This window comes from Roseixanthobacter liquoris (assembly GCF_043195135.2).
Taxonomy (GTDB): Bacteria; Pseudomonadota; Alphaproteobacteria; order Rhizobiales; family Xanthobacteraceae; genus NCEH01.
Map to the genome: position 1 here is coordinate 1,958,424 of NZ_CM195537.1, position 54,751 is coordinate 2,013,174.

The following is a 54,751-nucleotide window of genomic DNA, read 5'->3' on the forward strand; positions in this document are numbered from 1 at the left end:
CGTCGCCTGCGGCCGGCGTAAGGGAGATATGGGTGTTCATGGCGCGGGCTCCTTATGCCGCCAGCACGGAGGAGACGAGCAACTGGGTATAGGGCTCGCGCGGATCGTCGAGCACCTGGTCCGTCAGCCCTTCCTCGATCACCCGGCCGTGGCGCATCACCAGGATGCGGTGGGAGAGGAGCCGCGCCACGGCAAGATCATGGGTGACGATGATCACCGCGAGGCCGAGATCGGCCACCAGCGAGCGCACCAGGTCCAGCAGGCGCGCCTGCACCGAGACGTCGAGGCCCCCGGTGGGCTCGTCCATGAACACGAGGCGCGGGCGGGTGACGAGATTGCGGGCGATCTGCAGGCGCTGGCGCATGCCGCCGGAGAAGGTGCGCGGATCGTCGTCCATGCGGTCCCGGGCGATCTCGACCCGGTCGAGCCAGTCGCCGGCTTCCGCGCGGATGTCGCCATAATGGCGCCAGCCGACCGCCATGAGCCGTTCGCCCACATTGCCGCCGGCCGAGACCGCCATGCGCAGGCCCTGTTCGGCATGCTGGCGCACGAAGCCCCAGTCGGTGCGCAGCAAGAGCCGCCGCTCGGCCTCGGAGAGATCGGCGAGATCGTGCATCGCGCCGTCGCGCATGCGGTAGGAGACGGTGCCGGCGCTCGGCGCAAGCTCGGTGGAGAGCAGGCCGAGCAGCGTCGACTTGCCGGAGCCGGATTCCCCCACGATGGCCACCACCTCGCCGGGATGGACATCGAGATCCACGTCGCGGCAGCCGAGGCGGGCGCCGTAATATTTCGTCAGGCCGCGCGCGCTGAGCAGCGGCTGATCCTCGTCCGCAAGGGCGTTCATGCCGCCTCTCCCGCAAGCTCGATATGGAAGCTGACGCCGTGCCGCCGAAAGCCGAGCTGTTCGTAGAAGGCGTGGGCCCGCTCGCGCTTCTGGTTGGAGGAGAGGACCAGCTTGTAGCAGCCCTTCTCCGCCGCATGGGCCATGGCGACGCGCATCATTTCCCGGCCGATGCCGGCGCCCTGCATGTCGGGCGCGACCACCACGTCCTCGACGATCGCCGAAGGGGCGCCGAGATGGCCGAGATTGATCATGATGAGCAGCGCGAACGTGCCCACCACCGTGCCGCCGGCCTCCGCCACATAGAGCTTGTAGTCGGGATAATCGGCGAACCGGCGGAACAGGGCCTTGGCATCCTCCAGCGGCAGCATGGCGCCGTCGTCCATGCCGGGCTGGGCATAGAGCGCCAGCACCGCCGGCAGGTCCGCTTCGATCGCCTGGCGAACCGTGAGAGTGGGGGCGTCGCGCACGCTCATGCGGCGTCCTCCGCGGATTCATCCCGCGTCGGCACGTCCTCCACCGGAACGCCGAGCTCACCCACGTGGCCGGCCTCGCGCCGCTCGGCGCAATAATCGGTGTCCGAGCACACGAACATGCGCCCGCCCTTGTCGTCGAGCACCACCTCGTCGAGATAGACGCCCCGCGCGCCGCAGAGCGCGCAGGGCTTCGCGAAATGCTGGACCGTGAAGGGATGGTCCTTGAAATCCAGCGACACCACGCGGGTGTGCGGGGGAAGCGCATAGATGCGCTGCTCGCGCCCGGCGCCGAACAGCTGGAGCGCCGGGCTGTCGTTCAGCTTGGGATTGTCGAATTTCGGGATCGGCGAAGGGTCCATCACATAGCGGCCCGACACCGACACCGGATAGGCATAGGTGGTGGCGATATGGCCGTGGCGGGCGATGTCCTCATAGAGCTTCACATGCATCAGGCCGTAATCGGCGAGGCCGTGCAGCTTGCGGGTCTCGCTCTCGCGCGGCTCCAAAAACCGCAGCGGCTCGGGAATCGGCACCTGATAGACCAGCACCTGCCCGGCGTGGAGCGGGGCTTCCGGCACGCGGTGGCGGGTCTGGATGATGGTGGCATCCCGCGTGCGGGTGGTGGTGGCCACCCCGGCCGTGGTCTCGAAGAAGCCCCGGATGGCGACCGCATTCGTGGTGTCGTCCGAGCCCTGGTCGATGACCTTCAGCACGTCGTCCGGCCCGAGGATGGAGGCGGTGACCTGCACGCCGCCGGTGCCCCAGCCATAGGGCATGGGCATCTCGCGGCTGGCGAACGGCACCTGATAGCCGGGAATGGCGATGGCTTTGAGGATCGCCCGGCGGATCATCCTTTTGGTCTGTTCGTCCAGATAGGCGAAATTATAGGTGATGGCCGGCATCTGGCTCATTCCGCCGCCTCCGCTTGTTCGCCCGCGTCCCCGGCGGGCTGGGCGTGGGTCGCGCGCATGCGGCGCACCAGGTCCAGCTCGGCCTGGAAATCCACATAATGCGGCAGCTTCAGGTGCTCGACGAAGCCGGTCGCCTGGACGTTGTCCGAATGGGAGAGCACGAATTCCGCATCCTGGGCGGGGGCGGATTTCTCCTCGCCCAGCTCGGCATGACGCAGGGCGCGTTCCACCAGGGCCATGGACATGGCCTTGCGCTCGCTCTGGCCGAACACGAGGCCGTAGCCGCGCGTGAATTGCGGCGGCACCTGCGCCGAGCCGTGGAATTGGGTCACCATCTGGCATTCGGTGAGGCTGATTTCGCCGAGCGGAACGGCAAAGCCCAATTCCTCCACGAACATGCTCACCTCCACCTCGCCGATGCGCACCTCGCCGACGAACGGATGGGTGCGGGCATAGCCGCGCTGGGTGGAATAGCCGAGCGCCAGCAGGAAGCCCTCGTCGCCCCGCGCGAGATTCTGGAGGCGCACCGAACGGTCGGCGGGAAAAGAGAGCGGGGCGCGGGTGATGTCGCCGGGCTCCGTGCCGTCGTCCGGCGGGGAGGCCTCGATCAGCCCTTCCTCGCCCAGCAGATCCGTCACGCGCGCCATCCGAACGGGTGGCTCGGCCGGCGTCACCGAAGGCGCAACCGGCATCGCGGCCTGTTCATTCGCTGGAGTGGCGGCGAAGGTCGCGAGGCTCGGATCCAGCAGGCGGTGGGTATAGTCGAAGGTCGGCCCCAGCACCTGCCCGCCGGGCAGATCCTTGAAGGTGGCGGAGACCCGGCGGCGCACGCGCATGGCGCCGGTTTCCACCGGCTGGGCATAGCCGAAGCGCGGCAGGGTGGTGCGGAACGCGCGCACCAGGAAGATCGCCTCGATCACGTCGCCCCGCGCCTGCTTGAGGGCCAGCGCGGCGAGGCTCCGATCATAAAGCGCGCCCTCGGCCATCACGCGGTCGACGGCGAGGGTGAGTTGCTCGGCGATCTGGTCGATGCCGATCTCCGGCACCTCGGGATTGCCGCGCCGGGTCTCGGCGAGCAGGGCATGGGCGTTGCGGATGGCGGCCTCGCCGCCCTTTACGGCCACATACATGGCTCAGGCCTCCCCGATGACGCGCGCCGAGCGCGGCAGGCCGAGCACGGCCCACGGCGCGACGAGGATGAGGTCCACACCCAGCGGAAACAGCTGGCGGTTGGCGGCGAGACGGGCGGAAAAATCGCCGGGCAGGGGCGCGGCGGCGAAGCCCACGCGAGTCTCGATGCCCGGCCCCTCCAGCATCAGCTCCCCTTCGCCCAGGGTGTCCACCTGCACCACCAGCGTGGTGGAGCGGTCTGGATAATCCGGTTCGCCCAGGGCGAAGCGCGCGAAATCCGGCAAGGCAGCGCCGTCGGCGAGAAGGGCGAAGCGCGCCGCGTCCGGCGCCTCGACCAGCGGCGCGGAGGTGTGGAAGCGCAGGAAGGCGGCCACCGCCGGCGCCGCCGCCAGGGCGGGGTCCAGCCATACCGGCGTCTCGTAATCCAGCAGCGCCAGGGCGATGGCGGCCATCTCGGGCGAGAGCGGCGCGGGCGGAGCGAGGCGAGCGGTCAGCGGCACCGGCTGGCCGGGCCGGGCGAGCGCCCACATCACCGCCTTGAAAACCTCCTGGGCCTCGCGCGGGGCGTCGGCGAAGCCGGGCGCCAATGCTGTGGCGGGCATTAATCTTCTCCCCGGACCATGGTGAAGAAATTCACCTTGGTCGCTTCGGTCTTGGCGGCGCCCTGCGTCACTTCATCGTCAAGGCGACGGCGTACATGGGCAAGGGCCAGTTCCACGGCGCTGCGCAGGGCTTCGTCCTGCCACAGGGCATCGAGGATGGCGGCGGCTCGTGCGCGTTCAGGCTCGCGCCCGAGCATGTAGGAGACACCGGTGGCCCCCGCTTCGAGTTGCACCGCCGCACGCGTCACGGTGGCTTCGCCCAGGTTGAAGGGCGAGCCATCTCCGCCGACGCGGCCGCGCAACATGGCGAGGCCGACATCGGGCGCCCGCAGCTCCCGCAACGGGGGTAGGGGCGCGAATCGCTCGACGGCCGCTTCGAGCTCGTCCTGGGTGGCGCGCGAAAGAAGGCGCATCATCTCGATGCGGCGGGCGGTCGCGGCGTCCGGGCTGTCGTTCATTGCGCACGATCCTCGGGTCAGGTGCAGCGCGATCTGCCGTTTGGAGGTAGCGTGTTGTGCCTCTGGAAATAGTTTGTATAGTGATATATACAAATAAGCAAGGCACGCGGGCAAAGCGGGCGCAAAAATGATGGGAACGGTGACGACCATGGACGAAATGGGTCACGCTGCGATGACAGATGTGGTGGATGTGGATGTGAAGCGCGGGTCGGGCATCGCGCTCTGGAAACAGATCGCCGAGCGCCTAGAGGGCGAGATCAATTCCGGCCTCCATGCGCCGGGGGCGCGGCTGCCGGTCGAGGCGGACCTCGCGCTGCGCTTCGGCGTCAACCGCCACACGGTCCGGCGCGCGCTGGCCGTGCTGTCCGAGCAGGGGATGATCGAGGCCACCGCCGGGCGCGGCACGTTCGTGAAGGATACGCCGTTGCGCTATCCCATCGGCACGCGCACGCGCTTCTGCGAGATCGTGTCCGCCAACGGGCGCGAGCCGTTCGGCCGCTGCCTCGGCTCGGCGGTCGAGCCGGCGAGCCGCGAGGTGGCGGCGGCGCTCGAGATTCCCGAAGGCACGCCGGTGCTCGCCATCGAGACCATCCATGAAGCGGACGGCGTGCCGATTTCCTGCGGGCGGGCCTATTTTCCCCAGTCCCGCTGCCGCGACCTCGACCTCGTCTATGCCGCCACCGGCTCGCTGACGCGGGCGCTCTCCACCATCGGCATTCTGGATTTCCGGCGCCGGGAAACCCGCGTGTCCGCCCGCCCGGCGAACGAGACCGAGCAGGAACGCTTGTCGCTCAGCCCCGGACGGGCTGTGATGGTGGTGGAACGGGTGGATGTGGAGGCCAACGGCACGCCCCTGCAATGGGGACGCTCCAGCTTCGCCGCCGACCGGGTCCAGCTCGTCATCAAGCCCTGAGAGCGTTTATGACCAAGATCGAGACCCGCGCGGCGCTGCGCGCCCTCTACAAGCCCGCGCACGGTCGCTCCGTGGCCAAGGAAATTCACCGGCTTGATGCTCATTGCCGCCAGTTCATCGGCTTGAGCCCGTTCGTGCTGCTGGCGACCGGGGGCGCCGACGGGTCCATGGACGTGTCGCCGCGCGGCGACCATCCCGGCTTCGTGGCGGTGGAGGACGACACCACGCTGCTGTTGCCCGATCGGCCCGGCAACAACCGGCTCGACAGCCTGGAAAACATCCTGGAGCGCCCCGGCGTCGGGCTGCTGTTCCTCATTCCCGGCGTGGACGAGACCTTGCGGGTGAATGGGCGGGCGGAGATTCATGCCGACGCGGCGCTGTGCGCGCGCTTCGCCGTGGCCGGAAAACTGCCGGCGAGCGTGCTGAGGATCGCGGTCGATTCGGCCTATCTGCATTGCGCCAAATCGCTCATGCGCTCGGCCCTGTGGAGCCAGGAGGCGCAGATCGAGCGTTCGGCCCTGCCGACCATGGGCGAGATGCTGAAGGACCATGCCGGCCTGGAGGCGCTGCCGGAGACGCAGGAAGACATGCTGCGGCGCTACGCGAGCCTGCTCTACTGAGCGGCGGAGCGGGTTCAGATGGTCGTCAAGTCGGCAGAGCGAGCGGCTCGGGCCCGCTCCGCTTCGAGGCCATCCGGTGAAGTGAGCGGGCCGAAGGACCGCCGGCTCTTCGCCTCATCGGGCGTGCACGCCGTGGCCGGCGTTCACCTCAAGGTTTTCAGATAGGCGATGACAGCCGCGACCTCCTCCGGCTTCTTCAGGCCGACAAAGGCCATCTTGGTGCCGGGGACCGTGTCTTTGGGACTGGCCAGGTATTTAGTAAGGGTGGCGTCATCCCACGTGAGTCCGGAATTCTTCATGGCGGGGCTGTACTGATAGCCCGCGACACTTCCGGCCTTCATGCCGACGATCCCGAAGAGCGACGGTCCGATGGCGTTCCTGCCCGCTTCGATCTTATGACAGGCCTTGCATTGATTGAAGGCCGTAGGCGGATCGCCGGCCTGGGCGGTCGCGGTGAGCAGCAGGAGCGCCACGGCAGCGCCTCCAGACATTCTGAGCATGATAACCCCCTCTGGATTGGCTGTTTTTCATCCACCCGCGCCCTGCATGAGGGGCGGATGTGGCCCAAACGCCCGAAGGGTAGCCCCCCTTTTGATCGCCCGGCCGGCCGCTTGCGTAGCTTCCACACTGGAACCTGTCCAGAGAACGCAACATTGAGCGGGCGAAAAGATTTTGGCCGCGTGCGCCAGCCGGTGGTGACGCGATTTCTTAAGGGGAAACCGCATTCCACTTTTGGTCGGCTGAAAGCGCCCGAGCCGCTGCGGGAGCCGCCTCAGACCACGTCCTTGCGGCCGATGATGGCGAAGCGCAGGCGCGAGGAGATGAAGTCGATCACCGCCACCATCACCAGCATCATGAGGATGAGGAAGCTCACCTTCTGCCATTCCAGCACCCGGATCTGCTCCACCAGGTGAAGCCCGAGCCCGCCCGCGCCGACGATGCCGACGATGGTGGACTGGCGCGAATTGCTCTCGAAAATATACAGCACCTGGCTGGTGAGCACCGGCATCACCTGCGGCAGCAGGCCGAAGCGCACCGCATCCAGCGCCGAGCCGCCGGTGGAAAGAATGCCTTCCACCGCCTTGCGGTCGGTGGCCTCGATGGCCTCCGAAAACAGCTTGGCGAAAATGCCCACGCTGGCGGTGGCGATGGCCAAGATGCCGGCGAACGGGCCGAGGCCCACGACCGTCACGAAGATCAGCGCCCAGATCAGCCGGTCGATGCCGCGCAGAACGTCCAGGAACCGCCGCACCAGCATGTGGAGGAAGAAGTTCGGCACCACGTTGCGGGCGGCGAGGAAGCCGAGCGGCAAGGCGATCACCGCGCCGCAGAAGGTGCCGAGGAAGGCGATGGACAGGGTTTCGCCGAGCGCGTGGATATAGAGCGGAAATTGCGTGCCGGGATCGGGTGGCACCATCAGCGTGAGGAACAGCCACAGCTGGCGGATGCCGCTGCCGATGCGGGCGAAGCTGAATTCCAGCTGCCACATGGCATAGATCGCCAGCAGCGCCAGCACCGCGATGGAGCCGGCGGTCCAGGCGCGTCGCGCCAGCGAGGGATGGAAGATCTGCGGATGCAGCGCCGCGAGACGGGCGCGGTCGGCGGCATCGGGGGCGAGGCGCGCGCGGCTCATGAGCGGCGCTCCGTTCCCAGCAGCGAATGGCGCACCCGCTCGGTGACGAGGTCGATGATCACCACCGTGCCGATGATCAGCAGCAGGATGGCGGAGACATCGGAATAATAGAATTTGCGGATCGCCTCCACGAGGTCCTGCCCGATGCCGCCGGCGCCGACGAAGCCCATGATGGCGGCCTCGCGCACATTCTCTTCAAACCGCAGCAGGCCGTAGGAGGCGAAATTGGAGAACACCTGCGGCAGCACCGCGAAGCGCACGGTCTGCACCCAGTCGGCGCCGGAGGCGGTCGCCCCGTCCACCGGCTTCATGTCGATATTCTCCACCACCTCGGCGAACAATTTGCCGAGCGCGCCCATGGTGTGGATCGACAGCGCCAGCACGCCGGGCATGGGCCCGAGGCCGAACGCCACCACGAACAGCAGGGCGAACACGATCTCCGGCACGGTGCGGCAGAATTCCAGGAAGCGGCGGGTGCCGAGGCGGATCCAGGGCGAGCGCACGAGGTTCGCGCTGGCGAGAAAGCACAGGCAGAACGCACCGATGCCGCCGAACAACGTGCCGAGATAGGCGATCAGGATCGTATCCCACAGCAGTTTCAGCCAATGGTCCAGGTTCCAGAACCATTCGCCGAGGTCGGTGGCGAGATTGGCGAAGGTGAGCGTGGGGGTGATGTCGCGGAAATAATTGCCCAGCCGGCCCGCATTGGCCGCGAACACGCTGAGCTTGACCTCGCCCATCCAGGACGAGAGCGCGATGCACACCACGATGACGGCAAGGCCGATATAGACGTGACGGCGGCGCGAGGCCATGGCCGCCGCATAATGGCGGGCCAGCGGCGCCAGCTGCTCGGCCGGCAGGGTCGCGAAGGCGTGGGGCAGGGGAAAGGGCATCGTGTGTTCGTTCCGGACCTGCGGGAGCGGACGGCCCGCCGGAGCGGGCCGTCCTGTCGGCGTCAGGACGCCTTCTTCTTGCGCAGTTCGTCGACGAACTTGTTCAGCTCGATGATCGGCTGGTAGGAGGTGTTGTCCACCGGCTGCCACACCAGCTGCTTGCCTTCATAGATCTTGTCGAAGGCGGCCTTGTCGTTCTTCTCGATGTTGAAGAAGGCGTCGCGGATCTTCGCCTTCAGATCGGCCGGCAGGCTGTCGAGATAGGCCAGCGGCGAGTTCACGATCTGCTCGGACTTGAAGATGATGCGGAAGTCCGCGTACTTCGCCATCCCCTTGCGATCCATGCGCATGAGGTTGGATTCGTTCTCGTCGTTCCACCAGTTGAAGGCGGCGTCGCAGGTGCCCTGCTGCACGGCGATCACGGCGTTCTCGTGCGAGCCGGCATAGACCACCTTGCCGAAGAACTGATCGGGGGTGATGCCCATCTTGTTCATGGCGAAGCGCGGCACGTTGTTGCCGGAGGTCGAGTTGGGATCGACCAGGCAGAGGTTCTTGCCCTTCAGGTCCTCGATCGACTTGTAGGGGCTGTCGGCCTTCACATAGAGCACCGAATGATAGCCCTTGGTGCCGTCGGCGTTCACTTCGATGGCGAAGGCCTCAATCTTCGCGCCGGTCATCAGGGCGCGGGCGAAGGAGGAGGGGCCGTAGGAGGCGATCTGGATGTTGCCGGCGCGCTGGCCCTCGATCACCGCCGCATAGTCATTGGCGATGCGCAGGGTCACCTTGGTGCCGAGTTCCTTGCTGAGATAGTTCATCAGCGGGGTGTAGCGCTCGGTCACGCCCGAGGCGTTTTCCGCCGGGATGATGGCGAACACCAGCTCGGGATACTGGGCCTTCCAGTCCTGGGCATTGGCGCTGCCGGCGAGGCCGGCGGTCATCGCCACCGCGGTGGCGGCGGCGATCAGGGTACGACGGGTCAGCATGTCTCGCTCCTTGAGGATGCGGGGTATGGAGGCGGGGTACGAAAACGCTTGAAATCACGCGTACTTCTGGAAAACCGCGCGCGGCTCCGGGCTGCGCGGGGAGGCGTTCGCATGCGCTGTCGAAATCACGCGCGCGCCAGGGGCGTGCCCGTGCTGGCGCCCGGCCGCCAACTGGCGCGGCCGCAGCGGGCGGGGGTCACACGGCGGCGGCTCCCGGCGCCAGGGCGGGTTCGAATTCCGGCTCGGCGGCGGCGCCTTCGAGATCCATCACCTCGCCGGCCTCGAGGCCGTAGAGTTCGCGCGCGACCCCCTCGGTCAGGGCGGCCGGCGCGCCGTCGAACACCACACGGCCGGCGGCCATGCCCACGAGGCGGTCGCAATAGGTGCGGGCGAGGTCGAGCGAGTGCAGGTTGCACAGCACGGTGATGCCGAAATGCTTGTTGATGCGCAGCAGCGCATCCATCACCACCTTGGTGTTGCGCGGGTCCAGCGAGGCGATGGGCTCGTCCGCCAGGATCAGGCCCGGCTCCTGCACCAGGGCGCGGGCGATGGCCACGCGCTGCTGCTGGCCGCCGGAGAGGCTGTCGGCGCGCTGGGCCGCCAGTTGGGCGATGTCGAACTGGTCGAGCGCGGTCAGCGCGATGGCCTTATCCTCCTCGCTCCAGATCTTGGAGAGCGCGCGCCAGCGCGGCATGGTGGAGAGGCGGCCCATGAGCACGTTGGTGAGCACATCGAGCCGGCCCACCAGGTTGAATTGCTGAAAGATCATCGCGGCCTGGGCGCGCCACAGGCGCAGCTCCCGGCCCTTCAGCGCCGTGACGTCCACGCCGTCATAGCGGATCGCCCCGCTGCTGGACGGCTGGAGGCGATTGATCATGCGCAGCAAGGTGGACTTGCCGGCGCCCGAACGGCCGATGACGCCGATGAAGGCGCCCTGGCCGATCTCGAGGTTGACATCCGATACGGCGACCTTTTCGCCAAATCGGCAGGTCAGCCCTTCGATCACCATCATCTGGTTTGCTCCGGTGCTTACCGGACATTTCCTTAAGCGGGCGCCGCAACAATCTTATGACACTGGGGTGATCGGGCACCGTCGCGGCCTTGCAAATCCTCTAAGGTCGCGCTTCATGCAATTGTCATTCACGTCACAATCCGACCTAAAAGCCTGATTGTTGGGACAAAACTACATTTGATGCCAAGGGCCTAAGGCGAGAGGCCAATCGCCCTTGCGCGCCCGCTGTGCTCCGGGCGGGCGGGGCTGCGGGAGGGGGCGGAACGGGTCGGAGAGGCCGGGAAGGCGGATCCCACACCCGGCGGCGATGCCGCGCTACCGCCGGGCGACTATAGCGCGGGGCGACGATAGCGCGGAGGGAAGATAGTGCGGGCGAAGATAGCCCGGGCGACGATACTGCGAGCGGCGATGCGGCCGGGGCGATTCGACTGCGCCTCGGCGCGAACCTCCCGCATCGGAACGGGCGCCCGGCGCAGGCCGGCTGGGTTGTGAGGCACGCGGCGCCGGAGAATTTCTCTCCAGCGCCGCGCCGATCGACCTGCCCTTCGCGATTTTTGGTCTTTTACGAAGGCGGCTTGAGCGTGTGGCCAAACTCAGATCATGCCCAGGAGCACCGCGCCGATGACGGCGAAAGCGGTACTCACCTTCAGCATGTCGAGTATCGAGCCCAGGTCCACTTCTCAAGTCCCTTTTTGGTCGATCTCCGCGCGAAGCTTAGCAAAGACCAAAAAATGGAAAAGCAAATAACGCTGCCGCAACGCGGTGCATTATCCTGCGCCGCAGCGTCTGTTTTCGAGAAGTGAACGATACCATCCACATGGCGGTATCGCACTGCACATCGGGCTTTTTTGATATATTGTATTTCAGCTTTGCAGCGCGCGTTCGGCGAAGGCGGCGACGGTCAAGGCGGTCCGATCCCGGCCAAAACGCCCCACGATCTGCACCCCCATGGGCATGCCGTTCGCCCCCGAAAGGCCGGTCACATTCACCGTGGGCGTGCCCATCAGCGTCCACAGCCGGTTGAAGATGGCGGACCCGGTGCTGCCATAGCCTTCCGGCGCCGTGCCGGGGGCGGAGAAGGTGAGGATGGCTTCATAATCGGCGAAGAAGTCGCCCAGCCGCTGGCGCGCGCGCTTGGCGGTGCGGCGCGCGGAATCATAGGCATCCGGCTGCACCGCGGCGGCCTGATCCAGATGCCGGGCCAGCAGCGGGGAGAGCAGGTGGCGCGCGCGGTCATATTCGTCGGCGAAGGCGATGGCGCCCTCGAAATCCTGGATCGTGGAATGGATCGCGTCGGCCGCCTCCAGTTCCGCCGGCAACGCGACTTCGCTGACGCTCGCGCCCGCCGCCGCGAGGATGCGCGCGGCCTGGTCCAGCGCCGCATGGGCGTCGGCGGAGGCCTGGTCGGCGCGCACGGTGCGGATCACCGCGATCCGCGGCGCCTGCGCCACCTCGCTGCCGATGTCGAGATCGCGCCCGGTGAGGCCGGCGGCGGCGAACGCCACGTCCTGCACCCGCGCGCCGAACAGGCCGATGGTGTCGAGATGCCAGGAGAAGGTCTTCATGCCCATGGTGGGCAAGGTGCGGAACGTGGGCTTGTAGCCGGTGACGCCGCAATAGGAGGCCGGACGCACCACCGAGCCGCCGGTCTGGGTGCCGATGGCGAACGGCACCATGCCCGCCGCCACCGCCGCCGCCGAGCCGGCGGAGGAGCCGCCGGGCGTATGGCTGAGCCGGCGCGGATTGCGTGTGACGCTCGGCTCCAGGAAGGCGAATTCCGTCGTCACCGTCTTGCCGAGCAGCACGCCGCCGCCGCGCCGCGCCTGGCTCACCACCGGCGCGTCGCTGGTGGGGCGGTGGCCGGCATAGATGGGCGAATTATACGCGGTGGGCAGGTCGCGGGTGTCGAGAATATCCTTCACCGCATAGGGCAGTCCGGCGAGCGGGAGATCGGCCTTGCCCGGCGCCTGCGCGGCGGTGCGCGCCGCCGCGAGGTCGAGCACCGCGAACGCCTGGACCTGCGCTTCCTGCGCCGCGATCGCCTGCTCGCACAGATCCACCAGATCGAGGGGCGTCAATCGGCCGGATCGCACGTCGTGGGCAAGGTCGCGGGCAAGGAGCATGGGAAGGTCTTTCTTTTGGGTCTTGAACGATGCGCGCTCAGGGGCGCGAGAGAATGTGGCGGCCGGTCCGCGCGGCCTCGTCATAGACGCGCGTGTCGCCCGGACGTTCCGAATAGCAGGTGGAGGCGACCACCGGCTTGCCGGCGGCGATCAGATCGGACACCGTCACGAACCCATAGCCTTTCGCCCGCAGCGCCGGGATCAATTGCCTGAGAGCTTCCGCCGTGTGCTTGCCGCGCCCGTTGGCATGCATCAGCACGATCGAGCCGGGGCGGATCGCGCGCAGCATGTTCTGCGCCATCAAGCTCGCGCCGAGAAAGGCGGGGTCGGCGGAATCCACGTCCCACTGGATCGCCAGATGGCCGGTCTCGTTGACGTGGCCCATGGATTCCACACTGCACGAGCCATAGGGGAAGCGGAACAGGGCCGGGCGCGCGGGCACCTTCTCCAGCATGCAGCCGGCCTGCGCGGCGGTGGCGCGGGTGAGGGCGAAGGCGGTGTCGGCATCGTCCACCTGCCGCGACATGGCGTCCCCGGTCTTCACCGCGAGATTGGCGTGGGACCAGGTGTGGTTGCCCATCTCGAAGATCGGATCGGCGAGGATCTGGGCGGCGCGGTCGGGATGGCTGACCATCCATTTGCCGCCGCCGAAGAAGGTGGCGGGCACCTTCTCGGCACGCAGGTAGTCCACCAGCGCGCCGTCATAGCCGGAGACCTCGCCGGAGGCCTCGCACAGATCGAAAGTGAGGGCCACCAGCTTCACCCCCGCCGGCAGGTCCACCCGGCGGATCGAGCCGGAAAGGGCCGCCGGCACGGGCTGCGCCGGGGGCAGGCGAACATCGGGCAAGGATACGGGGGCGCTGGCGCGCCGCACGATCTCCTCGCCGGCACGGGCGCGCAGGGCGTCGGGCGCATAGCAGGCGGGTGCGGCGTGGGCGGGCGCGATCAGCGCCGGCGCAATTGCGGCCGGCACCGCGCAGGCGAGTGCCAGGAGGCCGGTGGCGGCGGCGCGCCGCGCGCGGGCGGAGCGGAACGGACGGGGGAGAAACAGGGGCATGGTGCGGTGGGAGTGGCATGGTCCGCCCAGCCTCGCAAGTCTTACCCGCGCAAAGCTGCTCTTACCGGCGCAAAGCTGCGCGCCCGGCCTTGCCGCCGGCGCAGCCCGCCGCCGGGCGTCCCTTGCGTCCCTTGCGGAAGCCGCCGGGTACGCTGAAGATCGGCGCCCTCTTGGGACCGATCGATATTCAGGGCTTGACCCCGTTCGGGAGGGATCGTCCTGCACGGGCTGGTCCCGTGCATCCACGCGGCACCGCTGGCACCGGCTCTTCAAGGCCTGTACGTTCGGCCCGGCGCGGATGGCCGGGACACGCTCGGCCATGACGACCGGCGAAGGAAAGACAATCGGGCGCACCCTACGTCAGGCGCCTCGACGATCGACCGCCGCTGAATATCGATCCGTCCTAGCGCGACAGGACATCACGATGACCCTCGACCCGTCCCCTTCGCCACGCCGCACCGCGCCCGCCGGCGAGCCGCGCCTGGCCCTCGTCACGGGCGGCAGCGGCGGCATCGGGCTGGAGTTCGCCCGCCTCCTGGCGCGCGACGGGTTCTCCCTCATCCTGGTGGCGCGCGATGCCGCCCGCCTGGAGGAGGCCGCGCGCGATCTGCGGGCCGCCGGAGCGGGGGAGGTGCAGGTCCGCGTCGCCGATCTCTCCGATTCCGCCGCGGTGGACGGGCTTTGTGCCGAAATCGCGCGAATAGAGCTGGACGTGCTGGTGAACAACGCGGGATTCGGCCTCTACGGGCCGTTCGTCGACGCCGATGGCGTCGCGATCGAGGGCATGATCGCCACCAATATCGCCGCCCTCACCCGGCTGACCCGCGCGGTCCTGCCGGGCATGCTGGCGCGCGGACAGGGGCGGATCGTGCAGGTGGCGTCCACCGCCGCCTTCGCCCCGGGTCCGTTCGCCGCCGTCTATGCCGCGAGCAAGGCTTATGTGCTCTCGTTTTCCGAGGCGCTGAGCGAGGAATTGAGCGAGACCCGGATCGCCGTCACCGCTCTGTGTCCCGGGCCCACGCACACCGGCTTCGCCGCCCGGGCCGGCATGGGGGCGACGCGGGTGTTCCGCGGGCCGGTCGCCGATGCCCGCACGGTGGCGGAGGCGGGCTATCGCGCCATGCTGGCGGGCAAGAGGGTGGACGTGGTCGGGCTTGCCAACCGCTTGATGACGTTCGCGGTTCGGCTCGCGCCCCGGCGATTGCTGGCGCGCGTCAGCCGCCGCGCCTACGGCCAGCCGCCCGAGAGCTGAGGCCCGCGCCCGTGCCGGCGTGCCCGGCGCGCCGCATCAGCACGGCTTCTGGCGCGGATCAGTAAAATCCATTTGTGCTGCCGCCCGATGCGCGCTAACGCCGCCGCATCCATCCGAGCGGGCGCGGCCATGAACCTCCTCTCCATCCAGTCCCACGTCGCCTTCGGCCATGTGGGGAATGCGTCCGCCGTATTTCCCCTGCAGCGCCTGGGCGTCGAGGTGTGGCCCATCCACACGGTGCAATTCTCCAACCACACCGGATACGGCGCCTGGCGAGGACAGGTGTTCGAGGCCGAGCTGGTGCTCGAACTGGTGGAAGGCATCGCCGAGCGCGGCCAGCTGGCCCGATGCGACGGCGTGCTGTCCGGCTACATGGGATCGGCCGATCTCGGCGCGGCGATCCTCGCCACGGTGGCGCGGGTGCGCGACGCCAATCCCCGCGCGACTTATTGCTGCGATCCGGTGATTGGCGACGTGGGACGCGGCATCTTCGTGCGGCCGGGCATTCCCGAATTCATGCGCGACGTCGCGGTGCCGGCGGCGGACGTGATCACGCCCAACCAGTTCGAGCTGGAATGGCTGACCGGGCAGACGCTTGCGACCCGCGCCGAGGCGCTCGCCGCCTGCGCGCAGTTGCAGAAGACCGGCCCCGGCGTGGTACTCGTCACCAGCCTGCACACCGGCGAAACCCCGCCCCAGTCCATCGACCTGCTGGCCTGCGGCCCGGACGGGCGCTTCCTGGTGCGCACGCCGCGGCTCGACGTATCGCTGAACGGGGCGGGGGACGCGATCGCGGCCCTGTTCTATTTCCACTGGAAGCGCAGCGGCAGCGTCGCGGTGGCGCTCGGGGCGGCGGCGTCCTCGATCTACGGCCTGTTGCGGCGGACCGATCAGGCCGGAGCGCGGGAATTGTTGTTGGTCGAGGCGCAGGAAGAGTTCGTGCGACCAAGCCGCGTCTTCACGCCAGAGGCCGTTTGAGGCAAAACTGTGGCTGATGTCCCGCGAGCCCGCCCGCTCGCAGCCTGCCGCACCGGATGAGATACCATGCCGCGCCGTTATGTGACGCTCGATGTCTTCACTTCGCGCCCGTTCGGCGGCAATCCCCTGGCGGTGGTGCTGGACGCCGCCGGGCTCGACGATGCGGCCATGCAGCAGATCACCCGCGAGTTCAACGTCTCCGAAACGGTGTTCGTCCTGCCGCCCAAGGACCCCTCCCACCGGGCGCGGGTGCGCATCTTCACCACCGCCCACGAGATGCCGTTCGCCGGCCATCCCACGGTGGGCGCGGCGGTGCTGCTGGCGCTGGAAGACAAGCTCGCCAAGGGGCAGATGCGGCTTGAGGAGCAGATCGGAACGCTCATCTGCGACGTGGCCAGCGACGCCGCCGGCGCCCGCAAGGGCAGCGCCACCTTCATCGTGCCGCGCCGCAGCACGCTGGAGGACGTGGACATTTCCCGCAAGGCCTGCGCGGACGCGCTCAATCTCAGCGTCGGCGACATCGGCTTCGACGCCCATCGCCCCGTGGTGGCCTCGGCGGGCGTGCCGTTCCTGTTCGTGCCGCTGGCCGACCTGACGGCGCTCGCCCGCGCCCGGCCGGACGAGGCGGCCTTCATCCGCAACCTCGGCTCCTATGGCGAGGCGCTCTATCTCTATACGCCGGACGAGGAGGGCGACGCGGACTTCCGCGCCCGCATGTTCTCGCCGGGCCTGGGGACGGAGGAGGATCCGGCGACCGGCGCCGCCGCCGCCGCCTTTCCGGCCGTGCTGCTGGATGCGGAGGCGCGGGTGGAGGGGAACCACAAGGTGCGCATCGACCAGGGCTTCGAGATGGGGCGGCCGAGCCGCATCAATCTCGGCTTTACGGTCAAGGGCGGCCATGTGGTGGAAGCGACCATCGGCGGCAACGCGGTGGTGGTGGCCGAGGGCGTGCTTCACCTCTGACGGGCTGCCGAAGGGGGATATGGCGAAAAAGTGTTCGGCCGACCCCTTGGTTACGGCCGTTGTAGATTTATCTGCGCTGCATCGCACCATTGCCGGCCGCAGGCCGCAAACCGAAGGCATTCCCATGAGCGACGCGAAAGCCACTTTGTTCGACAGCTACCGCCTCGGCGATCTGACTCTTCCCAACCGGATCGTGATGGCGCCCCTGACCCGCAACCGGGCGCTGCCCGGTTTCGTGCCCGGCCCGCTGACGGTGGAATATTACGCCCAGCGCGCCTCCGCCGGCCTGATCATCACCGAGGCGACGCAGATTTCCCAGCAGGGCCAGGGTTATCAGGACACCCCGGGCATCTACACCGCCGAGCAGGTCGCCGGCTGGAAGACGGTGACGGACGCGGTCCACGCCAAGGGCGGGCGGATCGTGATCCAGCTCTGGCACGTGGGCCGGGTGTCCCATGTCTCGCTCCAGCCCAACGGCGGCGCGCCGGTGGCGCCCTCCGCCATCACGGCCAAGACCAAGACCTTCGTGAACAACACCTTTGCCGAGACCTCCGAGCCGCGCGCCCTGGAGCTCGATGAGATCCCCGGCATCATCGCCGATTATCGCCGCGCCGCCGCCAACGCCATCGCCGCCGGCTTCGACGGGGTGGAGATCCACGCCGCCAACGGCTATCTGCTGGACCAGTTCCTGCGCGACGGCGCCAACAAGCGCACCGACATCTACGGCGGCTCGATCGAGAACCGGGCCCGCCTGCTGCTGGAGGTGACGGCGGCGATCATCGCGGAGATCGGCGCCAAGCGCACCGGCCTGCGGATTTCCCCGGTCACCCCGGCGAACGACCTCACCGACAGCAATCCCCAGGCCCTGTTCAACTATGCGGTGGAAGAGCTGGAGAAGCTGAAGCCGGTCTATATCCATGTGGTGGAAGGCGCCACCGGCGGCCCGCGCGACGTCGATCCGAGCTTCGATTTCGAGCAGCTGCGCGCCCGCTATTCCGGCGCCTGGATGACCAACAACGGCTATGACCTCGCGCTCGCCGAAAAGGTGCTGGCGGACGGCAAGGCGGACCTGATCGCCTTCGGCCGGCCGTTCATCTCCAACCCGGACTTGGTGGAACGCCTGCGTACCGGCGCGCCGCTGAACGAGCTGAAGCGCGAGACGCTCTATGGCGGCGGCGCCGAGGGTTATACCGACTATCCGGCCCTGGAAACGGTGGCGTGAGCGCCGGCTCGGAGGCGGGTGGGACGGCCTCCCCGGTCGCGGATCGCATGTTCGGCACCGTGTTGCCGTTCACCGGCTTCGATCTTCGGATCGAGGCCGGGATCTGGACCGAGGCGGAGGCCCACCGCTCCGAGATCGAGGCCGAGTTCGCCGTTCAACTGGCGGCCAATCCGCATTTGTGGAACGGCCGCATCCTGGTGCTGCGGGCGTTCGCCCTCACGGGCGGGCTCCTGCGCGGCCATTTCATCGAGACCGATTTTGCCACGCTTCTGTGGTGGCGGGCGCGCGACTGGCCGGACCTTCGGGCCTGGAACGCCTTCGCCTTGTGCGGCCTCCAGGGCAATGACGGCGCGTTCGTGCTGGGCGAGATGGGCGAGCGCACGGCGAATGCCGGGCGGGTGTTCTTTCCCGGCGGCACGCCCGACCTCAACGATGTCACGCCGGACGGACGGGTCGACCTGGCGCACTCCGCCCTGCGGGAATTGCAGGAGGAAACCGGCCTCGACCCCGCCCTGATCCATGCCGACGGCGGCTGGAGCCTGGTGTTCGACGGGGCGCGGCTGGCGCTGGTGCACCGCCTGGTGTTCGATATGCCAGGCAAGGAGATCGCCGCGCGCATCCGCGATTTCATTGCGCGGGAGGCCGATCCGGAACTTGTCGATGCGGTGGTGATCCGCGACCGGGCGGAAATCACGGACAAGGTCACGTCCTTCGCCGCCTCCTATCTGCGCCATCATCTGCCCTGAGGGATTGGGCCGGGGAAGGCCCGGGCGGGCCGAGAGTCTCCAAAATGTTTCACGTGAAACAATGGCTTAGCGCAGACGAACAGCGGTTTGCTGAGGCTTCTCCGTGCCTTTTCGGCGGTTTCCGGCGGAAGAAACCGTCTTTTCGGCCAAACGTTCGGCGCGCATGAATCCGGCACGCGCCGCGGCCCCGGCCGCGTTGGTTAATCCCTACGGATAGCCGTAGCGGGCGCGGATGGCGGCGAGCTGGGCGCGCGATTCGCCGTCCTTGCCGGCGGCGCAGGTGGCCTTGGGCGTCGCGAGGTCGGCCGAGATCCGCTTGAAGACGCTCTGGTTGAGATTGCCGCTCGCCGCGTCGGCATCGACCACCTTCATGAAGTTCGCCAGGGCCGAGGTGCAGCTGGCCGCGCCGGCGGTCGAATCGGCGGCGCCGGCGGGCGCGGCCGGCGCGAGGGGCGGCGGCGGGGAGGACGTGGTGGTGCAGGCGGCGAGAAGCAGCCCCGCGAGGGCGCAGGCGGAGAGGCGAGCCTTCATGGCATACTCCCGGTCAGGTCCGCGAAGGGTGGCGCCTCCCGCGCCCGGGAGCAAGGGGGTCATGCGCCCTGACGGTGCGGACCGCGTGGTCGCCGGCGGGCGAAACAGCGCCGCTTGCGCGCCACCGTCTTGTGCCGCCGGCGCATTTCGTCTATCAGGACCGTCCGAGAGCCAATTGAGTGAGCGAGCCGCGAACCGTGTCGTCACATCGGACGAACTGCGCAGGTACCTCCTCCCGCACCCCCTGGGTGGCGGGAAACGCTCTCATTCTGCGCGCGCTCCTTCTCCTTAGCCGCCCCTGAGGGCCGGCCGGGCGCTGCGCGCCTGGGCACTCAGGGGATCGGATCTGAACGAGACATCAGCGCAATTGCGGCCCGCCCTCCCTTAAGACGCCAGATGCGCGCGGGAGACCGGCCGAGACCCGAGAAGGACCGAGCCATGACCTCCCATACCGACGCCTCTCATCATGAGACGCCCGCCGCCGCCGCCTCCGACAAGGATCGCGTGGTGATCTTCGACACCACCTTGCGCGACGGCGAGCAATGCCCCGGCGCCTCCATGACCCTGGAAGAAAAGCTCCAGGTGGCGGAATTGCTGGACGAAATGGGCGTCGACATCATCGAGGCGGGCTTCCCCATCGCCTCCATCGGCGATTTCGAATCCGTGGCCGAGATCGCCCGCCGCTCCAAGCGCGCCGTGATCGCCGGTCTCGCCCGCGCCATTCCCGGCGATATCGCCCGCGCCGGCGAAGCGGTGCGCCATGCCCGGCGCGGCCGCATCCATACCTTCGTCTCCACCTCGCCGATCCATCTGGAACACCAGATGCGCAAGACGCAGGAAGAGGTGCTGGAGATCATCACCGCCACCGTCACCCAGGCCCGCAACCTGGTGGAAGACGTGGAATGGTCGGCCATGGACGCCACCCGCACGCCGCTGGATTATCTCGCCCGCTGCGTGGAAGCGGCCATCAAGGCCGGCGCCACCACCATCAATCTGCCCGACACGGTGGGCTACGCGACGCCCGACGAATATCGCACCATGTTCCGCACCATGCGCGAGACCGTGCCGAACGCCGACAAGGCGATCTTCTCCGTGCATTGCCACAATGATCTGGGCCTCGCGGTGGCCAATTCCCTGGCCGGCCTGGAAGGCGGCGCACGGCAGATCGAATGCACCGTCAACGGCATCGGCGAGCGCGCCGGCAATGCCGCTTTGGAAGAAGTGGTGATGGCGCTGACCGTGCGGCGCGACGTGCTGCCCTATACCACCGGCGTGCAGACGCAGATGCTCACCCGCGCCTCCAAGCTGGTTTCGGGCGTCACCTCGTTCCCGGTGCAGTTCAACAAGGCCGTCGTCGGGCGCAACGCCTTCTCCCACGAGAGCGGCATCCACCAGGACGGCATGCTGAAGCACAACCAGACCTATGAGATCATGACCCCCGAGAGCGTGGGCGTCACCAAGACCTCGCTGGTCATGGGCAAGCATTCCGGCCGCGCCGCCTTCCGCGACAAGCTGAAGACCCTGGGCTACGAATTGGGTGAGAACGCCCTGAACGATGCCTTCACCCGCTTCAAGGATCTCGCCGACCGCAAGAAGGTGGTCTATGACGAGGACATCGAGGCGCTGGTGGATCGCGGCATCGCCGCCGCCTATGATCGCACCAAGCTGATCTCGCTCTCCGTCATCGCCGGCACCCACGGCCCCCAGCGCGCCACCATGAAGCTGGAGGTGGACGGCCATGTCTTCACCGAGGAGGCCGAGGGCAACGGCCCGGTGGATGCCACCTTCAACGCCATCAAGGCTTTGGTGCCGCATCATGCCAAGCTGGAGCTGTATCAGGTCCATGCCGTGACCGAGGGCACGGACGCGCAGGCGGAAGTCTCCGTACGGCTGGAGGAGGACGGCAAGGTCGTCACCGCCCGCGCCGCCGATCCCGATACGCTCGTCGCCTCGGCGCAGGCCTATATCACCGCGCTGAACAAGCTGGCCGTGAAGCGCAACAGCGTGAACGCGCAGGCCGCCGTGGGCTGAGCGCTCCGCAGCGCCGAAACGGTCATTTTCTTGACGCGAAGCGGGGTCCGCTTCGCGCGGAAATGCTCTGGAGCGGGTGCCAAAGGAAAAGGGCCGGGCAATTTGCCCGGCCCTTTTTTCATTTGGCGTCCTTGTCGCCACCCGGACCACCCGGACCACCCGGGCCTCCCGGACCGGCCGGTCCCGCGCCCGGCGGGGGACCGGGCGGACGGGCGGCGGCGGGGGGCGGGGGCGCGGCGGGCCGTTCCGGCGCACGCTCCGCCTGGGGCGGCCTTTGGGCCGCAGGCGGGGCGGCTGCGGGCCGCTCCGCTTGAGGCGGGCGTTCGGCCTGAGGGGGCCGCTCCGCCTGGGGCGGACGGTCGGGCGCCGCGGGCCGCTCGCGCTGCGGGTCCGGGCGGGCGGCGCCGGGCGGCGGAACCGAGCGGTCCGGCGCGGCCTCGCGCTCCCGCTGCGGCGGACGCTCGGCGGGTTCGCTGCGCTGCGGAGCGGGGGGCGGCGCCTTCTCTGCGGGCGCGCGCTCCGCCGGACGAGGGGCATCGGGACGAGGGGCATCGGGCCGGTCGGCACGGGGTGCGGCGGGCGGCGGGACCGGACGGTCGGGCGGCCCCTTGCGATCCTCCGGCGCACCGCTTCGCTCGCCGGGCGGACGTGGCGCATCGGGACGTGGTGCGTCGGGACGCGGCGCAGACGGGGGCGGGGCATCGCGAGCGGCGGGCGGGCGATCCGGCCGCGGCGCAGCCGGGGCGCCCGCGCCGGGCGGTGGGGGAGGCGGCGGCGGCGCGCCTGGGCGTTCCGCGGCGCCCGGCGGAGGCGGCGGAGGGGGCGGGGTCGCAGGGCCGCCGGGCTGTGGCGCCGGCCGTTCCCCGGGGCCGCCCGGACCGGTGGCCCCCGGAGGGGGCGGCACCACCTGGGGCGCCGAAGACGCGCCGGCCGGGGGACGGGGATTCGGCACCTCGGGCTTCGGCGCCTCGGGGCCGGGCGATTGGGCGGGCGTCGCGGCGGGCGTGCCGGCCGGCGCGGTGGCGGGAATGGCGTCCGGCCGCTCGCGCTGCAGGCGCTGGATCACCTGGTCGGCCCGCTGCTGGCGCTGCTGGAACACGTTCTGCTGGGTCTGCTCGCGCTGCTGGATGGCGCGGGTGCGCTGCTGCTCGAACGCCTTCGCGTTGCGATCGGCCTCCGACCAGCGCTGCTCCAGGGGGCCGCGTTCCGCCTGCTGGAAGCGCTGAAGATCGCGCCGATAGGCCTGCTGGTCGCCGCCCCAGCGCGCCGCGCGCAGGTCCTGGCGCTGCTGCGCGCCCAGCACCGCCAGGAGGGCGGCCGAGGGCGCCGAGAGGCCGGGCCCGTCGCCCCGCACATATTGGGTGATCACCACCCGCCGGTCGGGCGCGATCTCGCGGCTGTAGCGCGGCGGCGCCACCGCCGGCCCGCGCGCCACGAACGGGCGGTAGACGCCGATATAGGTGCCGTTCGGCGCGATGAATTCCTCGTTGTAGCGGTCCACATAGACCATCTGGCGGGTCACCACCGGCGTCGCGGCGACACGGGCGATCTCGCGCTCCTCGACGAAACGGGTGGTCACGGCGCCGTCGCGATACACCGGGTCATAGGCGTGCGGATCGCTCTCCAGCCAGGCACCGATCTGCGAGATGGGCTCGACCCGCACCGCGAGGTCGGGCGCGCTGACATAGCGGTCCTCCACCACCACCCAGCTTTCCGCGACCGGCACGTCATAATGCTGGGGCGCGCCATAGGCGAAGCCGCGCGCGTCGGGGGCGATGGGCGCCCAGCCGGTGCGCTCGCCGCCGCGCCGCCATTTCACCCAGGCCGGCGCCCAGGTGTCGCCCGGCACCCAGAACCAGCCGTATTCGGGCTCATAGCCCCAGCGGCCGTAATGATAGGTGGCCCAGGCGAAGGGCTCGCCCGATTCCCAATACCAGCCCGCGTCGGTCCAGATCCAGCGGCCCTCCTGGTACGGCCGCCAGGAGGCATCGAGGCCGGAGGGCACCCACACATAATCATATTCGGGGTGGGCGACCCATGTGCCGTGCTCGGCGAGCGGGGCATAGAACACATCGATGTTCACGCGCGCCTGCGCATCGCCGGCGGGCTGCTGGGCCGGCGCCCCGCTCTGGGCCCATGCGGCGGTGGCCGGACCCTGGATGAGAAAGCTCACCGCCAGGCCGGCGATCAAAAGCGGGCGAGAAATATCGGTCATTCACAGGCGCTCCGTTGCACCCTGCACAACGGCCCCCACGCCCGCGGGTTCCCATGGTCGAAAATAGAACAACAAGGCAAATCATGGACTTATTGGAGGCAGACTGGTGTTGCCGCGCCGCGCTTGGGAAAATCGCGCCAGTGGTGCAATGCAAACCCGCGCTCCTTTGGGGAAGCTTTGAAAAAATATGAGTAAAGTCTCGCTTGACTGGACCCCCGCGGACCTTCTTCAACGTAACCAGGGGGAAGTTCACGCAGACCAAAAACGCCCCAGTCGCTGTCATGGAGGACCCTATGCGCATGAAGCACGCACTCGCCGCCGTCGCCGCCGTCCTTGGCCTGGCCGCCGGCCCGGCCGGCGCGCAGCCGGCCTATCCGAGCCGCCCGATCACCATGGTTGTGCCGTTCTCCGCCGGCGGGCCCACCGATACGGTCGCGCGCCTCGTCGCCGAATCCATGTCGAAGACGCTGGGCCAGCAGATCATCGTCGAGAATGTGGGCGGCGCGGGCGGCACGCGCGGCGCAGGCCAGGTGGCCAAGGCCAGTCCCGATGGCTACACGGTGCTGCTGCACCATATCGGCCAGGCGACCTCGGCCTCGCTGTATCGCAAGCTGCCCTACAATGTGATCACCGATTTCGAGGATGTCGGCCTCGTCACGGCCGTGCCCATGACGCTGATCGCCAAGCCCGGCTTCGAGCCCAAGACGATCACCGACGTGATCGATTATGTGAAGAAGAACAAGGACCGCGTGACCTACGGCAATGCCGGCGTGGGCGCCGCCTCGCATCTGTGCGGCATGCTGTTCATGTCCGCCATCGGCACCCAGATGACCACGGTTCCCTACCAGGGCACGGGCCCGGCCATGAACGATCTCGTCGGCGGCCAGATCGACCTCTTGTGCGACCAGACCACCAACACCACCGGCCAGATCAAGGGCGGCAAGGTGAAGGCCTATGCCGTCACCACCAAGGACCGGGTGAAGTCGCTGCCCGACCTGCCCACCATGCAGGAAAGCGGGCTGAAGGACTTCGAGGTGGCCGTGTGGCACGGCGTCTATGTGCCCAAGGGCACGCCCAAGGAGATCGTCGACAAGCTCAACGCCGCGCTGAACGTGGCGCTGGACGATCCCAAGGTGATTGCCCGCTTCGCCGATCTCGGCACCGAGCCCGAGCCCAAGGATCGTCGCAGCCCGGCCTTCCACAAGCAGTTCCTCGCCGCCGAAGTCGCCAAATGGAAGCCGGTGATCGAAGCCGCCGGCGTCTACGCGGACTGACCGCGCAAAAGGCGGCGCGTCTTCGGACCCGACCGCAGACGCGAAATCTCCGGCGGGCGCGCGTCCGCCGGAGGTTGCGTGGGGCGCCGCAGAATCGCCGCGCCGCCGTGCTGCCGGGGCCGCCAAGAGTTGCCGCCAATAATCGCTGCCGAGAATCGCCGCCAAGAATTCAGGGGATGGGGTTGATGGGGTTCATTCGCAATCCGAAGGATGTGTTGTCCGGCCTGCTGTTCATCGCGCTGGCGGTGATCTTCGGCCTGCAGACGCAGCAATTGGCCATGGGGACAGCGGTGCGCATGGGGCCGGGCTATTTTCCGCTCCTGCTCTCGGTGCTGCTGGGCGTGTTCGGCGTGATCGTGCTGATCAACGGCTTGCGCTTCGCGGGCGAGCGCACCACTTCCATCGCCTGGCGCGGGCTTCTCCTGCTGACGCTCTGCACCGTGTTCTTCGGCGCCGCCATCCACCCGCTCGGCTTCCTGCCGACGCTCGCGATCACCGTCTTCCTCTCGGCCATGGCGAGCCAGAAATTCCGAGTCGCGACGGCGCTGACCATCACGGCGGTGATGGTGGTGTTCTGCTGGGCGGTGTTCATCGCGGGCCTCGGCCTTCCCCTGTCGCTGCTCGGCCCCTGGCTCGGCGGCTATTGAGGAGGGCGCCGTGGAACTCATCGACAATCTCAGTCTCGGCTTTTCCGTCGCCCTCTCGTTCCAGAACATCTTTTATTGCTTCGTCGGCGTGCTGCTGGGCACGCTGATCGGCGTGCTGCCGGGCCTCGGGCCGATCGCCACCATCGCCATGCTGCTGCCGATCACGTTCGGCCTGCCGCCGGTGTCGGCGCTGATCATGCTGGCGGGCATCTATTACGGCGCCCAGTACGGCGGCTCGACGACCGCGATCCTGATCAACCTGCCGGGGGAATCCTCCTCGGTGGTCACCGCCATCGACGGTCACCAGATGGCGCGCCAGGGCCGGGCCGGGGCGGCGCTCGCCACCGCCGCGCTGGGCTCCTTCTTTGCCGGCACGGTCGCCACCTTCCTGCTGGCGGTGTTCGCGCCGCCGCTGGCCGACCTGGCCCTGAAGTTCGGCCCGCCGGAATATTTCTCGCTGATGGTGCTCGGCCTCGTCGCCTCGGTGACGCTGGCGTCCGGCTCGGTGGTGAAGGCGCTGGCGATGATCGTGCTCGGCCTGCTGCTCGGCCTTGCCGGCCAGGACATCTATACCGGCGTGCCGCGCTTCGATTTCAACGTGCCCGATCTCGCCGACGGGTTCGATTTCGTGGCGCTGGCCATGGGCATGTTCGGGCTCGGGGAAATCATCCGCAACCTGGAGGACGAATCCCAGCGCAGCCTCGTCGCCGCCAAGGTGAAGAGTCTGATGCTGACGAAGGACGAGTTCAAGGCGATCATCGCGCCGGTGATCCGCGGCACGATCCTCGGCTCGTTCCTGGGCATCCTGCCGGGCGGCGGCGCCATGCTCTCGTCCTTCGCCGCCTATTCCATCGAGAAGAAGGTGTCCAAGACGCCGGGCCGCTTCGGCAAGGGCGCCATCGAGGGCGTGGCGGGACCTGAGAGCGCCAACAATGCCGGCGCGCAGACCTCCTTCATCCCCATGCTCACCCTCGGCATTCCCTCCAACCCGGTGATGGCGCTGATGATCGGTGCGCTGATCATCCAGGGCATCACCCCCGGGCCGAACGTGGTGACGGAAAAGCCGGATCTGTTCTGGGGCGTCATCGCCTCCATGTGGATCGGCAATTTCATGCTGGTGCTGCTCAACCTGCCGCTGATCGGCATGTGGGTGCGCCTGCTCACCGTGCCGTACCACATCCTGTTTCCGGCCATCGTCGCCTTCTGCTGCATCGGCGTCTACAGCGTGAACAACAACACGTTCGACGTGTACACCATGGCCCTGTTCGGGGTGCTGGGCTATGTGCTGGTGAAGCTGGATTGCGAGCCGGCGCCGCTGCTGCTGGGCTTCGTCATCGGCCCCATGCTGGAAGAATATCTGCGCCGCGCCATGCTGATTTCGCGCGGCGACGCCACCGTGTTCGTCACCCGGCCGATCTCCGCCGTGCTGCTGTTCCTGGCCGCCGCGGCGCTCGTGGTGGTGCTGCTGCCCTCGGTGCAGAAGACGCGCGAGGAGGCGTTCAAGGAATGAGAAAACGCCGCCCGAAAAAGGGCGGTGTTTTCCACAGGTCGCGCTGGACAGGGCAAAATAGCTCTGCTACACGACCACCTCCCGACGAGGACACGTCTTCGCGGCGGGGCGCATAGCTCAGTTGGTAGAGCAGCTGACTCTTAATCAGCGGGTCCTAGGTTCGAGCCCTAGTGCGCCCACCATCTCATCCCCAGACATCGGCGGATAGTGGTGTTTCAAGGCCAGCCGGCATCTGTCCGGCGGGCAGTCTGCTTTGCTGATCCGGGCCTTTGCTTCGCGCCGCTGCGCACTGCGGCGGACTCAGGGCGCCGCTTGCCAGACCATCTTCTGATACACGCCGTCGCCCGGCTCGGCCGCGCGGAATCCCAGCCGCGCATAGAGCCGGCAGGCCGGGTTCCCGGTTGCCACATGCAGGCTCACGGTGCGGCCCTCGTCCGCCGCCTGGGCGCAGACCGCGCGCAGCAGCGCCGCGCCGAGGCCGGCATTGCGGCTTTCCGGATGCAGGGCGATGTCGACCACCCGCAGGTCGCGCGGCGTCGCAAGCAGATGAAGCAGGCCGATGGGGCGCGCCTCCCGTTCGATGATGAGCTGCGCGGCGCCGGCATAATGGGTCGCGTAATGATGCTGCTGAAGACGGAACTGGTCCGCCAGGAAGGCGCGCACTTGCGCCTCCGGCCAGCCCAGCGCCGCCAGCGTGCCGCGCCGGACATCGATGAACAGGTCTTCGAGGAAAGCCCGGTCCTCGGCACCCACGGGGCGCTGCCGCACGCCGGGCGGCAGCGCGAGGTGAACAGATGTCACGATGTGCGTTCCGGCTCAGTCCGGAGACGGATACTCGCCTTCACTGCAAATGCAGAAGATGAAGGAGAGCACCGGCTGGACATTGTTATGCGGAACGCTTCCGCCGGCCGACGAGATGGTGCGCGGATCCAGCATGGTGTCGGGATTGGCGGGAGTCTGGAGGGCGGGCCAGTTGGTGCTGGTGGTGGGGCCGGTCGGCAAGGTCACCGCGGCGGGATAGCTGGTGCTGCTCGGCGCGGCGGTCTTGTTGGTGATGCTCCCCGACACGTTCACCCGGTGCGTCAGGTGCGTGTGGGCGGGCATCTGCGCCTCGGCGAGGGTGATCGTGGGCGTGCCCGCGCGGGTGCCGCGCTGAAACAGATGCGTGCCGCCGGAGGAGGCGCCGGTGGCAACGGCAGCGGCGCCCCGCAAGTCGGGAATGCCGAAATCATTCCGCCCGTCGCCGCCATAGGCATTGCTGAGGACACTGAACAACGCCTGGAACGCACGCACCTGCAACAATTGCCCCTCGCAGGCAATCCAGTTCGCCGGTGCGTAGTTCGTCGCGAAAATGCGGACCTCGCCAATATATCCGTCCATGTCGTCGCTCCCGTTCCTGAATTTATCGACGGTTGTCTGGTCGTTTCTAGTTTGAGGGAAAGATCCCGCGCAGAGCGATGATGTAATTGATGCCGAGCACCGGCATCAGATTGGAATGCGGCGCGCCGCCGCCGGTGTCCGAGATCGCGACGGCGGCGAAATCGTCATCGGTGGTGGTGCCGCCGGCGGGCGGGTTGGTATAGGCGACGAATGGAGACGGAATGGTCGCGAAGGTCAGGTTCGGGCCCGGCGTGCGGCTGGTTCCCGGCCCGGTGCTGGCTTGCAGCGGGTGGGTGTGGGTCGGCAACTGGGCGGTGGTGAGGGCGACGCTCTCGGTGCCCACCGCCTGCCCGAGCTGATAGGTGGAGAGCGCCGGCGCGTGCCCCGTGCCGAGCGGGACGCGGCCGTTCAGATTGGGCAGATTGAAGTTCGTCCTGCCGTCGCCGCCATAGACCACGCCCAGGAGCGCGTAGAGGACTTCGTTTCCCGGGATGGGAAGCGTTGCTCCATTGCACAAGGCCCAGCCGCTGGGCGGTGTGTTTCCGGCGAACATCCGGATCTCGCCGATATAATACTCAGCCATGCTTCTATCCTTTCCTTGAAGAGCACGTCACGGCGGATCAGGGGCGCGGGGGATACAGGCCCACGGTTGCGATGCAGAGATGGAGCGCGAGCGAGGGCTGGATGTTGGGATGGGCCGCGCTGCCGCCCGCGGTGCGGATCGTGTCGGCCTTCACGGCGGTCAGCGGCGTGGCGGGGCCGTAATAATTGGCCTGGGGCTTGGTGGCGTCGACCTGGGTCACCTGGGCGAACACGGCATTGTTCGGCGCGCTCACCGTGCCCTGCTGCGTCGAGGTGCGGTACATGTGGATATGCGCCGGCATCTCGGCCTGTGTCAGGGTGACGGTTTCCGTTCCCGCGGGGGTGTTGAGGGGAATGGTGATGCGGTCCGCCAGGGTCTGGGGATTGAAATGCACCGGCACGCGGCCGCGCAGATCGGGCAGGGCGAAATTGATGCGGCCGTCGCCGCCGAACCGATTCCCCAGCAGGGTGAACAGCGCCTGGTTCTGTTGCACCAGCAACAGGGCGCCATCGCATTTTGCCCATCCGGTGGGGATTCGGTCGTACGGAAACACGCGAATTTCACCCAGATAATAATCGCTCATCGGCGCCTCCGGCGAAATGTTCTTGTTGCGATGAGCGCAACTTTAGAGGGTATTTTGCAGTGAGAGCAACCGTTTTTAGTTGTGCTTCGATGCTTTGCAACCCAAACAGCCGGCGCGGTTGCATCGCGCGGTCGCGGGGCGGCGCCGATGCGCCGGACAAGGCCACCGGTCCGCGGCCTTCCGCGCGGCCGGGCGCCGCTCGGGGCGCCCCTCGGGGCGCCTCCTTGGGGGGGCTTCCTGGGGGACTCCTTGGGGAGGGCGCCCGGCCGTTATTTCGGCAGGGCGTCGACCAGGTCTTCCTGGAATTCCTTCAGCTCCACCGTGTTCAGGTCGGACACGATCCAGAAGGTGAGGCCCGCCTGGGTCCAGCTCATCAGGCTGTAGCCCTCGCGCGTCGCGGCGCTCTGCGGGGCGGAGGTCGCGGGCCAGATGAAGACGTTGATGACATGCGCATTGCGGCGATAGATCAAAGCGGCGACCACCCGCCCGCCGACATAATCGACCCGCCCGCCCACCAGCGCGAAGCTGCGCGCCGCCAGATCCACCACCGGCGGCGAGAAATCCAGCTTGCCGCTGAACCAGGGCTTCACCGTATGCTGGTTCGAGGTGGCGATGTCGGTGAGATGGTCGGCGAGCAGCGAGCGCACATGGCTCGCCACCACCTCGTCCGCGAGGCCGGGCGCCGGCGCCGGGCGGGGCGGCAGGACCAGCAGGAACAGGCCGGCGGCGAGCACCGCCGCGGAGGGCAGGAAGCTCCACCGGCCGGCGCGGTCCAGCCGCGTGCGCCATCGCCGGGCGGCGCCGGTCGCGTCGGCCGAGCCGTGCGGCAGGGCTGCGGTCTCGCGCGCGATCATCGCGGCCACCCCTGCCCGAAGCGCATCCGGCACCGGCCAGCGCACGTCCTGCTGGGCAAGGGTATGGCGCGTGGCGCGCAGGCGCGCGAGCGCGGCGGCGCAGCCCGCGCATTGGGCAAGATGAGTCTCGCAGGCGAATGCGTGGGCGGCATCCAGCTCGCCGTCGACGAAGCCGCTCAGCATCACCTCCCATTCCGCACAGGCGGCGGGTTCGGAATCGGGGGCGGGATCGGGGGAATGTGCGTCGGTCATGATGTGCCGTCCAAAGTCGCCGCGCGCCGCTGCCACAGGGTCCCGAACAGGCTGCGCGCCCGCGCGAGACGCGACATCACCGTGCCGATCGGCGTGTCGGTGACGGTGGCGATCTCGCGATAGGAGAGGTCCTCCAGCTCCCGCAGCACCAGAACTTCCTTCAGCACCTCGGGCAGATGGTCGAGCACGGCGCGCACGGCTTCCGCCTCGGTGCGCGTGAGCAGCGCGGTTTCCGGGGTGGTGCCGTCGTGGAGCAGGTCCAGAAGCGCGGGGGCCTCCGCGCCGGTGTCGGAGGCGGGCAGCTCGGCGGCATGGGCGAGATGGTCCTTGCGCCGGGCGCGCTGCCAGTCGCGATAGCAATTGCGCACGATCGCCAGCAGCCACGCCTGCGGGTTGCCGCCGCGATAGTCGGCAAAGCCCCGGAATGCCCGCAGAAAGGCATCCTGCACGATGTCCTGGGCCGCATCCCCGTCGCGGCTGAGGAAGCGCGCGAGATTATAGGCGGCGTCGAGATGGGGCAGGATGAGGTGCTGAAAACGGGCGGCGGCCGCGGCATCCGGCCGGGCCGGCGCGGCGGCGGCGCCGGGCATGGCCATGGAGAGCGCGCCCGCCGGCAGGGGGCGCGCGTCGTGCGGGCGCGCGCCCGCCCCGAGCGCATGCGCCCATCGCGCCAGGCCGTGTCGCGGCGAAACCCATCGCCCCCGCCGCACCACGAGGGCAAGCGCGCCGGCCGCGCGCGCGAACGGCTGCGCGAACGGGAGGGGGAGGGACCGGGGGATGGCGTTCATGGCTGTCATCATTTCCAAGTCGAAAACCGCCCGGATCGAAATCCGTACTCGTCGCACTCCGCGGACGCGCGCGGACGCGGACCGAAGCGTCCCGCCCGGCCCGCGCCCGCATCGAACGACCGGCGAGGGTTTCAGCCCGCCGGCTTGACGATGACCTTTCCGGTCATATGGGGGTGCAGCGAACAGAAATAGGCAAAATCCCCCGCCGTGTTGAACGTGAAGGAGAACTTCTCCTCCGTATCGAGAGTCTTCGAGCGAAAGGCCTTCTTTGTTTCAACCACCGTGTGGGGAATATCGTCATTGTTGATCCAGGTGACCGTGGTGCCGGGCGTCACGGTGATCTGGGCGGGGCTGAAGGTGAAATTGTCGATCTTGACGATCACCCCGCCCTCCGGCGCGGCCTCGGCCGGCTTGTCCTCGGCGCGGGCGGGCAGGGCGAGCAGCACGAGCATTGCCGCGAACGCGAGACGCGCCGGGGCACGGGTGAGGAAGCGGCGCCGCGCGCCGCTGCGGCAGGACTGGGTCTTGAGGGGCATGAACACGAACGGCTCCAAGATTGCGAGGAAGGGGGCGCCGGGGCGGGGCGCCCCGGGCGGCGGCATGCGGGCAGCTCAGCCGGCCAGCGGGCGGTCGATGATCGCCAGCGGTTCGCTGCCGCGGACGAAGTCGATGGTGGCGATGCCGAGAAATTTCCCGAGCTCGCCGGCGGGCACCTTCATCGGCCCGGGGGAGGGCGCCGCGCCGGGAACCGGCTGGGGAAAGGCGGTGGAGCGGGCGGTATGGAAGGTCACATTGCCCTCCACCTTCTGCATCACCTGGTGGATGTGCCCGTTGAGCACCGTCACCGAGCCGAACCGCTTCAGCAGCTGGAGCGCCTGCGCGCCATCGGCGGTGCCCCAGCCCCATTCGGGATAGACCGTCCACAGGGGGATGTGGGCGAACACCACGATGGGCGTGCTGAAAGCGAGCCCCGCGACATCATTGGCCAGCCATGCCAGCTGCTCGGCGCCGAGGTTGCCGAGCCCGCCGGCCTGGAGGTTCACGACATTGACGAGGGCGATGTAATGGACGCCCTGCTGGTCGAAGCTGTACCAGCCGGCGCCGCGCGATCCCTTGCCGTAGCGGTCGAGATAGGCGCGGCCCTGCTGGTCGTCGAGCAGGTCATGCTCGCCGGGCACATAGAACACGGGGAGGTTGGCTTCCCGGATGATCTGGTCGGCGTCATCGAATTCCTTGTCCTTCGAGAGATGGCTGATGTCGCCGGTGTGGATCATGAAGGCCGGCTTCACCGGCAGCAGCTTGATGCGCGCCACCGCCTCCTGGAGTGTCGCGAGCGCGTTCGGATTGGCCGGCTTGTCGAAGCCCACGTGGCTGTCGCTGATTTGCAGGAAGGAGAACGGGGCCGCCGGCGCCTCGGCGGCCATGGCCTTGCCCATCGCCATGGCCTGGGGCAGGCCGCCGGCGAGGCTCCACAGGATGCCGGTGCCGGCCCAGGTCATGCATTCGAGGAAGCCGCGACGGTCGATGCCGTCGGCGTCCTTGGCCGGTTCGCTTTCGTCGGATGTGTTCATGGCGGGCTCCAGGTGAGGGTGGGACGGGAGAAAAATCCCGCCACCCTGGTCCAGACCGCCGTCGCCCTCGGTTTATTCGGGCCCGCGGCGCGAAAAATGCGGAGCGGCGCGCAAGAGGGGGATGCCGTTCGCTTCAGACCGCCGGGGGCGGGATGCGCATCCCCTTGAGATCGCATCGCATTTTTCCGGCGCGAGGGACCACGGCGCCGCCCGTCGCGGCGCGCCGTCGGGGGGATTCAGCCGCCTCACGCCTGCGTGAGGCCGCACCGTGGCGGGCGGATCGCGGCGCTGAAACGAATGCGCCCGCGATCTGCGTCGCGGGCGTGCTATTCTCACTCATGCTCGGGCGGGGGAACGCGCCCCCGCCGGGATTTGATGCGGCGATCAGTTGTTGCCGATGCCGCGGTCGCCCTGCTGCAGGAACAGCGCGTCGGCCTGCGACAGCGCGCGGGTCTCGGGCTGCGCGAAGACATGGGCCACGTCGCGGGCCGCTCCATGGGGCGCGGCGGTGACGCTATAGCCGAGGGCGGTGTCGGCGCCGCGCATCTCGGTGACGATGGGCGCGGACTGCGCGGCGACCGAATAATTCTCCTTGTTCAGGGCGGTTTCATATTCGTCCGCGCGGGCAGCGCCTGCGAACAGGACGGCGGCACCGAGGGCGAGCAGGGGGAAGGAAATCTTGGTCATGGAAGTGTCTCCAAGTTTAGGTGGGTTACACTTCCTATTCCGCGCGCCGCACCGCCCCGGTTACAGGTACAGATGAAATCGAATTCAATCTGATGTGAGATGTTTACCTGTAACTTTTTTCGGAAAAGTTACGGATCGCGTGCGCTCGCGGGCCTATTCACGCCGCGAGGGCGCAAAGCCGGCGAGGGTATCGCGGGTTCGTGATGGTCGTGTGCGTAACGAAAGGCGGTGCTGCCGCGAAGTCCCCGTGAATGAGGACATCATGCACAGTGCCGATGCGAACCTTGACGAGTTGATGATTGCCAGCCAGGCGGGCGACGCGCAGGCCCATCGCGACCTGTTGCGCCGGGCCTCGACCCATCTGCGGGCCTATTTCCGGCGCCAGCTCGCGCGCTATGGCCACGGGCTGGATGCCGCCGAGGACCTGCTCCAGGACACGCTGCTGGTCATCCATACCCGCCGGCAGGCCTACCTGCCCGGCTCCCCGGTGCTCGCCTGGATCTATGGGATTGCGCGGTACAAATTGATCGATTTCCTGCGGGCCCGGCACCGCTCGTTCTCGCACCTGCCCATCGAGGACGCCGAGGACGTGGCGGCCCAGGATGGATATGAGGGAATCGATACCGCGCGCGAACTGCACAAGGCGCTCGCGACATTGCCGAACAACTTCCGCCTGCCCATCGAATACGTGAAGCTCGAAGGGCTCAGCATCGCCGAGGCGGCGGCCCGCACCGGAATGTCCGATGCCGCCATCAAGGTCAGTATTCATCGCGGCATGAAGAAGCTCGCCGCCATCCTTTCGGAGGCCCGCCCATGAACACCGACGATCTGATCGATTTTCTCGCCACCCGGGTCGAGCCGGTCGATCCGCATCGGCAGGACCGGCAGGCGCTGGCGGCGCTTTTGATGTCGCTCGCCGCCGCCACCGCCGCCGTGATCGTCGCCCTGGGGCTGCGCGCCGACCTGATGCAGGCCATGGTCTCCGCGGGCTTCGCCATGAAGATCACCTTCCTGGCGACGCTGGTGGGAATCGCGCTCTGGGCGCTGCGGAAAGGCGCGCGCGCCGGCGCCGCGGACCCGGCGCCGCTGCGCCTCGTCTGCGTGCCGCTGATGCTGCTGTGGATCCTCGGCGCGCTGGAGCTGGCGACGCTCCCGGTCACCGCCTGGCGCGCCACGGTGATGTTCCACGAATGGCCGGTCTGCCTGCTCTCCATCCCCCTGCTGTCCGCCCTGCCGCTGGTCGCGCTGACGCTGGTGGTGCGCGAGGGGGCGCCGACGCACCTGCGCTATTGCGGGGCGCTGACGGGCCTGGTCGCCGGTGGCCTCGGGGCTTTGGCCTATGCCGCCTATTGCCTCAACGACACGCCGGTCTATGTGGGGGTCTGGTATGTGGCGGGCATCGCCGCCGTCACCGCCTTCGGCTGGCTCATGGGGCCGCGCATGCTGCGCTGGTGAGGGCGGGGGACGTCGCGCGCGGGCCTCCGGCCGCTATTGTGCCCCGGGCGCGCGAGGGATAAAAGAACCCCTCGGCGTTCCGCGGGCTGCCCCTTCATGAATCAGTATAGGGCCGATATCGACGGCATAAGGGCGATCGCGGTTTCCCTTGTCCTTGTGTTCCATGCAGGATTTTCGTTTCTTCCGGGCGGATTTATTGGCGTTGACGTGTTTTTCGTCATCTCCGGTTATCTGATCACGGACAATCTGCTCCAGGCGATGCGCGCCGGATCGTTTTCGCTGCTGGATTTCTACGATCGGCGGGTGCGGCGCATCCTGCCGGCGCTGCTGGTGGTGATCGCCGCGACGCTGGGCGCGGGGTTCCTGATCCTGGCGCCGGGCGCCTATGCGGTGCTCGGGCGCAGCGCGGCGTTCGCGGCGCTCGGCATTTCCAATTTCTTCTTCTTCCGCAACACCGGCTATTTCGACGGCGCGGCCGAGGCCATGCCGCTGCTGCACACCTGGTCGCTGGCGGTGGAAGAGCAATTCTATCTCGCCTGGCCGCTGGTGCTCTATGGCGCCTATCGCGGGGCGCGGCGCTGGCCGCGCCTGCTGCCGCTCGTGGTGGCGCTGGTGGTGGGCCTCAGCTTCGCCCTGGCCGTGCAGAAGGTCGCGGAAGGGGCGAAAAGCGCCTTCTACCTGCCGCTCGGCCGCGCCTGGGAACTGGCGCTGGGCGGCGCCCTGGTGCTGGCGCGCGCGCACCTGGCGCGGCTGCCGGGCCTCGTGGCGCAGGGGCTGAAGCTGGCCGGGCTCGCCCTCATCGTCGCGCCGGCCCTGGTGCTGACCCCCGCCAGCCCCTTTCCCGGCCTCAATGCCCTGGCACCCGTGCTCGGCGCGGCGCTGCTGCTGATGCCGACGGCCGCCCCGACGCTCGGCGCGCGGCTGCTCGCCCTGCCGCCGCTGCCCTTCATCGGCCGCATCTCCTATTCGCTCTATCTCTGGCACTGGCCGGTCCTGGTGTTCGCGCGCCAGTACAAGAACGGCGATCCGCTGAGCACCGGGCAGGCGCTCGGCGCCCTCGCGGCCTCGGTGCTGCTGGCGTGGCTCTCCTGGCGGTTCGTCGAACAGCCGTTCCGCGTGCGCCGCTTTCCCGCGCGCAAGGTGGTGCTGGCGGGCAGCGCGGCCTGCCTGCTGATGGCCGCGCTCAGCTTCGGCATCTATCGCGCCGACGGTCTTTCCGGCCGCGTTTCGCCGCAACTGGCGGAATTGGGCTCGTTCGCGCGCGTGTGGGAATGGGACTGCGCGCAGCACGTCTCGCTGGACGGCGGGCCGAGCCTGTGCGTCGCCGGCGCGGACTGGGCGACCGCGAAGACCCGCGGCGTGATCTGGGGCGACAGCCATGCCGAGCATCTCATGCATCTGCTGGATGTCGCCGGCCGCAAGACCGACACGGCGGTGGCGCTGCTGCGCATCTGTCCGGCGATCTTCTCCGAGGACGGGCTGCGCCGCAAACCGGTGGGCCTGCCGGCCGAATGCGAGCGCACCTATCGCGCCACCCTCGCCATGCTGAAGGCCGACCCGCAGATCAATCTGGTGATCCTCGCCTCCGCCTGGGGCGACATGCCGGACGCCGTCTACCGCAAGGAGGGAGACCCCACCAGCCATGCGACGGGGGTGGGCCTGATGCGCGAGACTTTCCTCGATCTCGTGCCGCGCCTTGCGGCGCCGGGCCGCAGGATCGTGCTGTTCGCCGACATTCCCCATTGGGCGAGCGACCCGCTGCCCTGCGTCGCCGCCCGCGACGGCTCGCTGCTACGCGCGCCCTGCCGGCGCGAGGTGGGCCGCCTGACGCCGGCCGAGTACGGCACCGACCAGCGCGATGTGGATGCCATGTTCCGCAGCCTGCGTGGGGTGCGGGGCGACGTGGTGGTGGCGGTGCCGGCGGACCAGCTCTGCGACCCGATGGGGTGCATGGCCCGCTTCGAGGGGCAGTTTCTGTATTTCGACCGCGACCATCTGCGCCGCAACATCCCCCTGGGAACGCGGGAGCGGTTCGCCGATCTGCTTGGCCTGCCCGATCTGATCGATGTCGGCGGCGGCGCAAGGAAGGCGCCCGTGCGGGCGAGCGAATGAGGATCGGGGCGCGAAAATCGTCCCGCCGGTCACGGATGCGCGCCGCGCGCCCCGCGATGTCATGCCCCGTTCATCGATGCACGCAAAGGCTGTCTCCCCGCCCGGGTCATCGCGCCCGTCGGGCGGCATTCGAACCAATCCGCAGCGGGGGCGTTCTCTGGGCGGAGCACGCAGGAGAAGCAGATGAGCATCTTTGGAAAGATCGTTTCCGCCATTTTCGGCCATTCGGCCGAGGCCAAGCCCGTCGCGCCGGCTGACGTGCCGGCGCCCGGCGGAACCTCGGGCGGCGCTGCGCCTCCCGTTCCCGGCGCGGTTCCCGCGACGCCCGCCGCCCCCGCGGTGGATGTGGAAGCCGTTCTCACCGGCCTTGCCGCCAAGACCAGCGAGAAGCTGGACTGGCGCCATTCCATCGTCGACCTGATGAAGCTGCTGGACCTGGATTCCTCGCTCGCGGCCCGCAAGGAACTGGCCCACGAACTGCACTATTCCGGCGACACGGGCGATTCCGCCACGATGAACATCTGGCTGCACAAGCAGGTGATGACGAAGCTCGCCGAGAACGGCGGCAAGGTTCCCGAGGACCTGAAGCACTGAAGCCGGGCGTTCGCCCGCGACATCCCCGCGCCCCACTTTGGGCGCGGGTCTTTCTGCGGGGATCTGAACGCGCCGGAGGTAAGAGCAGCGCATGTATTCGCCGCCCGAGCGACAATCAGGGAAGCAATCCTGACTTAAGCCCCAAGATTTCGTGAGCGCGCGTCCCTTGCCTTGCGCGACGGAAAGGCCTATTGCCCGCGGCGGGACACTCCTCCCCAACGAGGAGCGCCCATCTGAAAGGATGGCCATCATGACGACGACTGACGCTCCGGCGACCCGCCCGGAGAACCCTAATTTTTCGTCCGGTCCTTGCGCCAAGCGTCCCGGCTGGACGCTGGACGCGCTCCGCGACGCGCCGCTCGGCCGCTCGCACCGCGCCAAGATTGGCAAGACCAAGCTCAAGCAGGCGATCGATCTCACCCGCGACGTGCTCGAGGTGCCGGCCGATTATCGCATCGGCATCGTGCCCGCCTCGGATACCGGCGCGGTCGAAATGGTGCTGTGGTCCATGCTGGGCGCCCGCCCGGTGGACATGCTCGCCTGGGAAAGCTTCGGCGAAGGCTGGGTGACGGACGTCGCCAAGCAGCTCAAGCTCGCCGACGCGCGCATCATGACCGCGCCCTATGGCGAGCTGCCGGACCTCAAGGCGGTGGATTTCAGCCACGACGTGGTGTTCACCTGGAACGGCACCACCTCCGGCGTCATGGTGCCGGATGCGGACTGGATCCCGGCCGACCGCGCGGGCCTGACCATCTGCGACGCCACCTCGGCGGCGTTTGCCCAGGCTCTGGATTTCGCCAAGCTCGATGTGGTCACCTTCTCCTGGCAGAAGGTGCTGGGCGGGGAAGCCGCGCACGGCATGCTCATCCTCTCCCCGCGCGCGGTGGAGCGGCTTGAGACCTACAAGCCCGCCTGGCCGCTGCCGAAGATCTTCCGCATGACCAAGGGCGGCAAGCTGATCGAAGGCATCTTCGAGGGCGAGACCATCAACACCCCCTCCATGCTGTGCGTGGAAGACTATATCGACGCGCTGGAATGGGCGAAGTCGGTGGGCGGCCTGCCGGGCCTGAAGGAGCGGTCCAACCGCAATTTTGAAGCCATCGCGCAGTGGGTGCACCGCACCGATTGGGTGGATTTCCTGGCCAAGGATCCGGTGACCCGCTCCAACACCAGCGTGTGCCTGAAGGTGGTGGACCCGGACGTGGCCTCCCTTCCCGCCGAGGCGCAGGCGGCCTTCGCCAAGGCGCTGTCCGCGGGCCTGGAAAAGGGCGGCATCGCCTATGACATCGGCGCCTATCGCGATGCCCCTCCGGGCCTGCGCATCTGGTGCGGCGCCACGGTGCAGGCCTCCGACGTGGAAGCTTTGACCCATTGGCTGGACTGGGCGTTCAACGTCGCCAAGGGCTCGCTCGCCAAGGCGGCGTGAGCCCGACGCGCGACCGCTGAAAATCCCCCTCTCCCGCTTGCGGGGGAGGGCGGGGGAGGGGGAATACCCCTCTCTTCGGCGCGATCAGCGCAAGCCCGCTCTACGGCATCCCCCTCCCAACCCTCCCCGCAAGCGGGAGAGGGCCTTAACGGCCGAACTGCGCCCTCGTGTGCTGCGGACCGGCCTTAGCTTGCACCCCATTCATCCGGAGCCCACACCATGGCCCCTCGCGTTCTCATTTCGGACAAGCTGTCCGCCGCCGCCGTGCAGATCTTCAAGGATCGCGGCATCGATGTTGATTTTCAGCCCGACCTCGGCAAGGACAAGGACAAGCTCGCCGAGATCATCGGCGATTATGACGGCCTCGCCATCCGCTCCGCCACCAAGGTGACGCCGAAGATCCTGGAAAAGGCGACCCGCCTCAAGGTGATCGGCCGAGCCGGCATCGGCGTCGACAATGTGGATATCCCGGCCGCCACCGCCAAGGGCGTGATCGTGATGAACACGCCGTTCGGCAATTCCATCACCACCGCCGAGCATGCGATTGCGATGATGTTCGCGCTCGCCCGCGAGATCCCCGCCGCCGACGCCTCCACCCAGGCCGGCAAGTGGGAGAAGAACCGCTTCATGGGCGTGGAGCTGACCGCCAAGACGCTCGGCATCATCGGCTGCGGCAATATCGGCTCCATCGTCGCCGAGCGCGGCGTCGGCCTGAAGATGAAGGTGATCGCCTTCGATCCCTTCCTCTCCGCCGAGCGCGCCAAGGATCTCGGCGTCGAGAAGGTGGAACTGGAGGACCTGCTCGCCCGCGCCGACGTCATCACGCTCCATACGCCGCTGACCGAGAAGACCAAGAACATCCTCTCGGCGGAAAACCTCGCCAAGACCAAGAAGGGCGTGCGCATCATCAATTGCGCGCGCGGCGGCCTGGTGGACGAAGTGGCGCTGCGCGCCGCGCTCGACAGCAAGCATGTGGCCGGCGCGGCGTTCGACGTGTTCACGGTCGAGCCCGCCGAGACCAACCCGCTGTTCGGCCATCCCAATGTGATCTGCACCCCGCACCTCGGCGCCGCCACCACGGAAGCGCAGGAGAATGTGGCGCTCCAGGTGGCCGAGCAGATGAGCGATTATCTGCTGTCGGGCGCCATCTCGAATGCGGTGAACTTCCCCTCCATCACCGCCGAGGAAGCCCCCAAGCTGAAGCCCTTCATCGAGCTGGCGGAAAAGCTGGGCTCGTTCGCCGGCCAGCTCACCGACACGGACATCAAGACCGTGCGCATCACCTATGAGGGCGCGGTGGCGGAGCTGAAGGTGAAGGCGCTGACCAGCGCGGCGGTGGCCGGCCTGCTGCGCCCGGTGCTGGCGGACATCAATGTCGTCTCCGCCCCGAGCGTCGCCAAGGAGCGCGGCATCGTTATCGAGGAGACCACCCGTGCCGCCGAGAGCGATTACGACAGCCTGATCACCCTGACCGTCATCACCGACACGTTCGAGCGTTCGGTTTCCGGCACGGTGTTCGCCGATGGCCGCCCGCGCATCGTCAACATCAAGGGCATCAAGGTGGACGCCGAGTTCGCGCCCTCCATGCTGTACGTCACCAACGAGGACAAGCCCGGCTTCATCGGCCGTTTCGCCAGCCTGCTGGGGGATGCGGGCGTGAACATCGCCACCTTCGCCCTCGGCCGCGACCGCCAGGGCGGGGACGCCATCGCGCTCGTGGAAGTGGACGGGGCGCTGCCCGCCGACGTGATCGCCAAGGTGGAGGCGCTGCCCCAGGTGAAGCACGCCAAGGGCCTCGCCTTCTGAAGGCTGTCCCTGTCGCGGATAGAGAACAACAAGACAGCCGCCGGACCCCCTCCGGCGGCTTTTTGCTGCCGCGCGGGCGGTTCGTCAGGCGGGCGCGACGGCGCGGGCGCGGGTCGCGGTGATGATGCCGGCGATCACCAGCGCATAGCCCACGCCGTGAAACCATTCCAATTGCTCGCCCAGCACCAGGATGGCGAGCGCCGAGCCGAACACCGGCATGAGGTGAAAGAACGGCGCCGCCCGGTTGGCGCCCACCAGCTCCACGCCGCGATTGAACGCCATATAGGCGAGCAGCGACGGGGCGGTCATGACGAATGCCAGGACGGACAGCGTCATGCGGTTGAACTGGATGACGTGGCCCGCGGCGATCTCCCAGAGCGCGAACGGGATCAGCAGCAGGGAGCCCATGCCCATGATCACGGTGAGGAAGGACAGCGAGCGCATGGGCGGGCGCACCCGCAGGTTCGCGGCATAAAAGGCATAGATCAGCAGCGCCGCGATGATCCAGATATCGCCCACATTGGGCTTGAGGTGCAGCAGCACGTCGATGTCGCCCCGGCTGACGATCACCACCACCCCCAGCAGCGAGATGACGATGCCGGCGATCTGGCCCTTCGAGAGCCGGTCGCGGAACAGCAGGAGGCTCCAGAGCGCGATCAGCAGGGGGGAGGCGGATTGCACCAGCAGGCCGTTCAGCGCCTGGGTATATTGCAGCCCGTAATAGCTCATGGCGTTGTAGCAGGCGATGCCGCAGGCCGAGAGGACCATGAGGAACAGCCAGTTGCGCCGCACGACCGGCCAGTCGCCCAGCAATTGGCGATAGGAGAAGGGCAGGAGAATCAGCGTCGCCCCCGCCCAGCGCAGGCAAGCGAGCGTGATGGGCGGGATCTGGCCCGCCACGAAGCGGCCCAGCACCATGTTGCACGCCCACAGAAGAGCGGTGATGGAGAGCAGCAGATAGGGCGCATTGTTGATGCGCTGGCCGAGCCGGCCGAGGGGCGAACGGGGGGGCGAAGGCAACATGGGGCTTCCTGGCGTGCCGCCTTTTCAGGCATTTCACACGCCAGGAAAAGAGAATTTTGATTCACCCACCCATCAGAAACCGTGATGAGTCGCCCCCACGGCCAAGCCGCCGCTTATTTTCCGCGCCACTGGTCGAGCAATTGGTAGGAGGTAGGATTGTCGGCACACATGCCGCCACCGCACTCCAGCACGGTCGAGAGCCCGTTCGCGAGCGCCATTGCGGTCGCGAGCGCGACGATGATGAGGGCGAAGCGGGTGGGGCGGCCGGGCGTCGCCTCCGGGGCGAACTGGCGATCGAACAGCAGCAGGATCGCCCCGCCGAGGGCGATAACCCCGAACACCGCCGCCGCCCAGGCATAGAAATGAATGCCCAGGAAGGCATCGCCATAGGTCCCCTCGCCGGGAATGATGTGCAGCAGGGTCTGCCGCACCGACACCATGCCGCCGGCGAAGGCCGAGAGGATCATGACCGCATAATGGCTGGGCCGGGGACCGAACTTCACGTTCAGCGCGAGGCCCACGCCGGCGCCCACGAAGCCGGCGCGTTGCAGCAGGCAGAGCGGGCAGGGCAGGTCGTTGAACACGAGCTGGTCGAAGAACGCCGCGGCGAGGACCGCGAACACCGCGAGCAGCCCGAGGGCGTTGAGGGTGCGGGAAAGGGAAGGGGTCACGTCATTCCCCTCACAGCACGAGATTGAGCGGGTCGGTGGCGTGCATCTTGAACAGTGCCAGCAGCACCAGCAGGGACACCGCCCAGACCAGCAGGGAGGGAAGGCGCTGGCCGGCGAGAATCAACGCGAACGCAACGAAGAAACCGAAAAACGGCAGGGTCATCATGGACGTCGCCCCCCTGGGCCAAAGAAGCCGTCGGCCCTTGGGCCGGTGGCGATTCAACGTCCGATTCTATCCCGGATCTGCGACAGATGTCCGAAGGCATCTGCCCGCCGCGTCCGGGGGAGGCCGGTTCAGCCTTCGCCGGCGGTGATCCGTGCCCGGTTGCCGGACGGGTCCTCGAGCAGCACCGCCCCGTCGACTTCCGCGAGCGGCACGCCGGCGGCCGCAAAGCGCGCCTTGAGGGCCGCGATCTCCGCCGGGGGAAGGACAATCTCGAACCCGGCGAGCCCGCTCGCATGCGCCGGCGGCGGGGCGGCGCCTTGCGAGTGCCACACGTTGAGGCCGAGATGGTGGTGGTATTTTCCCGCGCTGACGAACAAGGCGCCGGGATAGCGCGCCATCACCTCGAACCCGGCCAGCTCCACCCAGAAGCGATGGGCGGCGGCAAGGTCGCCGACCTTGAGATGGACGTGTCCCACGTCCGTGCCGGCGGGGGCGGGGCCAAGCTCCGCGCTTTCGCGGGCAAGGCTGTTCAGGTCCAGGCGCAGTGTCGCCATCTGCAGCTTGCCGTCGGGTCCGAACCATTCGGCTTTCGGGCGGTCGCGATAGACTTCGATGCCGTTGCCGTCGGGATCGTCGAAATAGAGCGCCTCGCTCACCAGATGGTCCGAGGCGCCGAACGGCACGCCGTGCGCGCGCAGCACGTTCATGCGCACCGCGAGGCTGGCCCGGTCGGGCACGCGAATGGCGGTGTGGAACAGGCCCGGCGCGTGCGCGGGCGGGGCGACCGCGTCGGCCGCCTCTTCAAGGACGATGAGAGGCACGCCACCGGCGCCGAGCGCGATGCGGCCCGCCTGCGGGGCGAGGCGGGTGAGGCCGACCACCTGCTCGTAGAAGGCGGCCAGGGCCTGCGGCCGGCGCGTGCGCAGATGCACTGCGCCCAACCGCAGGGCGGCGGACAGACCGGCACGCGAGGACGGGGCAGGCGACGACGGGGCGGAGGAAGAAGGGCTGGGGGAAAGAGCGGAAACAGAGACGGACATGGCAAACTCCTGCGCCGGGTGCGGCGCGGATCCGCGCGCGGATCGATTTGCTCAAATTTATGCGCTCATTCGCCCCGGCGCCATTGCAGCGATGCAAACGCCCGCGTGCAAAGCGCGCCGCCACATCCACGCAGCCGCGTCCATCCTGTTGAAAGCCCGCGCGGAGCAGGGATTGTGACGCTTAGACGATAGTTGAGGCTTGAATGCATTTAGGGCTCCCTTATGGTGCCCGCCCAATGGCGACGTGACCATCAGATCGCCTCAAGTGGAAATGCGGGGACACTCCCAAATGAACATTCTGCTCGCGCTCAGCCGAGCGATCGATGCGGTGAACATCCGCATCGGCAAGGCCGTGGCATGGCTGATCCTGGTGGCGGTGCTGGTCTCTGCCCTGAACGCCGTCGTCCGCAAGGTCTTCGATCTCAGCTCCAATTCCTGGCTGGAATTGCAATGGGTGCTGTTCGCGGCGGTGTTCCTGCTCTGCGCGTCCTGGACCTTCATCGACAACGAGCATATCCGCATCGATATCATCAGCTCGCGCCTGTCCAAGCGCACCCGCGACGGCATCGATATTTTCGGGCACATCTTCTTCCTGATGCCCTTCGCCATCGTGCTGCTCGTCACCTCGATCCCGTTCGCACTGAATTCCTACGGCATCAACGAGCAGTCCCTGAATGCCGGCGGCCTGCCGCAATGGCCGGCGAAGGCGCTGGTGCCCATCGGCTTCTTCTTCCTGCTGCTCCAGGCGGTGTCCGAGCTGATCAAGCGCGTCGCCATCATCACCGGGCGCATGGAGGACCCGAACGAGAATGTGGGCGGCCACCTCGCCCTCGCCGCCGAGGCGGAACGTTTGCTGGCGGATGCCGAGCGGGTCGATATCCCCCTCGAACCGACCCCCAAGGCCTGAGCGGGAGAACAGAAGAATGTCCGCCTCCCGTACCTTCAAGGTCGGCCTCGTGCTCGCCTGCGCCCTGGTCCTGCTGGGGCTCTCCAGCGATTTCGCGCTCGCCGCCGAACCCGGCCTGCGCGGCTGGTTCACCCACAATATGGCGCCGATCATGTTCGGCGCCCTCGTGCTGTTCCTGCTGCTCGGCTATCCGGTGGCCTTCGCGCTGGCCGCGAACGGGCTGATCTTCGGCCTGATCGGCATCGAGCTCGGCCTGTTCCGCCCCGATTTCCTCCAGGCCCTGCCCGAGCGCGTCTACGGCACCATGAACAACGAGGTGCTGCTCGCAGTGCCGTTCTTCACCTTCATGGGGCTGGTGCTGGAGCGGTCCGGCATGGCGGAGGACCTGCTCGACACCATCGGCCAGGTGTTCGGCTCGATCCGCGGCGGTCTGGCCTATGCGGTGATCTTCGTCGGCGCGCTGCTGGCGGCCACCACCGGCGTGGTGGCGGCGTCCGTGATCTCCATGGGCCTGATCTCGCTGCCGATCATGCTGCGGTACGGCTATGACCGGCGCGTCGCCTCGGGCGTCATCGCGGCGTCCGGCACGCTGGCCCAGATCATCCCGCCGTCGCTGGTGCTGATCGTGATGGCGGACCAGCTCAACCGTTCGGTCGGCGACATGTATACCGGCGCGTTCCTGCCGGGCCTGATCCTCGCCTGCCTTTATGCGGGCTATATCTTCCTGGTCTCCACCCTGTTCCCGACCGCGACGCCGGGCCTGCCGCTGGAGGCGCAGAACCTGCGCGATCCGCAGCAGAAAATGATGCCCTCGCGCATCCTCGGCGCGATCGCTGCGGCGGGCTTTGCGGTGCTGATCACCACCGGCTCGCTGCCGGGGCTCACCGCCGGCTTCATTCCCGGCGTCGCGAACCTGGCGGTGTGGGGCGTGGTCTCGTTCGTGCTGCTCTATTTCGTGATGAGCGGCACCGCCAAGCTGCTGACGCCCTCCCTGTTCATCGCGCTCGCCATCGCGATCGGCGCGTCCATCTATGTGATGCAGCAGGGCAGCGTGAAGTTCGGCGCCGATTATGTCGTGCTCACCATGTCCATGACGGTGGGCCTCGCCTTCGTGGTGGCGGTCATCAACCGGGTGTTCAGGCTCGGCCTGCTGTCCAAGCTCGCCGAGCAGGTGGTGTTCGTCATGGTGCCGCCGCTGGCGCTCATCTTCCTGGTGCTGGGCACCATCTTCATCGGCGTCGCGACGCCGACCGAGGGCGGCGCCATGGGCTCGGTGGGCGCCATCCTGCTCGCCTCCGCGCGCGGCCGGCTGAAGTTCGACCTGCTGCGGCAGGCGACCTATTCCACCGCCAAGCTCTCGGCCTTCGTGCTGTTCATCCTGCTCGGCGCGCGCGTGTTCTCGCTCACCTTCTACGGGGTGGACGGGCATCATTGGGTGGAAGAGCTGCTCACCTCGCTGCCCGGCGGCCAGACCGGCTTCCTCATCGTGGTGAACCTGCTGGTGTTCGTGCTGGCCTTCTTCCTCGATTATTTCGAGCTGGCCTTCATCATCATTCCGCTGCTGGGGCCTGCGGCGGACAAGCTGGGCATCGACCTGATCTGGTTCGGCGTCATCCTGGCGGTGAACATGCAGACCTCGTTCATGCATCCCCCGTTCGGCTTCGCCCTGTTCTTCCTGCGCTCGGTGGCGCCGAAGGTGCCCTATCTCGACCGGGTGACCGGGCGGCGCATGGAGCCGGTGACGACCGGGCAGATCTATTGGGGCGCGGTGCCGTTCGTGATCATCCAGCTGATCATGGTGGCGCTGGTGATCCTGTTCCCGCAGATGGTGACGCACTACAAATCGGGCGGCGTGTCGCTGGATCAGAACCAGATCCAGCAGCAGTTCGACAACATCTCGCCCAATATCGGCGATCCGCCGCCTCCGGTGCTCGATTTCGGCAAATAGCCGGGGCGAACGGGCAAAAAAGAAGAGCGCCAACTTTCCGTTGGCGCTCTTTTTGTTTCTGCGGATGCTGAAGATCCGAACGCCGCAAAGCCGGGCTCAGGCCGCCTTCTGCGCCTCGCGGTCCACGATGGCGACGATGTCGGCCATGATGCGGTTCAGCTCGAAATTCTTGGGCGTATAGACCGCCGCCACGCCGAACGCCTTGAGCTGGGCTTCGTCCTCGGGCGGAATGATGCCGCCGACCACCACCGGCACGTCGGTCAGCCCCTCGGCGCGCAGGCGGTCCATCACGTCGCGCACCAGCGGCACATGGGAGCCGGAGAGGATGGACAGGCCGATGACATGGACGCTCTCCTCCAGGGCGGCGTTCACGATCTCGGCCGGGGTCAGGCGGATGCCCTCATAGACCACTTCCATGCCGGCATCGCGGGCCCGCACGGCGATCTGCTCGGCGCCGTTGGAATGCCCGTCCAGGCCCGGTTTGCCCACCAGGAACTTGATGCGGCGGCCGAGCTTGGCGGAGACCGCCTCGACGCTGGCGCGCACCTCGTCGAGCCCCTGGGTGTCGACGCGCGCGGCCCGGCCGACGCCCGTGGGCGCGCGATATTCGCCGAACACCTCCCGCAGGCAGGAGCCCCATTCCCCGGTGGTGATGCCGGCCTTCGCGCAGAGGATGGAGGGCTCCATGATGTTGCGTCCCTCCTGCGCGGCGCTGCGCAGGCCGGCCAGCGCGGCATCCACGTCCGCCGGATCGCGCGCCGCGCGCCAGGCCTGGAGGCGGGCGATCTGTTCCGGCTCCACATGCTCCGGCACGGTGAGGATGGAGCCTTCCCCGGTGGTGAGGGGGGAGGGCTCGGTCTCGGTCCAGCGGTTGACGCCGACCACCACCTGCTCGCCGCGCTCGATATTCTCCAGCCGTCGGGTGTTGGATTCCACCAGCGCCTGCTTCATGTAGCTGTTTTCCACCGCCGCGACCGCGCCGCCCATGGCCTCGATGCGGGCGAGCTCGGCCCGCGCTTCGTCCTTCAGCGCCTCGACCTTCTTGGCGATCTCGGTGGAGCCGTCGAAGATGTCGCCATAGTCCAGCAGGTCGGTTTCATAGGCCACCACCTGCTGCATGCGCAGCGACCATTGCTGGTCGAACGAGCGCGGCAGGCCGAGCGCCTCGTTCCAGGCCGGCAATTGCACGGCGCGCGCCCGCGCCTTCTTGGACAGCGTCACCGCCAGCATTTCCAGCAGGATGCGATAGACGTTATTCTCCGGCTGCTGCTCGGTGAGGCCGAGCGAATTCACCTGCACGCCGTAGCGGAACAGCTTCTGCTTGGGATCGGTGATGCCGTAGCGGTTGACGCAGATCTCGTCCCACAGATCGACGAACGCCCGCATCTTGCACATCTCGGTGATGAACCGCATGCCGGCGTTCACGAAGAAGGAGATGCGCCCCACCACCTCGCCGAACACCGCGCCCTGCGCCTCGCCGGAATTCTTCACCGTGTCGAGAATGGCGATGGCATTGGCGAGCGCGAACGCGAGTTCCTGCACCGGCGTCGCGCCGGCTTCCTGCAGATGGTAGGAGCACACGTTCATGGGATTCCAGCGCGGCAAATGCTCGGTCGTGAAGACGATCACGTCCTTGGTGAGCCGCATGGAGGGCGCGGGCGGGAACACATAGGTGCCGCGCGAGAGATATTCCTTGATGATGTCGTTCTGCGTGGTGCCCTGGAGCAGCTTGCGGTCCGCGCCCTGCTCGTCGGCGGCGGCGATATAGAGCGCCAGCAGCCAGGGGGCGCAGGCATTGATGGTCATGGAGGTGTTCATTTCGGCGAGCGGAATGTCCTTGAACAGGGTCCGCATGTCGCCGAGATGGGAGATCGGCACCCCCACCTTGCCCACTTCGCCGCGCGCCAGGGGGTGGTCGCTGTCGTATCCGGTCTGGGTGGGCAGGTCGAACGCGACCGAAAGCCCGGTCTGTCCCTTGGCCAGATTGGAACGATAAAGCCGGTTGGAGTCCGCGGCAGTGGAATGACCCGCATAGGTGCGGAACAACCAGGGTTTATCGCGGCTGGTCATTGGCACGTCCTCATTCTCCACCCAAGTTTGCAATAATGTGCGCTGCAACGCGGCCGTCGTCGATTGGAAAATATGCGGTGCGGCGTAGAAATCTTCTGCGCTGCGGTCAGCGCTTCACGAGGCTGATGACGAACAGCAGGATCACCGCCCCGATGGTGGCGCTGATGATCTGGCCCAGCAGTCCGCCGACAATGAAGACGTTGCCGAACAGAAAGCCGCCGATCAGCGCGCCGACGATGCCCACGGCGACGTTGCCGAGCGCGCCGAACCCGCCGCCGCGAAACAACTGGCCGGCGAGCCAGCCGGCGATTGCGCCGATGAGGAGCATTCCGATAAGGCCGATCATGGCGATCCTCACAACCGAGTGGGGCGCGGACGCGCGCCAGGATTGGATTGTTGCCTGAAAGCCGCGGGCCGGTCGAGTGCGCACGCCGCGCCCGCGTTCGGAAACGACGCAATTGCGTGGTCTCCCCGACCAAAGTTGGGGGCGCGCCGGGCGCCTGGGCCGTGCCACCTTGCGCGTACGCCCCGGCAGCACGGCCGCTGCCGGCCCGCTTCAAGCGTGGTCCGCGCGGTTGCTGCCCGCCGGCGGTAAACCATAGAGGCGTTATAAACGGGGCTCGCCAGCGGAATTTTCTCTGCTACGCTGCAACGCGAAACAAATGCGGCCGAAACGGCCCCGGAGGAAGGAAGGACGGGAGCAATGGGTCAGAGTGCAGTCGCCAGCACGCCGCAGGGCGCGGCCGTGAAAGATCTTTACGAGCTGGGCGAGATCCCGCCCCTGGGCCATGTGCCCGCCAATATGTATGCCTGGGCGATCCGCCGCGACCGCCATGGCCCCCCGGAACAATCCTTCCAGGTCGAGGTGGTGCCCACCTGGACCCTCGGCGAGAGCGACGTGCTGGTGCTCGTGATGGCGGCCGGCGTCAATTACAACGGCATCTGGGCCGGGCTCGGGCAGCCGATCTCTCCCTTCGACGTGCACAAGGCGCCCTTCCACATCGCCGGTTCCGATGCCTCGGGCATCGTCTGGGCGGTGGGCTCCAAGGTGAAGCGCTGGAAGGTCGGCGACGAGGTCGTGGTTCATTGCAACCAGGACGATGGCGACGACGAGGAATGCAATGGCGGCGACCCGATGTTCTCGCCGTCCCAGCGCATCTGGGGCTATGAGACGCCGGACGGCTCCTTCGCCCAGTTCTGCCGGGTGCAGGCGCGCCAGCTCATGCCGCGCCCGCTGCACCTGACCTGGGAAGAATCCGCCTGCTACACCCTCACCATGGCCACCGCATATCGCATGCTGTTCGGCCATCCGCCGCACACCGTGAAGCCGGGCGACTACGTGCTGGTGTGGGGCGCCTCGGGCGGCCTCGGCGTGTTCGGCGTGCAGCTCGCCGCCGCCTCCGGCGCCCATGTCATCGGCGTGATTTCGGACGAGACCAAGCGGGACTACGTGATCGGCCTCGGTGCCAAGGGCGTGCTGAACCGCAAGGACTTCAATTGTTGGGGCCAGCTGCCCAAGGTCAATTCGCCCGAATATACCGAATGGACCAAGGAAGCCCGCAAGTTCGGCAAGGCGATCTGGGACATCACCGGCAAGCGCGACGTGGACATCGTGTTCGAGCATCCGGGCGAGCAGACCTTCCCGGTCTCCACCCTGGTGGCCAAGCGCGGCGGCATGATCGTGTTCTGCGCCGGCACCACCGGCTTCAACATCACCTTCGACGCGCGCTATGTGTGGATGCGCCAGAAGCGCATCCAGGGGTCGCACTTCGCCCATCTCAAGCAGGCGTCCGCCGCGAACCAGTTCATCATCGACCGGCGCGTGGACCCCTGCATGTCGGAAGTGTTCCCCTGGGACCGCATTCCGCTCGCCCACACCAAGATGTGGAAGAACCAGCATGCGCCCGGCAACATGGCGGTGCTGGTGAATGCGCCGCGCACCGGCCTGCGCAGCTTCGAGGACGTGCTGGAGGCTACCGCCGCCGGCTGATCGCCCGGCCCCGGAGCGCAGCCAGCGCGAGCAAAACGGCACGGGGGCAGCGCCTGCTCCCGTGCTTTTCCTGTGCGGCAGGGGTTTCCGCGCGTCGCGCGTGTGCCAGACCTGAAGCCTTGCCGCCTGTGCTTATCTCGCCCTGCGGAGCAGGTGGGCACCAGGAATGAGAAGCTTTTTGCTTCCGCAAAGGCCGCCGGGCCTCTACACCCGCGGGATGAACCCTTCCCCTGAACTGCCCACCGATCCCGTCGCGCGTCGCGCAGCCTCCGCGCCTGCGCCCCATGTGGCGGTAATCGGCGCCGGTCCGGCCGGGCTCATGGCCGCCGATCGCCTGGTGGCGCAAGGCCACCGGGTGAGCGTGTTCGAGAAGATGCCCTCGCCCGCGCGCAAATTCCTCATGGCGGGGCGGGGTGGGCTCAATCTCACCCACAGCGAGCCGCTGGAACATTTCCTCTCCCGCTATGGCGAGATCGCGCCGCTGCTCGACGGCGCGATCCGCGCCTTTCCACCCGAGGCGGTGCGGGCGTTCGCGGCGGAACTGGGCGAATCCACCTTCATCGGCTCCAGCGGCCGGGTGTTTCCCGACAGCTTCAAGGCATCGCCCCTGCTGCGCGCCTGGCTGCGGCGGCTCGGAACCCTCGGGGTGGACCTGCACACCCGGCACGAATGGCGCGGCTGGTCCTCGACCGGCGCCCTGATGTTCGAGACGCCGGAAGGACCGAAGGAGATCGTCGCCGATGCGACGCTGCTCGCGCTCGGCGGCGCGTCCTGGCCCCGGCTCGGGGGCGATGGGGGCTGGACGCAGCATCTCGCGTCGCGCGGCATCGCGCTCGCCCCGTTCGCGCCGGCCAATATGGGGCTGGAAATCGAGTGGTCGGCGCCGTTCCGCGAACGGTTCGCGGGCGAGCCGCTGAAGCGCATCGCGCTTTCCTGCGCCGGTGCGGGCCCGGTGCGCGGGGAGGCCGTGGTGACGGCGCGAGGCCTTGAGGGCGGGGCGGTCTATGCGCTCTCCCGCGCGGTGCGCGACCGTCTCGCGGCCGAGGGCGAAGCCCATCTGCGGCTCGACCTGCGCCCGGATTTCGACCAGGCGCTGATCGCGCGGCGGCTGGCGACGGGGCCGCTGAAACAATCGCTCTCCAACCGCCTGCGCAAGGCGGTCGGGCTCTCGCCGGTGGCGGTGGGGCTGCTGCGTGAGGCGGCTGGCGTCGCGCTGCCCACCGATCCGGCGGCGCTGGCGCGCCTCATCAAGGCCGCGCCCATTAAGGTGCGCGCGGTCGCCGGGCTGGACCGGGCGATTTCGAGTGCTGGCGGCCTCGTCTTCGATGCGCTGGACGATCATTTCATGCTGCGCGCCCTTCCCGGCACGTTTGCGTGCGGGGAAATGCTGGATTGGGAAGCGCCCACCGGGGGCTATCTGCTGCAGGCCTGCTTCGCCACCGGCCGCGCGGCGGGCGAGGGCATCTCCGCCTTCCTCGCGGCGCGCGCTACCCCTTGAAGCCGCCCGCCGCGAGATAGGCTTCTTCCTCCGCCGTCATGACCCGGCCGAGGATGGGGTTGCGATGCGGGAAGCGGCCGAAGCGGGCGATCACGTCGCGGTGGATGAGCGCATATTTCAGCTCCTCCGCCGCGCCCAGCTGCTCATAGAGCGCCACGCATCGCTGCTGGCAGGCGAGATCCTCCGCATGCATCAGCGGCAGGAAGAAGAAGGCGCGCAGCACCGGTTCAAATGCCTGCTCGAAGCCATGGGCCAGGGCGCGGTCCGCCACCTGCCGCGCGGCCGCATCGGTGGCGAAGGCGCGCGGCGTGCCGCGAAAGACGTTGCGCGGCACCTGGTCCAGCAGCAGCACGAGGGCGAGCGCGCCCTCCGCGCTGTCCTCGTAATCGGCCAGGACCGTCGATCCCGCGCCGCGGGCGACCGCATCCTCATGTGCGGACAACAGCCGCGCCCGCACCTCGGCATCGAACGCCGGATCGGAAGAAAACCAGCGATCATACCCCGCGGCGCGCCAGAAACCGACGATCTCGGACGGGGTGGGCAGGGATGTCATCGCGCTGACCTCATGCCGGCGGGAGCGAGGGGATTGTCGGTGAGCGCGGCGCGATCCGGCATATCCACCTGGGGGATGCCGAGAAAGGCCGAGAACAGGCGCCGCACCACCGCCGGGTCGAGGTCGCGCACGATCATCACGAGGCGCGTGCGGTGGTCGTCGTCCGGCCAGGCGGGCAGGCGGGTGGGCGGGTGCATCACGTGCTGCACGCCGTGCAGCACGATGGGCGCGTCCGGATCGTCGGCAAGCTTCACGATGCCCTTCAGCCGCAGCAGGTTCGCCCCATAGGTCGCGCGCAGCAGCTCCAGGAACAGGTCGAGGGTGGAGGCGGAGACGGCGGCGTCGGTCGCCAAGGTGAACGCCTTGATGCGCGCGTCATGGCGGTTCGGGTCGTGCGGCGCGTCGGTCTCTTCCTCGGCGGCGGCGATGCGTTCTTCCGCCAGCCAGCGGGCGACATCGGGCGGCTTGCCGCTCGGATCATAGAGGCCGGCCTTGAGCAGGGCATCGCCGGTCGCCTCGCCTTTCACGGCCTCCAGCACCGGCGCGGCGGGGGCGAGCCGGCGCAGGCGCGCCTTCAGGGCCGCGAGCGCGGCGCGCTGGGCATCGGTCTCCACGAGATCGGTCTTGGTGAGCACCAGCCGGTCGGCCATGGCCACCTGTTTCACCGCTTCGGTCTGGGCATCGAGCGTGGCATCGCCATTGATGGCGTCCACCACCGCCACCACGCCGTCCAGCCGATAGCGCATCACCAGATAGGGATGGGTCATCAGGGTGAAGAGGATGGGGGCGGGGTCGGCGAGGCCGGTGGTTTCGATCAGCACGCGCGAGAACGGCGGCAGGCGGTTGTTGTCGCGCCCGCGCAGCAGGTCTTCCAGCGCGGTGACGAGATCGCCCCGCACGGTGCAGCACACGCAGCCGCTCGCCAGCAGAACCACGCCTTCGGAGACTTCGCGCACGAACAGATGGTCGAGGCCGATCTCGCCGAATTCATTGATCAGCACGGCGGTATCGGCGAGCGCGGGATCGGCCAGCAAGGCATTGAGCAAGGTGGTCTTGCCGGCGCCGAGGAAGCCGGTGAGCACCGTCACCGGAATGGGCGCGGGCGGTCCCGGCCGCTTGGCGGGAGACGGGGCGGCCGAGGGGGCCTCGGGAAGCGGCGGCAAGGAGGTCATGTCATTTCATCCGCGAGACGGGTCGCCTCAGAGCAGGGGCGCCGCCGAACCAGTGCCGCGCTTGCCACGCCTATAGGGCAGTGCGGGCGGGGGACCAAGCGGCGCGGCATCGGCGGCGTCCACCGACCGGTCGGCCCCGCCTTCCCCTGCGAGTCAAGTGGGAAGGCCGCGCCCCGCCGCAAGGGGAGGCGCGCACGCGCAGACTGCGCCGTTCGGATGTCCCCGATTGGTGCGGGGCTGGCGTGGCGCCGCTTGCGATTGCGCGCAGCGCGTCCGCGGCAATCCGGCAAGGAACCGGTCGGGCCGGTCGTGGCCCGATGGGGTTCTGGCGGGCGCAGGCGAACGAGCGCCCTGTCGCGCCTGCGTCTGCGCCTGCATCTGCGCCCGGACGTTCGGCCTGGAACCGTGGCGAAGGCTCAGGCGCCCGGCTTGGCGGGTGCGGCCGGGGGCGGGCCGAAGGTGAGCGGGTCGCCGGCGCCGTCCGCGGGGGCGGGCTTGGCCGGCTTCGGCTTCGGCTTGGCCGCCGGATCGGCGGTGGCGGATGCGCCGGCCGGTGCGGGCTTCTTGGCGGGCGCCGGGGCGCCGGTGGTGGTGCTCGCT

General features: G+C 68.2%; 55 protein-coding genes and 1 tRNA gene (2 of these 56 only partly in view). 22 read left to right on the forward strand and 34 right to left on the reverse strand.

The genetic code is table 11. The annotated features are described in order from the left end of the window. The 7 genes in view from phnL to phnG are tightly spaced (at most 12 nt apart) and all read right to left on the reverse strand, a layout consistent with a single transcriptional unit that may run on beyond the window. Positions 1–40, reverse strand: partial view of a phosphonate C-P lyase system protein PhnL gene (phnL, locus tag V5F84_RS08605; RefSeq protein ID WP_394044239.1) — the 5' end (the start) only. 710 nt of this gene lie to the left of the window's left edge; 40 of the gene's 750 nt are visible here — the first part of the coding sequence; its start codon is at positions 38–40; its stop codon lies off the left edge, out of view. Positions 41–52: 12 nt separating this feature from the next. Continuing rightward, a complete protein-coding gene (gene phnK / locus V5F84_RS08610; RefSeq protein ID WP_394044240.1) occupies positions 53–844 on the reverse strand; it encodes a phosphonate C-P lyase system protein PhnK in 792 nt (263 codons plus the stop codon). After that, a complete protein-coding gene (locus tag V5F84_RS08615) occupies positions 841–1,317 on the reverse strand; it encodes a GNAT family N-acetyltransferase (protein WP_394044241.1) in 477 nt (158 codons plus the stop codon). The genes phnK and V5F84_RS08615 overlap by 4 nt, the downstream gene beginning before the upstream one ends. Next, complete coding sequence (locus V5F84_RS08620) at positions 1,314–2,219, reverse strand: alpha-D-ribose 1-methylphosphonate 5-phosphate C-P-lyase PhnJ (protein WP_394044319.1); 906 nt, start codon at positions 2,217–2,219, stop codon at positions 1,314–1,316. The genes V5F84_RS08615 and V5F84_RS08620 overlap by 4 nt, the downstream gene beginning before the upstream one ends. A gap of 5 nt (positions 2,220–2,224) precedes the next feature. After that, entirely contained in the window at positions 2,225–3,358 is a 1,134-nt protein-coding gene (locus tag V5F84_RS08625; protein ID WP_394044242.1) for a carbon-phosphorus lyase complex subunit, read from the reverse strand. Between the two features lie 3 nt (positions 3,359–3,361). Next, a complete protein-coding gene (phnH, locus tag V5F84_RS08630; RefSeq protein WP_394044243.1) occupies positions 3,362–3,961 on the reverse strand; it encodes a phosphonate C-P lyase system protein PhnH in 600 nt (199 codons plus the stop codon). Continuing rightward, positions 3,961–4,419 (reverse strand): phosphonate C-P lyase system protein PhnG, encoded by a 459-nt coding sequence (phnG, locus tag V5F84_RS08635; protein ID WP_394044244.1) that lies wholly within the window; start codon positions 4,417–4,419, stop codon positions 3,961–3,963. The genes phnH and phnG overlap by 1 nt, the downstream gene beginning before the upstream one ends. Before the next feature lie 148 nt (positions 4,420–4,567). Here phnG and phnF point away from each other — a divergent pair, with 148 nt between their 5' ends. Next, complete coding sequence (gene phnF, locus V5F84_RS08640; protein WP_394044245.1) at positions 4,568–5,332, forward strand: phosphonate metabolism transcriptional regulator PhnF; 765 nt, start codon at positions 4,568–4,570, stop codon at positions 5,330–5,332. A gap of 8 nt (positions 5,333–5,340) precedes the next feature. Continuing rightward, the gene (locus V5F84_RS08645) at positions 5,341–5,952 is read left to right on the forward strand and encodes a pyridoxamine 5'-phosphate oxidase family protein (RefSeq protein WP_394044246.1); all 612 of its coding nucleotides are present in this window, start codon (positions 5,341–5,343) and stop codon (positions 5,950–5,952) included. 143 nt (positions 5,953–6,095) lie between these two features. Here the strand turns inward: V5F84_RS08645 and V5F84_RS08650 are convergent, their stop codons facing one another. The 7 genes from V5F84_RS08650 to V5F84_RS08680 all read right to left on the reverse strand — a co-directional run bounded on the left by V5F84_RS08650 (position 6,096) and on the right by V5F84_RS08680 (position 13,653). Continuing rightward, positions 6,096–6,425 carry a c-type cytochrome gene (locus tag V5F84_RS08650; RefSeq protein WP_394044247.1) on the reverse strand — a complete coding sequence of 110 codons (330 nt, stop codon included), beginning with the start codon at positions 6,423–6,425 and terminating at the stop codon, positions 6,096–6,098. 299 nt (positions 6,426–6,724) lie between these two features. Next, entirely contained in the window at positions 6,725–7,585 is an 861-nt protein-coding gene (phnE, locus tag V5F84_RS08655; RefSeq protein ID WP_394044248.1) for a phosphonate ABC transporter, permease protein PhnE, read from the reverse strand. Continuing rightward, positions 7,582–8,478, reverse strand: coding sequence for a phosphonate ABC transporter, permease protein PhnE (phnE, locus tag V5F84_RS08660; RefSeq protein ID WP_394044249.1), 897 nt, complete (start codon positions 8,476–8,478; stop codon positions 7,582–7,584). Before phnE (V5F84_RS08660) ends, phnE (V5F84_RS08655) begins: the two co-directional genes overlap by 4 nt. Positions 8,479–8,540: 62 nt before the next feature. Then, positions 8,541–9,461, reverse strand: a complete 921-nt coding sequence (phnD, locus tag V5F84_RS08665) for a phosphonate ABC transporter substrate-binding protein (protein WP_394044250.1) — start codon at positions 9,459–9,461, stop codon at positions 8,541–8,543. A gap of 196 nt (positions 9,462–9,657) precedes the next feature. Then, positions 9,658–10,473: a phosphonate ABC transporter ATP-binding protein gene (phnC, locus tag V5F84_RS08670; RefSeq protein WP_394044251.1), complete on the reverse strand. Its 816-nt coding sequence runs from the start codon at positions 10,471–10,473 to the stop codon at positions 9,658–9,660. An 863-nt stretch (positions 10,474–11,336) separates the two neighbouring features. After that, positions 11,337–12,596, reverse strand: a complete 1,260-nt coding sequence (locus V5F84_RS08675; RefSeq protein ID WP_394044252.1) for an amidase — start codon at positions 12,594–12,596, stop codon at positions 11,337–11,339. A gap of 37 nt (positions 12,597–12,633) precedes the next feature. After that, positions 12,634–13,653: a polysaccharide deacetylase family protein gene (locus V5F84_RS08680; protein ID WP_394044253.1), complete on the reverse strand. Its 1,020-nt coding sequence runs from the start codon at positions 13,651–13,653 to the stop codon at positions 12,634–12,636. A gap of 424 nt (positions 13,654–14,077) precedes the next feature. Between V5F84_RS08680 and V5F84_RS08685 the strand changes: the two genes are divergently transcribed. The 5 genes from V5F84_RS08685 to V5F84_RS08705 all read left to right on the forward strand — a co-directional run bounded on the left by V5F84_RS08685 (position 14,078) and on the right by V5F84_RS08705 (position 18,814). Next, entirely contained in the window at positions 14,078–14,905 is an 828-nt protein-coding gene (locus tag V5F84_RS08685; RefSeq protein ID WP_394044254.1) for an SDR family NAD(P)-dependent oxidoreductase, read from the forward strand. A 129-nt stretch (positions 14,906–15,034) separates the two neighbouring features. Further along, positions 15,035–15,883 (forward strand): pyridoxal kinase PdxY, encoded by an 849-nt coding sequence (gene pdxY / locus V5F84_RS08690; protein WP_394044255.1) that lies wholly within the window; start codon positions 15,035–15,037, stop codon positions 15,881–15,883. A gap of 66 nt (positions 15,884–15,949) precedes the next feature. After that, positions 15,950–16,846 carry a PhzF family protein gene (locus V5F84_RS08695; RefSeq protein ID WP_394044256.1) on the forward strand — a complete coding sequence of 299 codons (897 nt, stop codon included), beginning with the start codon at positions 15,950–15,952 and terminating at the stop codon, positions 16,844–16,846. A gap of 124 nt (positions 16,847–16,970) precedes the next feature. Further along, positions 16,971–18,068 (forward strand): alkene reductase, encoded by a 1,098-nt coding sequence (locus V5F84_RS08700; protein ID WP_394044257.1) that lies wholly within the window; start codon positions 16,971–16,973, stop codon positions 18,066–18,068. Then, on the forward strand, positions 18,065–18,814 hold the full coding sequence (locus tag V5F84_RS08705; protein ID WP_394044258.1) for an NUDIX hydrolase: 750 nt from the start codon (positions 18,065–18,067) through the stop codon (positions 18,812–18,814). Before V5F84_RS08700 ends, V5F84_RS08705 begins: the two co-directional genes overlap by 4 nt. A gap of 207 nt (positions 18,815–19,021) precedes the next feature. Here the strand turns inward: V5F84_RS08705 and V5F84_RS08710 are convergent, their stop codons facing one another. Beyond that, positions 19,022–19,345, reverse strand: a complete 324-nt coding sequence (locus V5F84_RS08710) for a hypothetical protein (protein ID WP_394044259.1) — start codon at positions 19,343–19,345, stop codon at positions 19,022–19,024. A 438-nt stretch (positions 19,346–19,783) separates the two neighbouring features. On the opposite strand from V5F84_RS08710, the gene V5F84_RS08715 reads away from it, so the two are divergent. Further along, positions 19,784–21,376, forward strand: a complete 1,593-nt coding sequence (locus V5F84_RS08715) for a 2-isopropylmalate synthase (RefSeq protein WP_394044260.1) — start codon at positions 19,784–19,786, stop codon at positions 21,374–21,376. A gap of 118 nt (positions 21,377–21,494) precedes the next feature. Here V5F84_RS08715 and V5F84_RS08720 read toward each other — a convergent pair whose 3' ends face one another. Beyond that, positions 21,495–23,591: a DUF6600 domain-containing protein gene (locus V5F84_RS08720; RefSeq protein WP_394044261.1), complete on the reverse strand. Its 2,097-nt coding sequence runs from the start codon at positions 23,589–23,591 to the stop codon at positions 21,495–21,497. 293 nt (positions 23,592–23,884) lie between these two features. Here V5F84_RS08720 and V5F84_RS08725 point away from each other — a divergent pair, with 293 nt between their 5' ends. The 4 genes from V5F84_RS08725 (at position 23,885) to V5F84_RS08740 (ending at position 27,204) form a co-directional block, all read left to right on the forward strand. After that, positions 23,885–24,865: a tripartite tricarboxylate transporter substrate binding protein BugD gene (locus tag V5F84_RS08725; protein WP_394044262.1), complete on the forward strand. Its 981-nt coding sequence runs from the start codon at positions 23,885–23,887 to the stop codon at positions 24,863–24,865. 185 nt (positions 24,866–25,050) lie between these two features. Then, on the forward strand, positions 25,051–25,512 hold the full coding sequence (locus V5F84_RS08730) for a tripartite tricarboxylate transporter TctB family protein (RefSeq protein ID WP_394044263.1): 462 nt from the start codon (positions 25,051–25,053) through the stop codon (positions 25,510–25,512). Between the two features lie 10 nt (positions 25,513–25,522). Then, positions 25,523–27,022, forward strand: coding sequence for a tripartite tricarboxylate transporter permease (locus V5F84_RS08735; RefSeq protein ID WP_394044264.1), 1,500 nt, complete (start codon positions 25,523–25,525; stop codon positions 27,020–27,022). A gap of 106 nt (positions 27,023–27,128) precedes the next feature. Continuing rightward, a tRNA-Lys gene (locus tag V5F84_RS08740) sits at positions 27,129–27,204 on the forward strand. A 118-nt stretch (positions 27,205–27,322) separates the two neighbouring features. On the opposite strand, the gene V5F84_RS08745 is transcribed toward V5F84_RS08740, so the two are convergent. From V5F84_RS08745 to V5F84_RS08785, 9 genes are all read right to left on the reverse strand, one after another. Continuing rightward, on the reverse strand, positions 27,323–27,823 hold the full coding sequence (locus V5F84_RS08745; protein ID WP_394044265.1) for a GNAT family N-acetyltransferase: 501 nt from the start codon (positions 27,821–27,823) through the stop codon (positions 27,323–27,325). Positions 27,824–27,838: 15 nt separating this feature from the next. Continuing rightward, on the reverse strand, positions 27,839–28,402 hold the full coding sequence (locus V5F84_RS08750; protein WP_394044266.1) for a phage tail protein: 564 nt from the start codon (positions 28,400–28,402) through the stop codon (positions 27,839–27,841). 46 nt (positions 28,403–28,448) lie between these two features. Then, a complete protein-coding gene (locus tag V5F84_RS08755) occupies positions 28,449–28,985 on the reverse strand; it encodes a phage tail protein (RefSeq protein WP_394044267.1) in 537 nt (178 codons plus the stop codon). 37 nt (positions 28,986–29,022) lie between these two features. Then, positions 29,023–29,568, reverse strand: a complete 546-nt coding sequence (locus V5F84_RS08760) for a phage tail protein (protein ID WP_394044268.1) — start codon at positions 29,566–29,568, stop codon at positions 29,023–29,025. 269 nt (positions 29,569–29,837) lie between these two features. Beyond that, positions 29,838–30,674, reverse strand: coding sequence for an anti-sigma factor family protein (locus tag V5F84_RS08765; RefSeq protein WP_394044269.1), 837 nt, complete (start codon positions 30,672–30,674; stop codon positions 29,838–29,840). After that, positions 30,671–31,462, reverse strand: a complete 792-nt coding sequence (locus V5F84_RS08770) for a sigma-70 family RNA polymerase sigma factor (RefSeq protein WP_394044270.1) — start codon at positions 31,460–31,462, stop codon at positions 30,671–30,673. Before V5F84_RS08770 ends, V5F84_RS08765 begins: the two co-directional genes overlap by 4 nt. Before the next feature lie 131 nt (positions 31,463–31,593). After that, a complete protein-coding gene (locus V5F84_RS08775) occupies positions 31,594–31,914 on the reverse strand; it encodes a cupredoxin domain-containing protein (RefSeq protein ID WP_394044320.1) in 321 nt (106 codons plus the stop codon). A gap of 159 nt (positions 31,915–32,073) precedes the next feature. After that, positions 32,074–33,033, reverse strand: coding sequence for a metallophosphoesterase family protein (locus V5F84_RS08780; RefSeq protein ID WP_394044271.1), 960 nt, complete (start codon positions 33,031–33,033; stop codon positions 32,074–32,076). Between the two features lie 384 nt (positions 33,034–33,417). Next, a complete protein-coding gene (locus V5F84_RS08785) occupies positions 33,418–33,720 on the reverse strand; it encodes a hypothetical protein (RefSeq protein WP_394044272.1) in 303 nt (100 codons plus the stop codon). 262 nt (positions 33,721–33,982) lie between these two features. Between V5F84_RS08785 and V5F84_RS08790 the strand changes: the two genes are divergently transcribed. From V5F84_RS08790 to serA, 6 genes are all read left to right on the forward strand, one after another. Then, positions 33,983–34,537, forward strand: a complete 555-nt coding sequence (locus V5F84_RS08790; protein WP_394044273.1) for a sigma-70 family RNA polymerase sigma factor — start codon at positions 33,983–33,985, stop codon at positions 34,535–34,537. Continuing rightward, positions 34,534–35,175: an NrsF family protein gene (locus V5F84_RS08795; RefSeq protein ID WP_394044274.1), complete on the forward strand. Its 642-nt coding sequence runs from the start codon at positions 34,534–34,536 to the stop codon at positions 35,173–35,175. Before V5F84_RS08790 ends, V5F84_RS08795 begins: the two co-directional genes overlap by 4 nt. A gap of 96 nt (positions 35,176–35,271) precedes the next feature. Then, a complete protein-coding gene (locus tag V5F84_RS08800) occupies positions 35,272–37,287 on the forward strand; it encodes an acyltransferase family protein (RefSeq protein WP_394044275.1) in 2,016 nt (671 codons plus the stop codon). Positions 37,288–37,470: 183 nt separating this feature from the next. After that, a complete protein-coding gene (locus V5F84_RS08805; protein WP_394044276.1) occupies positions 37,471–37,881 on the forward strand; it encodes a DUF3597 domain-containing protein in 411 nt (136 codons plus the stop codon). A gap of 250 nt (positions 37,882–38,131) precedes the next feature. Then, a complete protein-coding gene (locus V5F84_RS08810; protein WP_394044277.1) occupies positions 38,132–39,307 on the forward strand; it encodes a phosphoserine transaminase in 1,176 nt (391 codons plus the stop codon). Between the two features lie 219 nt (positions 39,308–39,526). After that, the gene (gene serA, locus V5F84_RS08815) at positions 39,527–41,113 is read left to right on the forward strand and encodes a phosphoglycerate dehydrogenase (protein WP_394044278.1); all 1,587 of its coding nucleotides are present in this window, start codon (positions 39,527–39,529) and stop codon (positions 41,111–41,113) included. An 84-nt stretch (positions 41,114–41,197) separates the two neighbouring features. Here serA and V5F84_RS08820 read toward each other — a convergent pair whose 3' ends face one another. The 4 genes from V5F84_RS08820 to V5F84_RS08835 all read right to left on the reverse strand — a co-directional run bounded on the left by V5F84_RS08820 (position 41,198) and on the right by V5F84_RS08835 (position 44,013). Continuing rightward, complete coding sequence (locus V5F84_RS08820) at positions 41,198–42,136, reverse strand: DMT family transporter (RefSeq protein WP_394044279.1); 939 nt, start codon at positions 42,134–42,136, stop codon at positions 41,198–41,200. Between the two features lie 113 nt (positions 42,137–42,249). Further along, positions 42,250–42,807: a disulfide bond formation protein B gene (locus V5F84_RS08825; protein ID WP_394044280.1), complete on the reverse strand. Its 558-nt coding sequence runs from the start codon at positions 42,805–42,807 to the stop codon at positions 42,250–42,252. Between the two features lie 10 nt (positions 42,808–42,817). Continuing rightward, complete coding sequence (locus tag V5F84_RS08830; RefSeq protein ID WP_394044281.1) at positions 42,818–42,973, reverse strand: DUF5993 family protein; 156 nt, start codon at positions 42,971–42,973, stop codon at positions 42,818–42,820. Positions 42,974–43,101: 128 nt separating this feature from the next. Next, the gene (locus V5F84_RS08835) at positions 43,102–44,013 is read right to left on the reverse strand and encodes a VOC family protein (protein WP_394044282.1); all 912 of its coding nucleotides are present in this window, start codon (positions 44,011–44,013) and stop codon (positions 43,102–43,104) included. 289 nt (positions 44,014–44,302) lie between these two features. Between V5F84_RS08835 and V5F84_RS08840 the strand changes: the two genes are divergently transcribed. Then, positions 44,303–44,920 carry a TRAP transporter small permease subunit gene (locus tag V5F84_RS08840; RefSeq protein ID WP_394044283.1) on the forward strand — a complete coding sequence of 206 codons (618 nt, stop codon included), beginning with the start codon at positions 44,303–44,305 and terminating at the stop codon, positions 44,918–44,920. Between the two features lie 139 nt (positions 44,921–45,059). Further along, positions 45,060–46,868, forward strand: coding sequence for a TRAP transporter large permease (locus V5F84_RS08845; protein ID WP_394044321.1), 1,809 nt, complete (start codon positions 45,060–45,062; stop codon positions 46,866–46,868). 96 nt (positions 46,869–46,964) lie between these two features. Here V5F84_RS08845 and V5F84_RS08850 read toward each other — a convergent pair whose 3' ends face one another. Next, positions 46,965–48,938, reverse strand: coding sequence for a methylmalonyl-CoA mutase family protein (locus V5F84_RS08850; RefSeq protein ID WP_394044284.1), 1,974 nt, complete (start codon positions 48,936–48,938; stop codon positions 46,965–46,967). 106 nt (positions 48,939–49,044) lie between these two features. After that, the gene (locus V5F84_RS08855) at positions 49,045–49,284 is read right to left on the reverse strand and encodes a GlsB/YeaQ/YmgE family stress response membrane protein (protein ID WP_394044285.1); all 240 of its coding nucleotides are present in this window, start codon (positions 49,282–49,284) and stop codon (positions 49,045–49,047) included. Positions 49,285–49,641: 357 nt separating this feature from the next. Here V5F84_RS08855 and ccrA point away from each other — a divergent pair, with 357 nt between their 5' ends. Further along, on the forward strand, positions 49,642–50,928 hold the full coding sequence (ccrA, locus tag V5F84_RS08860) for a crotonyl-CoA carboxylase/reductase (RefSeq protein ID WP_394044286.1): 1,287 nt from the start codon (positions 49,642–49,644) through the stop codon (positions 50,926–50,928). A gap of 319 nt (positions 50,929–51,247) precedes the next feature. Beyond that, positions 51,248–52,426 (forward strand): TIGR03862 family flavoprotein, encoded by a 1,179-nt coding sequence (locus V5F84_RS08865; protein ID WP_509277202.1) that lies wholly within the window; start codon positions 51,248–51,250, stop codon positions 52,424–52,426. Here the strand turns inward: V5F84_RS08865 and V5F84_RS08870 are convergent. The 3 genes from V5F84_RS08870 to V5F84_RS08880 form a co-directional block, all read right to left on the reverse strand. Next, positions 52,416–52,979, reverse strand: a complete 564-nt coding sequence (locus tag V5F84_RS08870) for a DUF924 family protein (RefSeq protein WP_394044288.1) — start codon at positions 52,977–52,979, stop codon at positions 52,416–52,418. The genes V5F84_RS08865 and V5F84_RS08870 overlap by 11 nt on opposite strands. After that, entirely contained in the window at positions 52,976–54,151 is a 1,176-nt protein-coding gene (locus V5F84_RS08875) for a CobW family GTP-binding protein (protein ID WP_394044289.1), read from the reverse strand. Before V5F84_RS08875 ends, V5F84_RS08870 begins: the two co-directional genes overlap by 4 nt. 416 nt (positions 54,152–54,567) lie before the next feature. Next, a protein-coding gene (locus V5F84_RS08880; protein WP_394044290.1) for a D-alanyl-D-alanine carboxypeptidase family protein crosses the window boundary here: on the reverse strand, positions 54,568–54,751 show its final stretch. Its footprint extends 1,289 nt past the window's final position; 184 of the gene's 1,473 nt are visible here — the last part of the coding sequence; its start codon lies beyond the right edge, outside the window; it ends in the stop codon at positions 54,568–54,570.

Excerpts from the sequence above, each read along its gene's own strand:
- V5F84_RS08710 (WP_394044259.1), bottom strand. The coding sequence starts at position 19,345 with ATGAAGGCTCGCCTCTCCGCCTGCGCCCTCGCGGGGCTGCTTCTCGCC.
- V5F84_RS08795 (WP_394044274.1), top strand. The coding sequence starts at position 34,534 with ATGAACACCGACGATCTGATCGATTTTCTCGCCACCCGGGTCGAGCCG.
- V5F84_RS08765 (WP_394044269.1), bottom strand. The coding sequence starts at position 30,674 with ATGACCGACGCACATTCCCCCGATCCCGCCCCCGATTCCGAACCCGCC.
- phnE (WP_394044249.1), bottom strand. The coding sequence starts at position 8,478 with ATGCCCTTTCCCCTGCCCCACGCCTTCGCGACCCTGCCGGCCGAGCAG.
- V5F84_RS08620 (WP_394044319.1), bottom strand. The coding sequence starts at position 2,219 with ATGCCGGCCATCACCTATAATTTCGCCTATCTGGACGAACAGACCAAA.
- phnF (WP_394044245.1), top strand. The coding sequence starts at position 4,568 with ATGGACGAAATGGGTCACGCTGCGATGACAGATGTGGTGGATGTGGAT.
- phnD (WP_394044250.1), bottom strand. The coding sequence starts at position 9,461 with ATGCTGACCCGTCGTACCCTGATCGCCGCCGCCACCGCGGTGGCGATG.
- V5F84_RS08810 (WP_394044277.1), top strand. The coding sequence starts at position 38,132 with ATGACGACGACTGACGCTCCGGCGACCCGCCCGGAGAACCCTAATTTT.
- serA (WP_394044278.1), top strand. The coding sequence starts at position 39,527 with ATGGCCCCTCGCGTTCTCATTTCGGACAAGCTGTCCGCCGCCGCCGTG.
- phnH (WP_394044243.1), bottom strand. The coding sequence starts at position 3,961 with ATGCCCGCCACAGCATTGGCGCCCGGCTTCGCCGACGCCCCGCGCGAG.
- pdxY (WP_394044255.1), top strand. The coding sequence starts at position 15,035 with ATGAACCTCCTCTCCATCCAGTCCCACGTCGCCTTCGGCCATGTGGGG.
- V5F84_RS08730 (WP_394044263.1), top strand. The coding sequence starts at position 25,051 with ATGGGGTTCATTCGCAATCCGAAGGATGTGTTGTCCGGCCTGCTGTTC.
- V5F84_RS08725 (WP_394044262.1), top strand. The coding sequence starts at position 23,885 with ATGCGCATGAAGCACGCACTCGCCGCCGTCGCCGCCGTCCTTGGCCTG.
- V5F84_RS08820 (WP_394044279.1), bottom strand. The coding sequence starts at position 42,136 with ATGTTGCCTTCGCCCCCCCGTTCGCCCCTCGGCCGGCTCGGCCAGCGC.
- V5F84_RS08700 (WP_394044257.1), top strand. The coding sequence starts at position 16,971 with ATGAGCGACGCGAAAGCCACTTTGTTCGACAGCTACCGCCTCGGCGAT.
- V5F84_RS08675 (WP_394044252.1), bottom strand. The coding sequence starts at position 12,596 with ATGCTCCTTGCCCGCGACCTTGCCCACGACGTGCGATCCGGCCGATTG.
- phnC (WP_394044251.1), bottom strand. The coding sequence starts at position 10,473 with ATGATGGTGATCGAAGGGCTGACCTGCCGATTTGGCGAAAAGGTCGCC.
- V5F84_RS08615 (WP_394044241.1), bottom strand. The coding sequence starts at position 1,317 with ATGAGCGTGCGCGACGCCCCCACTCTCACGGTTCGCCAGGCGATCGAA.
- V5F84_RS08855 (WP_394044285.1), bottom strand. The coding sequence starts at position 49,284 with ATGATCGGCCTTATCGGAATGCTCCTCATCGGCGCAATCGCCGGCTGG.
- V5F84_RS08770 (WP_394044270.1), bottom strand. The coding sequence starts at position 31,462 with ATGAACGCCATCCCCCGGTCCCTCCCCCTCCCGTTCGCGCAGCCGTTC.
- V5F84_RS08625 (WP_394044242.1), bottom strand. The coding sequence starts at position 3,358 with ATGTATGTGGCCGTAAAGGGCGGCGAGGCCGCCATCCGCAACGCCCAT.
- ccrA (WP_394044286.1), top strand. The coding sequence starts at position 49,642 with ATGGGTCAGAGTGCAGTCGCCAGCACGCCGCAGGGCGCGGCCGTGAAA.
- V5F84_RS08775 (WP_394044320.1), bottom strand. The coding sequence starts at position 31,914 with ATGCTCGTGCTGCTCGCCCTGCCCGCCCGCGCCGAGGACAAGCCGGCC.
- V5F84_RS08875 (WP_394044289.1), bottom strand. The coding sequence starts at position 54,151 with ATGACCTCCTTGCCGCCGCTTCCCGAGGCCCCCTCGGCCGCCCCGTCT.
- V5F84_RS08840 (WP_394044283.1), top strand. The coding sequence starts at position 44,303 with ATGAACATTCTGCTCGCGCTCAGCCGAGCGATCGATGCGGTGAACATC.
- V5F84_RS08695 (WP_394044256.1), top strand. The coding sequence starts at position 15,950 with ATGCCGCGCCGTTATGTGACGCTCGATGTCTTCACTTCGCGCCCGTTC.
- V5F84_RS08850 (WP_394044284.1), bottom strand. The coding sequence starts at position 48,938 with ATGACCAGCCGCGATAAACCCTGGTTGTTCCGCACCTATGCGGGTCAT.
- V5F84_RS08845 (WP_394044321.1), top strand. The coding sequence starts at position 45,060 with ATGGCGCCGATCATGTTCGGCGCCCTCGTGCTGTTCCTGCTGCTCGGC.
- V5F84_RS08805 (WP_394044276.1), top strand. The coding sequence starts at position 37,471 with ATGAGCATCTTTGGAAAGATCGTTTCCGCCATTTTCGGCCATTCGGCC.
- V5F84_RS08755 (WP_394044267.1), bottom strand. The coding sequence starts at position 28,985 with ATGGCTGAGTATTATATCGGCGAGATCCGGATGTTCGCCGGAAACACA.
- V5F84_RS08835 (WP_394044282.1), bottom strand. The coding sequence starts at position 44,013 with ATGTCCGTCTCTGTTTCCGCTCTTTCCCCCAGCCCTTCTTCCTCCGCC.
- V5F84_RS08790 (WP_394044273.1), top strand. The coding sequence starts at position 33,983 with ATGCACAGTGCCGATGCGAACCTTGACGAGTTGATGATTGCCAGCCAG.
- V5F84_RS08750 (WP_394044266.1), bottom strand. The coding sequence starts at position 28,402 with ATGGACGGATATATTGGCGAGGTCCGCATTTTCGCGACGAACTACGCA.
- phnE (WP_394044248.1), bottom strand. The coding sequence starts at position 7,585 with ATGAGCCGCGCGCGCCTCGCCCCCGATGCCGCCGACCGCGCCCGTCTC.
- V5F84_RS08780 (WP_394044271.1), bottom strand. The coding sequence starts at position 33,033 with ATGAACACATCCGACGAAAGCGAACCGGCCAAGGACGCCGACGGCATC.
- V5F84_RS08865 (WP_509277202.1), top strand. The coding sequence starts at position 51,248 with ATGGCCGCCGATCGCCTGGTGGCGCAAGGCCACCGGGTGAGCGTGTTC.
- V5F84_RS08720 (WP_394044261.1), bottom strand. The coding sequence starts at position 23,591 with ATGACCGATATTTCTCGCCCGCTTTTGATCGCCGGCCTGGCGGTGAGC.
- V5F84_RS08645 (WP_394044246.1), top strand. The coding sequence starts at position 5,341 with ATGACCAAGATCGAGACCCGCGCGGCGCTGCGCGCCCTCTACAAGCCC.
- V5F84_RS08685 (WP_394044254.1), top strand. The coding sequence starts at position 14,078 with ATGACCCTCGACCCGTCCCCTTCGCCACGCCGCACCGCGCCCGCCGGC.
- V5F84_RS08830 (WP_394044281.1), bottom strand. The coding sequence starts at position 42,973 with ATGATGACCCTGCCGTTTTTCGGTTTCTTCGTTGCGTTCGCGTTGATT.
- V5F84_RS08715 (WP_394044260.1), top strand. The coding sequence starts at position 19,784 with ATGACCTCCCATACCGACGCCTCTCATCATGAGACGCCCGCCGCCGCC.
- V5F84_RS08680 (WP_394044253.1), bottom strand. The coding sequence starts at position 13,653 with ATGCCCCTGTTTCTCCCCCGTCCGTTCCGCTCCGCCCGCGCGCGGCGC.
- V5F84_RS08760 (WP_394044268.1), bottom strand. The coding sequence starts at position 29,568 with ATGAGCGATTATTATCTGGGTGAAATTCGCGTGTTTCCGTACGACCGA.
- phnG (WP_394044244.1), bottom strand. The coding sequence starts at position 4,419 with ATGAACGACAGCCCGGACGCCGCGACCGCCCGCCGCATCGAGATGATG.
- phnK (WP_394044240.1), bottom strand. The coding sequence starts at position 844 with ATGAACGCCCTTGCGGACGAGGATCAGCCGCTGCTCAGCGCGCGCGGC.
- V5F84_RS08800 (WP_394044275.1), top strand. The coding sequence starts at position 35,272 with ATGAATCAGTATAGGGCCGATATCGACGGCATAAGGGCGATCGCGGTT.
- V5F84_RS08870 (WP_394044288.1), bottom strand. The coding sequence starts at position 52,979 with ATGACATCCCTGCCCACCCCGTCCGAGATCGTCGGTTTCTGGCGCGCC.
- V5F84_RS08785 (WP_394044272.1), bottom strand. The coding sequence starts at position 33,720 with ATGACCAAGATTTCCTTCCCCCTGCTCGCCCTCGGTGCCGCCGTCCTG.